Raw genomic sequence first — 55,866 nt, forward strand, 5'->3', positions numbered from 1 at the left:
GGATGGATGTGACGGATCTCGCCGGTCGCGTCCAGAAAGATGATATCTAGCGGAATCAGTGTGTTGCGCATCCAGAAGCTGACGGGCTGTGGATGCTCGTAGATGAAGAGCATCCCCTGCCCCGGCGGCAGATGCTTACGAAACATCAGCCCGCGTGCGCGTTCCTCGGGATCATCGGCAATCTCGACGAGGATCTCGACCGGCGCTGGCCCGCCCAGCAGAATCGCCTTGTTGGGATCGCAGGACAGGGGGTCGGCCATCGCCGGACGCAGCGCCAAAGCCGCGAACAGGGCAATGGCCGCCGCTTTCATACCGCGCCCGCGGCAAAGCGCGGCTTGCTCAGAGCGGGACCACCGCCGGGAAGCTGCTCCTTGACCTCTTGCGCGGCGCGCTCCCACGAGAGGATCTGCGCCGCCATCAAGCCGCGCCGGCCGTTCACGACCCTGAGCGCGATGGCCTCGCCCACGGCAAGATCCGAGAGCCCGGAATGGCGCAAGACCTCGACATGCAGGAACACATCGGCCTTCTGCTCGAAAATATTGGCAAAGCCGAAACCCTTGGCCTTGTCGAACCATTTCACCCGCGCGGGCAGCAGCGGTAGGCGGGCCACCTCATCGGGCGGAGCCAGGCAGAGATCGGCGATTGCCGGCATCGGATCGCTGGCCGAGGCTTCTATCGAGAGAACCTCGATGGCCTGCACGCCGCGCGCCGTCTTCTGCACAAGGGCGCGCACCACGGCGCCCTCGGCAACGGAACTCTGGCCGAAATTCCGCAGCACATTCGCATGCAGCAGAATATCCGACCCACCGTCGGGATCAGTCAGAAAACCAAAGCCCTTGCTGGCGTCGAACCACTTGACGACCCCGACGATTTCGCGGGGCAGATCGTCGTTCTCAGTCACCATTACCCACTCGATTCCGCTCTCAAATGTTTAGATACAATGCCTGCATCCGCCCTTCGTTCCTGCCTTCCGACAACGTAGGCGTGTATCCGCCGGGCCAGATTGGTCTAGTCATATGGGCGTCACCATGAAGCTATCCGCCCCTTGCATCAAGGGTTAAGGCGCTGCACCCGCCAGATTCTTTTCCCCAAGTCATCGGAATGATTTTGGCCCCCAAAAGCTTCCGCAGCGTCAACTTCCTTAATCCATTGGAAACGATCATGCAGGCGAAACGCCCCATCCGCCCAGAACTCGATCTGGACCGGACGGATGCGGTATCCGCCCCAATAGGGCGGGCGCGCCGGTCGCAACCCCAAATTGAGACCCTGCCGGGCCGCTTCCGCCATCAGGGTCGCGCGGCTGTCCAATGGACGGCTCTGGCGCGAGGCCCAGGCTCCGATCCGGGACTGGAGGGCGCGCGAATTGTAATAGGCATCCGCCAATGCGCCCTCGACCCGCGTGACATGGCCCCGCACCCGGATCTGGCGGCGCAACGACTTCCAGTGCATCACGAATGAGGCCACGCCCGTCGCCTCGATCTGGCTGCCCTTGGCACTTTCGAAATTGGTATAGAAGACAAAGGCGCCGTCCTGCCCTGCGCCCTCGATCTCTTTCAGAAGCACCATCCGCACATCCGGCATGCCGGTTGCATCGACTGTGGCCAGCGCGATGGCATTGGCGTCATTGGGCTCAGATTTTTCCGCTTCGGCCAGCCAGGCCCGCGCGATGGCAAACGGGTCGTCGCCCGCGAATATTCCGGTCCGATCGCTCATGGTGATACCGCTTGATGCCTCCTTGCAGTTGTCCTAATCCTGCCGGAACCGTAGAAGCGCGAGGGGCATCATCATGTCAAGTGAAGCCGGACTGGGGCTGATGAAAGGGCGTCGCGGCCTCATCATGGGCCTCGCCAATGACAAATCCATCGCCTGGGGCATTGCCAAGGCCTTGGCCGAACAAGGGGCCGAGCTGGCCTTTTCCTATCAGGGCGAGGCGCTGAAGAAGCGCGTCGAGCCGCTGGCCGCCCAGCTTGGCTCGGACCTGATCGCCGAATGCGACGTCGCGGACGAGGCTTCGATCGACGGGCTCTTCTCGGCCATCGCCGAGCGCTGGGAGACCATCGACTTCATCGTCCATGCCATCGGCTTTTCCGACAAAGAGCAGCTGCGCGGGCGCTATGTCGACACGACGCGCGACAACTTCATGATGACCATGGATATCTCGGTCTATTCCTTCACCGCCGTGGCGCGCCGCGCGGCCGCGATGATGCCGAATGGCGGCTCGATGGTCACGCTGACCTATTACGGCGCCGAGCGCGTCATGCCGCATTACAATGTCATGGGCGTCGCCAAGGCCGCACTCGAGGCATCTGTGCGCTACATGGCCGAGGATCTCGGCAAGGACGGCATCCGCGTCAACGGCATCTCGGCCGGTCCGATCAAGACGCTCGCCGCAAGCGGCATCGGCGATTTCCGCTATATCCTGAAATGGAACGAGCTGAACTCGCCCCTGCGCCGCAACGTGACCCAGGACGAGGTCGGCAAGTCGGCGCTGTATCTGCTCTCGGATCTCGGCTCGGGCGTCACCGGCGAGACCCATCACGTCGATGCGGGCTATCATGTCGTCGGCATGAAGGCCGTGGACGCGCCCGATATCGCGGCGGTCAAGAAGGACTGATGCCTTGAGCGCCGAGCAGGTCATCGCGCTTGTCTCGGCGCTGTCTCTGGCGATCCTGACCCCCGGCCCGGCCATTATCGCGACGGTGCAGACCGCCTTCGCGCATGGCCGCGCCCGCGCCCTGCCCTATGGGCTGGGACTGGCGACCGGAGCCTCGCTCTGGTGTGTCTTTGCCCTTGCGGGGCTGGCGGTGCTGTTCAAGCTGCATCCCTCGCTTTTCGTCACTCTGAAGATCTTTGGCGGGTTTTACCTGCTGTGGTTCGCCTATGGCCTGTGGCGCGCCTCGACCCAGCCCTTGCCCGAGGCCGCAGACGGTGCGCGCAAGGGCTTCTGGGGCGGCATCGCGCTGAACCTCTCGAATCCCAAACCCGCGCTGTTTTACGCAGCTCTGATCCTTTCCGTCTTTCCCGAGGCCATGAGCGCGCAGCGTCAGGGCTTGATTTATGCAATTTGTCTTGCCACCGAGCTGTTCTGGTATGCGCTCGTCGCCGTTCTGATGTCGACAGCGGTGATGAGAAAGCGCTATTTTGGCGCGAAATTCTGGATCGATCGGGCTGCGGCATTCGCCATGGCAGCGCTTGGCCTGATGCTGATCGTCAAGCACTGAAAGGATGAAATGAATGAATGATCGCCTGCCCCATGAACGCGGCTTTCATATCAGCTGGGACCAGATGCATCGCGACGCGCGGGCGCTGGCATGGCGGCTGGACAACAAGGAATGGCGCGCCATTCTGGCGATCACCCGCGGCGGCCTCGTGCCCGCGATGATCGTCGCGCGCGAGCTTGACGTCCGCACCATCGACACGATCTCGGTCAAATCCTACAAGGGCGTCGGGTCCGAGGCCGGTCAGGGTGAGATCCAGGTCCTCAAGGCTCCCGATCCGGCGGTGATGGGCGATGGCGACGGCATCCTCGTCATCGACGATCTGGTCGATTCCGGCCGGACGCTGGAACATGTCCGCAAGATGTATCCCAAGGCGCATTTCGCGACCGTCTACGCCAAGCCCAAGGGCCGCCCCATGGTCCAGACCTATGTCACCGAGGTCAGCCAGGACACCTGGATCTTCTTCCCGTGGGACATGGCGCTGCAATATGTCCAGCCCTATCGCGGCGAAGACTGAAAACGAAAAGCCCGCGCAAAGGCAAAAGGCCTTGCGCGGGTATGCGATCCCTGACGCCATAGGGCCAGAGCTTGACAGCCCTCAGTCCAGCGCCGGTTTCTCGGTCTTTCGGGACTTCTTGGGCTTTTGTTCGGAAACGGGATTTTCTGCATCGCGCGCCAGCCTTGCGGCCTTCAGCGTCTCGGTCAAGGCCCGCCGCTTTTCGGTCGCCTCGTCGATGATCTGATGCGCTTCGCTCTTGGTTCGATCCCAAGGCGTCGCAAGTGCGGCCGGGGATCGGAACAGGTCTTTGCCTTTTGTCATTCTCGCCTCCCTTTGAACAGCCCGGCTCGCGCCGGGCTGCACAAGATCAGGCCAGAGCCAGGTTCGTTGCCGATTGGCGACCGTCGCGGCCACGCTCGACATCGAAAGTCACGGCCTGACCGTCGGCGACGGTGCGCAGACCGGCGCGCTCAACGGCCGAGATATGCAGGAAGACGTCAGTTCCGCCCGTTTCCGGAGCGATGAAGCCGAAGCCTTTGGTGGGGTTGAACCATTTCACGGTGCCATTGGCCATCGTGTGAATCCTTCAGTTGATGTTGCTCACGGGATGCAGCAACGCGGCTCGGTCAGATCAAAGCAGCCTGAACCAAATGAAGGAAACAGTGCAGTCGAAAGAACGTTGCCGGCTCAGACCTACACGATTTCTGCGCATTAGGCAAACCGTCACGGGCAAAAAGGCGCAGGCCCCTGTAAAGGCCCGGCTTTCCCGCGACGGAACTGGCTCGAATCGCCCAAAAGTAACGCGGATCGACCCTAGCCGTTTCCGCGCACGAAGCGTGCGGCTTCCTCGGCGGCGCGGCGCAGCGCGTTCGACTTGTTGACCGTCTCCATGAACTCCGCCTCGGGGTCGCTGTCATAGACGACGCCGCCCCCGGCCTGGATATAGAGTGTCTGGTCCTTGATCACGCCCGTGCGCAGCGCGATGCACATATCCATCTCGCCATTCGCGGCGAAATAGCCGACGCCGCCGGCATAGACACCGCGCTTTTCAGGTTCGAGCTCGTCGATGATTTGCATGGCGCGGACCTTGGGCGCGCCCGAGACCGTGCCTGCGGGCATCCCGGCGAGCAGGGCCGACAATGCGTCCTCGCCCTCGCGCAACTCGCCCACGACATTCGAGACGATATGCATGACATGGCTGTAGCGCTCGACGATGAACTGCTCGGTCGGCTTGACCGTGCCCATCTTGGCCACCCGGCCGACATCGTTGCGGCCGAGGTCCAGAAGCATCAGATGCTCGGCCTGTTCCTTCTGATCCGAGAGCAGATCGGCTTCCAGCGCATTGTCTTCCTCGGGCGTGGCCCCGCGCTTGCGGGTTCCGGCGATCGGGCGCACCGTCACTTCGCCGCCGCGCAGACGCACGAGGATCTCGGGCGAGGCACCGACGATCTGGAAGCCGCCGAAGTTCAAGTAGAACATGAAGGGCGACGGGTTCGTCCGGCGCAGGCTGCGATAAAGCGCGAAGGGCGGCAGCGGGAAATCCATTGCCCAACGCTGGCTCGGCACGACCTGGAAGATGTCGCCCGCGCGGATGTAATCCTTGGCCTTCTCGACCGCCGCGAGATAGGCGGGCTTCGAGAAATTCGAGCGCAATTCGCCGACCTTCAGATCGTGACCCAAGGCCCGCGGCTCGCTGGGCTGACGGTCGAGCGAGCGCAGCGCCTCCATCAGGCGCTCGGCGGTCTGGGCATAGGCCGCACGCGACGGTGTGCCCGATTGATACCAAGCGGGCGCGCAAAGCAGCACCTCGCCCTTGACCCCGTCCAGAACCGCCACGACCGAGGGGCGCATCATCACCGCATCGGGCAGGCCCAGCGGGTCGGGGTTCTCATGCGGCAGGCGCTCGACCAGCCGGATCATGTCATAGCCGAGATAGCCGAACAGCCCCGCCGCGCCCGCTGGCACACCCTCGGGCATGTCGATGCGGCTCTCGGCGATCAGGGCGCGCAGGCTCTCGAGGGCCGGGCGCGGATCCTCCTCGAACTCGTCCGAATAGCGCGCCGTGCGGTTGATCCGGGCCTTGCCGTCGCGGCAATCCCAGATCAGGTCCGGCTTCATCCCGACGAAGGAAAACCGCCCCCGCACCTCGCCTCCGGTCACGCTTTCCAGCATGAAGCTGTTTGGCGCGGCCTCGGCCAGTTTCAGCATCAGGCTGACCGGCGTGTCCAGATCGGCGGCAAGGCGGATGGTCAGAAGCTGGTTGCGCCCCTCGGACCAGCCGCGATCGAAATCGGGAAATTCGGGAGAGATGTCCATCACTGCATCTGCGTATTCACCGCGTCGATCGCGGTCTGGTTAAGGCTCACGCCGGACTGCGCCTGCAGCGCGCGGGTGAAGTAATCGAAAACATCCTGACGCATGGAATCGCTGATCCGGTTGGCGATCCCGTCACGCATCATGCCGATCTCGGGCCCTTCCAGCTTCGCGGCATGGATGGCGTCGAGCGCGATCAGGAAGACCCGATCCCCGGCCTCGACGACCTCGGCATCGCCCGCCGCCTTGATCTCGAATGCGTGGCTCACCAGCTCCTGCGGGGCCCCGTCGATAAACCCACCGCGTTCAAGCCCGGTCACGGCCTGACCCTTGGCCGGAGCCTCGGGCGCGGTCGCCGTAACCGCCGGAGAGGCCGCGCCGACCGCCTGGGCCACCGGGGCGGTCGCTGCGGGGATCGGGTTTTGCGGCGGCTCGGCTGCGGTCTCGACAGCCAGTTTGCGCTCATCCGCGAGGGCGAGCAGCCGCCGCTTGGTTTCGTTCTGCCGCCAATCCTCCAGGACTCGGTCGCGCACTTCGTCAAACGGGATCAAGGCGGGCGGATCGACCCGGTCGAGGCGCAGCGCAAAGATGCCGCCATCCTCGAATTCATAAACTTCGGGAAAGTCCGTTTGCGAGACTTCGGCGGCGCGCTGGCGGAATTCGGGATAGGCCACGATGCTGCCCGGAGCGCTTTCATTCGCACCGGTCCAGCCGATCTGGCCCAATTCCATCCGGGTTTCCTTGACCAGATCCTCAAGCGTCGCGCCCCCCGCCATCAGGTCCGAGATGCTGCTGGACTGCTCGTCGATCTGGCGGCGGGCGCGGTCCACGGCCGCCTCGACGCGCAGATCCTCGCGGGCTTCTTCGAAGGGCACGTTCACCGGCTCGAGAATCGCATTCATCGAGAAAAGCGCCGGGCCCAGATCGGTGGCGACGGGGCCCGCGACGCCGGGCTGGTCCAGCGCAAACACCGCCTCGCCCGCCGCGCCCAGTTCTTCGCGTGCCACCTCGCCCAGATCCAGATCGGCCAGCGTCAGGCCACGTTCGGCCGCAAGCTGCTCGAAGGTGACCTCGCCCTGTTCAAGCCGGGACTTTGCGGCCTCGGCCGCCTCTTTGGTCGGAAAGACCAGTCGCTCGACCATGCGGCGTTCGGGCTGCTGGTATTCCTCTTTGCGCTGGTCATAGAGATCGCGAAGCGCCTGCTCATCGACCTCGACCGTCTTTTCGATCATCTCGGGCGTGAGCCAGGCATAGGTGATCTGGCGGATCTCGGGCGAGGTGAAACGGTCGGCATTGGCCTTGTGCCAGGCCTCAAGCGTCGCCTCGTCCGGATCGGCGACCGGTTCGGACAGGTCGGCCGCGGTCAGTTCCTGCCAGTGGATGTCGCGGGTTTCCAGAAGCCAACCCAACGAGCGTTCGGTCACGGCCTCGGGGGCAGTGACCCCTGCCAGGGCGGCGCGCTGCAGGATCAGGCGGGCCTGGTCCATGCGCAGGTCATGCTCGAACTCGGCCTCGCGGATGCCCTCGCGGTTCAACGTATCGGCATAGCGGGCACGGTCGAACTTGCCGTCCAGCCCCTTGAAGGCTTCGGCCTCGCTGATCTGATCCAGCACGGCCTTGTCACCCACCGAGACCCCCAGCCGCATGGCTTCGTCCTCGAGCGTGGCGCCCAGAACCAGACGCGACAGCGCCGCCTGATCGAGCCCGATCGACTTGGCCTCGGCCGCGGTCAGCTGGCGCCCGGTGCGGGCCGCGAAATCCTGCGTTTCGCCACGCAGGGCGCGCGCATAGTCGCGCGACGAGATATCGACCTCGCCCACCGATCCGATATCGCCGGTTCCGGCCGCGAAATTGGTCACGCCGAAGCCGCCAAGCCCCAGGACCAGCATCCCCATCAGCAACCAGACGATGGTCGATTTGCCCTTGCCGCGCATGTATTTGTCCTGCCCGTGTTTCGTCCCTCGGCAGTCTTTAGGCTGCACAGCCCCTGCGGGCAAGTGCCGCGTCCCTTGCGGGTGCGGCACGGCCGCTCAAAAGACCGCCGGTTTCCTCAGCCTTTGAAGCCCGCAAGCCGCTGCATCAGCGTGCCGATTCCCGACACGTCGGCATTCGCGAAGGCGATGCGGACATGGCGCGCGCCCTCGGCATCGCCCTCGGGCATGAACATCGTGCCGGGCAGCAGCAGCAGCCCCGCCTCGCGCACGAGGCGCTTGGCGAGTTCCGGCGAGGGCATGTCGAAAGGATGCTCGACCCAGGCGAAATAGGCCCCGCAGCCCTTGACCTTCCAGCCTTCCAGCCCGGCCATGCCCGCCTCCATCGCGGCCCGGCGGGCAAGGATCTCGGCCCGTTCACTGGCAAGCCAGTCGGTCAGGTTCTCCATCCCCCAATGCGCTCCGATCTGGCCGATCTGGCTGGCGCAGATGGCGACGGTATCGAGGAATTTCTCGATCTCGATCATGCGCGCGGTCGAAGCGATCATCGCGCCGACGCGATGGCCGGTCAGGCGATAGGCCTTCGAGAAACTGTAGAGATGGATCAGCGTATCGCCCCAATCCGGGTCCTGGAACAGGTCATGCGGCGCGCCCGCGCGGCTGTCGAAATCGCGATAGGTCTCGTCCACGATCAGCGCGAGGCCGCGTGCGCGGGCCAGATCGAAAAACGCCCGCAGGGTCTGGGCGGGATATTCCGCGCCCGAAGGATTGTTCGGGCTGACCAGCACGATGGCGCGCGTACGCTCGGTGATCAGTTTCGCGGCCTCATCGGCATCGGGGATCATGCCCTGACCACAATGCAGCCCCACCGTGCGGATGCCCTGCATGTCGAGCCACATCTTGTGGTTGAAATACCACGGCAGCGGCAGGATGATCTCGTCCCCGGCGCCCGCAACCGTCTGGATCGCCGCCGAAAAGGCCTGGTTGCAGCCCTGGGTGATCGCCACTTCGTCGCGCCGGATCCTGCCCCCATAATCCCGGCTCCAGGTCCGCGCGAGGGCGTCGCGCAATTCGTCCCGGCCAAGGACCGGCCCGTAGAAATGCGCATCGGGCTGGTTCAGCGCCGCCTCGGCCATGGCGCGGCGCAGCCCCTCGGGCGGAGGATCGACCGGCGCGGCCTGGCTCACATTGATCAGCGGGAAATCGGCGGAAAAGCTGACGCCCTCCAGCCAGCGCCGCGCCTCCATGACGGGGGGACGGAACGTGGCGGCAAGGGCGGGGTTCAGGGGCAGCATCGGATCTCTCAATTCGAACCGTCGAGGCGCAGCGCGCCAATATCGGGCGGGGTGGACAGGTTGATCCCCGGACCAAGATCGGAGCCGGGATCGGGAACAGGTGCAGGCGTCTCGGACGGCATCGGCGGCCCGGTCCCGGCATCAGGCGGCGCGGGCATGGCGGGCGCGGGCGCTGCTGGCTCGGGCGTGGCGGGCTGGGGCATGGCGGCTGGCTCGGGCTTGGCGGGCGGGGATGAGGGCAGGTCAAGCGGCGCGGCGGTGTCGCGCGTCGCGGTTTGGAGCTCACTGGCCTCGATCTCTCGCCCGTCCGACGCAACCGGCTCGGCCGGGGAACGCTCCTGGCCCGCCCCGCCCGTTTCCGGGACGAGATCCGCAGGGGCAGGCGTCAATGGCCGTTCCGTCGCGACAGGCTCGCGCGGCATGGCGGCAGGGCTCTCGGCGTTCGTCTCGGGCGCGGGTGTCGTGCTGGCGAGGGGCGCTGCGGGCGCGTCTTTCGGGGGCGGTTCAAGGGGCATCCCCAGCGACAGCGCGATCAGCGCCGCGCCGCTGACCAGCACGCCGTGAAACAGTCCCGCAGAAAATCCCTTCGCCATCCGCGATACGTCCTCTCCGCCCCGGTTTTTATTCCCGCGGGGTTGACCCCCCTGCCGGCTTTGCACCATCTATAGCCGCAGATTTTCCGGGGTTCACCCCCCAATGCAAGGCCCGGCCATGATCCTGCTCATCGACAATTACGACAGCTTCACATGGAACCTTGTCCACTACATGGGCGAGGCAGGTGCGGATGTCCGGGTCTGGCGAAACGACGCGCTGACGGTGGATGAGGCGCTTGGCATGGGCGCAGAGGGCATCCTGATCTCGCCCGGACCCTGCGATCCGGCGCAGGCGGGGATCATCGTCCCGCTGATCAAGGCCGCGGCCGAGCGTGGCCTGCCTCTGTTTGGCGTCTGCCTTGGCCATCAGGCCATTGGCGAGGCATTCGGCGGCAAAGTCGTGCGCGCATCTCGCATCGTGCATGGCAAGACCGACGCGATCAGCCATGACGGCACCGGGGTCTTTACCGGCCTGCCCTCGCCCCTGACCGCGACGCGCTACCATTCGCTGACCGTCGAGCCCGAAAGCCTGCCCGATTGCCTGCGCGTCACCGCGACCGCGCCCGACGGCACGATCATGGGGCTGATGCACAAGACCCTGCCAATCGAGGGCGTGCAGTTCCACCCCGAGAGCATCGCCTCGGAACATGGCCATGACATGATCCGCAACTTCCTGCGGCGCTGCGCGAATCTGGAGACGGCCGCATGAGCACGCCCTCCGATATCCGCCCGCTGATCGGGGTCGCCGCCGAGCGCCCGCTGACCGGCGAAGAGGCCGAGGCCGCCTTTTCCGCGCTTTTCGAGGGCGCGGCCACCCCCGCCCAGATCGGCGGCCTCCTGATGGCCATGCGCGTGCGCGGCGAGACGGTCGAGGAAATCGCCGCCGCCACCCGCGCCATGCGCGCCCGAATGAACCGCATCAAGGCCCCGGACGATGCCATCGACATCGTCGGCACTGGCGGCGACGGCAAGGGCACGCTGAACATCTCGACCGCGACGGCCTTTGTCGTGGCGGGCGCGGGCGTGCCGGTCGCCAAGCATGGCAATCGCAACCTCTCGTCCAAGTCGGGTTCGGCGGATGCGATGACCCATCTTGGCCTGAACGTCATGGTCACGCCCGAAATGGCCGAGGCGGCTTTGGCCGAGACCGGCATCTGCTTCATGATGGCCCCGATGCACCACCCGGCGATGCGCCATGTCGGCCCGGCGCGGACCGAGCTTGGCACCCGCACCATCTTCAACCTGCTGGGCCCGATGACCAATCCCGGCTCGGTCCGGCGTCAACTGACCGGGACCTTCGACCGGGTCTGGAACCGCCCCATGGCCGAGACCCTGCGCGAGCTTGGCAGCGATCTGGCATGGCTGGTGCATGGCTCGGACGGCACGGATGAGATCTCGATCGCCGGGCCAAGCTGGGTCGCGCAATTGAAAGACGGCGAGGTCACCGAGTTCGAAATCTCGCCCGAGGATGCCGGTCTGCCCGAGCATCCCTTTGACGCGATCCTTGGTGGTGATCCGGCCCAGAACGCAGCCGCGATGCGCGGCCTGCTCGCAGGCGATAGCGGCGCTTACCGCGATGCGGTGCTGCTGAACTCGGCGGCGGCGCTTTTGATCGCGGGCAAGGCCACAGATCTGCGCGAGGGGGCCGAGATGGCCCGCGAGTCGATCGACAGCGGCAAGGCGGCCGCCAAGCTCGCCGCCCTCGCCAAGCATGTCGGCGCGCCCGAGGCATGAGCCTGCCGCAACATTGGGCCGATCTGCCCTTCTTCCGCGAGGATTGGCCAGACATCTCGGCGCGTCTCGATGGTCAGGACTGGCTGCCGGGGCGCGAGCGGGTCTTTGCCGCTTTGGACCTGACGCCCCCTGCTGCCGCGCGCGTGGTGATCCTCGGTCAGGACCCCTATCCGACGCCGGGACATGCCAATGGCCTCGCCTTTTCGGTGACGCCTGAAACCGCGCTGCCGCGCTCGCTGAAGAACATTTATACCGAGATGCACGACGACCTTGGCCTTGCCCCGCAAAATGGCGATCTCAGCCATTGGGCGCGGCAGGGCGTGCTGCTGCTCAATACCTCGCTTTCCGTTCTGCCCGGTCAGGCCGGGGTGCATGCCAAATGGGGCTGGGAAAAGCTCGCCCGTCAGGCCGTTGTGCGCGCGCAGACCGAGCGTCCCTTGGCCTTCATCCTCTGGGGGGCGCATGCCCAGAAGGCGCTGGCGGGCCTGCCCCGCCCGCAGGATCTGGTGATCGAGACCGCCCATCCCTCGCCGCTTTCGGCCCGTCGCGGCTTTTTCGGCTCGCGCCCCTTCAGCCGCGTCAATGACTGGCTGGCGGCGCGCGGCGATGCCCCAATCGAATGGGCCCTTTCAGAAACAGCCGACGCGAGGTAGAAACGCGCATGGATATCCTCGACCGCATCAAAGCCTATAAGCTTCAGGAAATTGCCGCCGCCAAGGCCGCCCGCCCGCTGGCCGAGGTCGAGACTGCCGCCCGCGAGGCCTCGGCCCCGCGCGGTTTTGCTCGCGCGCTAACGGAGAAAGCCGCGACCGGCCATGCCCTGATCGCCGAGATCAAGAAGGCCAGCCCCTCGAAGGGCCTGATCCGCCCCGATTTCGACCCGCCCGCCTTGGCCCGTGCCTATCAGGCCGGGGGGGCCGCCTGCCTATCGGTCCTGACCGATGGCCCGAGCTTCCAGGGTGCGCCGAAATTCCTGACCGCCGCCCGCGCCGCCTGCGACCTGCCCGCCTTGCGCAAGGATTTCCTCTACGACACATATCAGGTCGCCGAGGCCCGCGCCTGGGGCGCCGATTGCATCCTGATCATCATGGCCTCGGTCGATGACGCGCTGGCCGCCGAACTTGAAGACGCCGCCTTCCACTGGGGCATGGACGCCCTGATCGAGGTCCATGACGAGGCCGAGATGGAGCGCGCTTTGCGCCTGAAATCGCCGCTGATCGGGGTCAATAACCGCAATCTCAAGACCTTCGAGATCAGCATCGAGACCACGCTGCGCCTCGCGCCGATGGTGCCGCCGGAACGCGATCTGGTCTGCGAAAGCGGCCTCTTCACGCCCGAGGACCTGAACCGCATGGGCGATGCCGGAATCCGCCGTTTCCTGATCGGCGAGAGCCTGATGCGGCAGGACGATGTGACCGGCGCGACCCGCAACATCCTGGGCCTCGCGGCATGAGCCTCACGCATTTCGACGCCCAGGGTCAGGCCCATATGGTCGATGTCTCGGAGAAACCCGAGACCGCCCGCGAAGCCGTGGCCGAGGGCGTCGTGATCATGTCCCCCGAGACGCTGGCACTCGCCCAAGGCGGCGCGGCCAAGGGCGACGTCATGGGCGTCGCGCGTCTGGCAGGCATCATGGGGGCCAAGCGCACCGCGGACCTGATCCCGCTTTGCCATCCGCTGCCGATCACCAAGGTCGCGGTCGAGCTTGCCGCCGACGAGAGCTTGCCCGGCATCCGCGTCACCGCCACCGTCAAGACCGCCGGCAAGACCGGGGTCGAGATGGAGGCCCTGACCGCCGTCACCACCGCCTGCCTGACCGTCTATGACATGCTCAAGGCGGCGCAGAAGGACATGCGGATCGAGGGCATCCGACTGCTCTCAAAGACCGGCGGCAAATCGGGCGAATTCCGCGCCCCCTGAACATCCCCAAGACTATGGCGAAAGGGTTTTCCATGATCAGCGTCGATGAAGCCCGCGCCCTTGTCCTTGCGCTCGCCAACCCGCCCGAGACCGAGGAAATCCCGGTCGAATTGGCGCTTGGCCGGGCCTTGACCGCTCCGGTCATCGCGCGGCTGACCCAGCCGCCTTTCGACGCCTCGGCGATGGATGGCTATGCCATGCGCTCTGCCGATGTCCCCGGACCGCTGGCGGTGATCGGCACCTCTGCCGCAGGTGTGCCCTACGCGGGTGAAACACCTCCCGACTCGGCCATCCGCATCTTTACCGGCGCAGAGGTCCCTGCGGGCTATGACCGCGTGGTGATGCAGGAACATGTCACCCGCGAGGGCGATCAGATCACCGTCACCACCCAATCGACCAATCTCAATATCCGCAGCCGGGGCAATGACTTCGCCCTCGGCGGCGCGTTCCAGCCGCAGCGGGGCCTGCGCGCCTCGGATCTTGCCCTGATCGCCGCGATGAACGTGCCCCGCGTGACCGTGGCCCGCCGCCCAAGGGTGGCCGTGCTGGCGGGCGGAGACGAGCTGGTCCGCCCCGGCACGCAGCCCGGCCCGGGCCAGATCGTCAGCTCCAACGATATCGCCATCGCCGCCCTTGCCCGCGAGGCCGGGGCCGAGGCGGTGATCCTGCCGCTGGCCCGCGACACCGAGGAAAGCCTGCGCGCCCGCTTCGCCGAGGCCGAAGGCGTCGACCTGATCGTCACCATCGGCGGCGCCTCGGTCGGGGATCACGACCTGATCGCCAAGGTCTCTGAGGGTCTCGGCATGGCGCGCAGCTTCTACAAGCTGGCGATGCGCCCGGGAAAACCGCTGATGGCGGGCCGGATGGGCCGAAGCGCGATGCTGGGCCTGCCGGGCAACCCGGTCTCGGCCATCGTCTGCGCGAAGCTCTTCATGCAGCCGCTGATCCGCGCCATGCAGGGCCTGCCGCCCGGCCCCGATCCGGCCCGCGCGACGCTGGCCCGCGATCTGCCCCCCGAGGGCGACCGCCAGCATTATCTGCGCGCGCGGCTGCAACCGGGCACCTCGCTTCCGGCGATCGAGCCTTTCGAGGATCAGGACAGCGCGCGGCTCTGGATTCTGGCCGAGGCCGATGCGCTTCTGCTGCGTCCGGCGGGTGATCCCGCGCGAAAAGCGGGCGCGCAAATGGAGTATATCGCCCTCTGATCCCGCCGCAATTAACCGCTTCTTTACGCGAATCGGCATAGTGATTGACGCAAGGGATTGATCGCTCTAGAACATTCAAGGAACATCACGCCATTCGCGGCAGAGCAGGAAAAGTCGATGCTGACCAGAAAGCAAATCCAGCTGCTTGAATTCATTCAGGCGCGCATGGCGCGCGACGGCGTGCCTCCGTCCTTCGACGAGATGAAGCTGGCGCTGGATCTGCGGTCGAAATCGGGCATTCACCGCCTTGTGACCGCGCTCGAGGAACGTGGCTTCATCAGGCGCCTGCCCCATCGCGCCCGCGCGCTGGAAATCCTGCGCCTTCCCGACAATCTCAGCAAGGGCGCGGGTTTTCTTCCAAAGGTGATCGCGGGGGGAAGCCCGGATCGGCCCGCAGCGCCACCGCGGGGCGCGCTGGAGGTGGCTGTCTCGGCGATCGAACTGCCGGTGATGGGCCGCATTGCCGCCGGCGTCCCGATCGAGGCGATCTCCGAAGTCTCGCATCACATCGCGGTGCCCAGCACCATGCTCAGCGCGCAGGACCATCACTATGCGCTTGAGGTCAAAGGCGATTCCATGATCGAGGCGGGGATCAATGACGGTGACGTCGTGGTCATCCGCGAAACCACGACCGCCGAGAATGGCGACATCGTGGTGGCCCTTGTCGAGGGTTTCGAGGCGACACTGAAACGCTACCGCCGCAAGGGCAGAATGATCGCGCTGGAGGCCGCCAACTCGGCCTATGAAACCCGCGTCCTTCCCGAGGACAAGGTCAGCGTGCAGGGCCGCCTCGTCGGCTTGATCCGAAGCTATTGAAGGCCCGGCAGGTCGCCGGATGCGCGTCGCATTTCGGCGCGTCCGAGACCCGGTGCAGCGTTGCGGCTGCGCCACGGCTGCGATAGTCATAGGCGCAAACCGACAGGCCTTAAGGAAAGTTCATGCGCCTCCTGACGCTTCGCATCATCGCCCTCGTCATGGCGTTCGCTTTGCCCGCGCACGCCTTCGACACCAATGCCCGCGCCGCCTGGGTCTATGATGTCGCGACGGGCACGGTTCTCATGGAAAAGAATGCCGACGAGCCGCTGCCCCCGGCCTCGATGTCCAAGCTGATGACGGTCTATATGCTGTTCGAAGCCGTGCATGAGGGCCGTGTCACCCTGGACACCCGACTGCCCGTCTCGACCAAGGCCCGCCAGATGCAGGGCTCGACCATGTTTCTTGACGAGCAGGACCGCCCCACCGTCGCCGATCTGATCAAGGGCATCATCGTTTTGTCCGGCAACGACGCCTGCGTGGTCGTGGCCGAGGGGCTGGCTGGCACCGAGGACGCCTTTGCCCGCCAGATGAACGAGCGCGCCAAGATGCTCGGCATGACCCATTCGCATTTCGCCAATGCCTCGGGCTGGCCCCATCCCGAGCATCGCATGTCGATGCGCGACCTCGGCGTTCTGGCGCAACATCTGATCAAGGACTTTCCTGAACTCTACCGGAATTTCGCGGTCGAGGAGTTCCGCTTTGACAATCGCGCGCCGGCGAACCGGCACAATCGCAACCCGCTTCTGGCGCTGGGGATTGGTGCCGATGGGCTGAAGACCGGTCACACCCAGGAGGCCGGATATGGGCTGGTCGGTTCGGCCGTACAGGGCGACCGCCGCGTGATCTTTGTCATCACCGGCCTCTCCAGTGAGCGCGCCCGTGCCGAAGAGGCCGAGCGCATCGTCAACTGGGCCTATCGCCAATTCACCATGCGCACCATCGTACCCAAGGGCGAAATCGTCGCCCAGGCCCCGGTCTGGCTGGGCGATCAGGGCAAGGTCGGCCTGACCACCGAGGATGGCGTCAAGGTGCTGCTGCCCGCTGGCTCGCAATCCGGCGTGACCGCCGAGGCCGTGTTCAACGGCCCGATCGAAGCCCCCATCACCAAAGGCGACAAGCTCGGCGAATTGCTGGTCGACATCCCCGGCGCGGGACTGTCGCGTCTGCCCTTGCTCGCCGCCGACGATGTCGGCCGGGCCGGTGTCTTTGGCCGGTTGCAGAACGCGGCATCGCGGCTGAGCCAGCACGCGATCCAGGCCGTCAGCAACTGAACCGACCCGGCGATGTTCATCAGCTTCGAAGGGATCGACGGCTCGGGCAAATCCACGCAATGCCGTCGCCTGGCCGAAACCCTGCGCCAGCGCGGTGCAGTCGTGACACTGACGCGCGAGCCGGGCGGCAGCGAAGGGGCCGAGCAGATCCGCAAGCTTCTGGTCGAGGGCGGCGGCGAGCGCTGGTCCCCCGAGACCGAGCTTCTGCTGTTCATGGCCGCGCGGCGTGACCATGTCGAGCGCCTGATCGAACCCGCTCTGGCGCGCGGCGAGACGGTCATTTCGGACCGCTTCGCCGATTCCTCGCGCGTTTACCAGGGCCTGGTCCGGGCCGAGAACCGCAAGCTGGTCGAAGAATTGCATCGCCTGGTGATCGGGATCGAGCCGGACCTTACCTTTGTCATCGACACCGATCCGTCGACCGCACGGGCCCGTGGCGAGGCGCGCGGCGGGAATGAGGACCGCTTCGAAAGCCTGGGGCTTGCGTTTCAGCAAGATCTTCGCGCGGGATTTCTTGCTCTGGCCAGGGAGTTTCCGCAGAGAATCCGGGTGATCGATGGCGGCGGCACGCAGGACGACGTGGCTGCCCGCGTCCTCGCCGCCTTGCCATGAGCGACGAGCCCCTCCCCGAACCCGACCGGGCACCCGGCGCGCCGCATCCGCGCGACGCACTGGGGGTCGAGGGCCAGGCTCAGGCCGTGACGGATTTCCTGTCCGCGGCGCGCGCGGGCCGGTTGCATCACGCTTGGCTCCTGACCGGTCCGCGCGGCACAGGCAAGGCGACGATGGCCTGGGCCATGGCGAAATGGCTCTTGGCGGGCGGCACGCCGGACAGTCTCTGGACCGATCCCGAAACCCCGGTCGCTCGGCGCATCCGGGCCCTTTCCGAGCCGCGCCTGCAACTCGTGCGGCGTCCCCTGGACGAAAAATCCGGTCGGCTCCGGGCCGAGATCACCGTGGATGAAATCCGCAAGCTGCAATCATTCTTCCATATGTCTGCCTCGGAGGGTGGGCACCGTGTTGCCATTATCGACGCGGCGGACGAAATGAATCCGGCTGCGGCCAATGCGCTCTTGAAGCAGCTCGAGGAACCGCCGAAGGATGCCGTTCTGATCCTCGTCGCGCATCAGCCCGGACGGCTTTTGCCCACGATCCGGTCGCGCTGCCGCGAGCTACGCCTGCATCCGCTTGCCCCGTCAGACATGGCCTCGATCCTTGAGCAGATGGCGATCGGGGAGGATGCCGAACGGCTGTCCGCACTTGCCGGTGGCTCGGCCGGAGAGGCCATTCGCCTCGCAAGCCAAGGCGGGGTCGAACTCTATCAGAAGATCATCCGCCTCTTTGCCGATTACCCCGAGATCGACCGCCGCGCCGCTGCTGGCATCTCCGAAGTCGCCGCCGCCCGCCCCAGCGCCGAGGGAGATCCTTTCGACCTTGTCGTGACGCTTCTCGACCGTTTTCTGACCCGCGCCGCCCGCACCGGGCTCTTGGGTGCCCCTCTGCCCGAGGCGGCCGAGGGCGAGGCCGAACTGCTGACCCGGCTTTCGCCCGATCAAAGGGCCGCGCAGATCTGGGCGGCAGCGCAAGCCGAACTTTCGGCGCGGGCACGCGCGGGCCGGGCGGTCAATCTTGACCCTTCCGCTCTGGTGATGGATATGCTGATCGGGCTTGCGAACCAGCAAGTAACCTGACCTGCCTGAAAAACGGGGAGCCTGCCTGATGACCGAAACCGCTCTCCCCGAGCTTGTCGATAGCCATTGCCATCTGGATTTCGCCGATTTCGACGGCCAGCAGGCCGAATTGATCGCGCGCGCCAATGCGGTGGGCGTGCGCCGCATGGTCACGATCTGCACCCGGCTCAGGAACGAGCCCGAAGTGCGCGCCCTGGCCGAGGCGCATGAGGGCGTCTTCTACGCCGCCGGGACCCATCCGATGTATGCCGCCGAGGAACCCCTGATCACGGTCGAGGAACTGGTGCTACTCGCCCGCCATCCGAAATTCGTCGGCATTGGCGAGACGGGCCTCGACTATCACTACACCGCCGAAAGCGCCGCCATTCAGGCCGAAAGCCTGCGCATCCATATCGAGGCCGCGCGCCGCACCGGCCTGCCGCTGATCATCCATTCCCGCGATGCCGATGCCGACATGGCCCGCATCCTGACCGAAGAGCATCGCGTAGGTTCCTTTGGCTGCGTCATGCATTGCTACACGAGCGGGCCGGAACTGGCGCAGACCGCGCTGGATCTGGGCTTTTACCTGTCGCTTTCCGGCATCGCGGCCTTCCCGCGCTCGACCGAGATCCGCGAGATCTTTGCCGCCGCGCCCAAGGACCGCATTCTGGTCGAGACCGACGCGCCCTATCTCGCACCCCCGCCCCATCGCGGCAAGCGCAACGAGCCCGCCTATGTCGCCCATACCGCCCGCATCTGCGCCGAGGCGTTCGGCATGACCGAGGCCGAGTTCCGCGCCCAGACCACGGCGAATTTCGACCGGCTCTTCGCGAAAGCCGCCGCATGATCCGAGCGGTGATCCTTGGTTGCGGCTCATCGGGTGGGGTGCCGCGCCTTGGAAACCGCTGGGGCGAATGCGACCCCCAGAACCCCAAGAACCGCCGCCGCCGCTGCGCGCTGCTGCTAGAGCGCAAGGGACCTCTGGGCATGACCCGCGTGCTGATCGATACCGGGCCAGACCTTGTGCCGCAGCTTCTGGATGCAGGTGTCGGCGAATTGGACGCGGTCGTCTATACCCATGCCCATGCCGATCATATCCACGGCATCGATGACCTGCGCCAGATCGTCTATAACATGGACCGGATGATGGAGCTTCATGCCGATCCGGCCACCGCACAGGCCCTGCGCGGCCGCTTCGGCTATGTGTTCGAGACGCCAGAGGGGTCCTCTTATCCGCCGATCTGCCGCATGAACCTGATCGACGGCCCGATCCATGTGCATGGAGAAGGCGGCGCGATCGACCTGCTGCCCTTCGAGGTCGATCACGGCGACACCAAGGCCTTAGGTTTTCGCATTCCCGGCGACCATGGCGGACTCGTCTATCTACCCGATGTCAAGGACATCCCCGAGGCGGCATGGCCCGCGATCATGGGGGCCGAGATCTTCATCTGCGACGGGCTGCGCCGCAAGCCGCATCCGAGCCATGCCCATCTCGACCTCGCACTGGACTGGATCGCGCAATCCGGTGCCGTGCGGGGCGTGATCACCAACATGCATATCGACCTCGATTACGACGATGTCATGGGTGAGACGCCCGACAATGTCATTCCTGCCCATGACGGATTGGTGCTGACCTTCAGATGAAAATCCTTTTCGACGTCATTCTTCCGGTCTTCATCATCATCGGTTTCGGCTATCTGGTCGCCTGGCGAAAGATGTTCACCGAGGTCGCTGTCGACGGGCTGATGCGCTTTGCCCAGAACTTCGCCGTGCCGGTGCTTCTGTTTACCAATGTGGCGCGGCTCGACCTGTCCAAGGACGTGAATATCGGCATGTGGGTCGCCTTCTATGCCGGTGCGTTCCTGTCCTATTTCATCGGCTGGGGGATCGCGCGCAGCTATCTCAAGCGCAGTCCTGAGGATGCCGTGGCGATCGGCTTCTGCTGCCTCTTCTCGAATTCGCTGCTGCTCGGCATCCCGATCATGGAGCGCGCCTATGGCCACGAGGCCTTGGCCGGAAACGTCGCGATCATCGCGATCCACTCGCCGCTGCTCTATACCTTCGGCATCACCATGATGGAGGTCACCCGCGCCAAGGGCCAAAGCCTGCGCATCGGCCAGATCGCCATGCGGGCGCTGCGTGGGGTGCTGCATACGCCGCTGATCCTCGGCATCCTAAGCGGCGCGGTGATGAACGCGCTGCTCTCGGCGGGGCTCGTCTTGCCCGAGGGCTTCTGGGCCGCCGCCGACATGATGGCGCGCGCCGCCCTGCCTGCGGCGCTGTTCGGCCTTGGCGGCGTTCTCTACCGCTACCGCCCCGAGGGCGACAGCACCGCCATCGCGCTGTGCTGCCTCTGCTCGCTGGTGATCCACCCGGTCACGACCTACGCCTTGGGGCTTTTCTTCAAGCTGCCGACCGAGGCGATGCGTTCCGCCGTCATCACCGCCAGCATGGCTCCGGGGGTGAACGCCTATCTCTTCGCCGCGATCTACAATTCGGCCAAGCGGGTCGCAGCCTCGACGGTGCTGGTCTCGACCGCGCTCTCGATGCTGACGATCTGGTTCTGGATCTCGGTCCTGCCGTAAGGGGGCCTGCCCTGACGGCGGGGGCCCGCCATGAAAACGCCGCCCGGAAGGGCCGCGGGTTCAGGGCCGGGGTGTAAGCCGCTCAATGCGGCGTGACGCCCCGCAGCCGCTCCGAGCGACGCCGCAGCATCTCGACCACCGTCAGAAGTGCCACCGAGAAGATCACCAAGAGCGTCGCTACCGCAAGGATTGCCGGTGAAATCTGCTCGCGAATGCCGTTCCACATCTGGCGCGGGATGGTCTGCTGATCGGGACCGGCAATGAACAGCACCGCCACCACCTCGTCAAAGGACGTGACAAAGGCGAACAGCGCCCCCGAGATCACGCCCGGCAGGATCAGCGGCATGATGATGCGGAAAAACGTGGTTCTCGGATTCGCCCCAAGGCTCGCCGCCGCTCGCGCCAGCGATTGGTCAAAGCCCACCAGCGTCGCCGTCACCGTGATGATCACGAAGGGAATCCCCAAAGTGGCATGGGCAAGGATCACGCCCAGATAGGTCCCGGCCAGCCGTCCGCATTGCGGATTCAGCCCGATCCAGGTCAGCGGCTCGCAGGGATTCGAGTAGAAGAAGAACATCCCCGTCGCGGTGATAATGATCGGCACGATCATCGGCGAGATCAGGATCGCCATGATCGCACGACGATAGGGCATCTCGGGACGCGACAGGCCAAGCGCCGCCAGCGTGCCCAGCACCGTCGCGACGATGGTCGCGAAAAAGCCCACGATCAGCGAGCTTTTCGCGGCCTGCACCCATTTCGCATTCTGCCAGACATCCGCCCACCAGCTCAGATCGCGCGGGGCCTCGGGTTTGGCCATGCCGAAAGTCAGCAGGCTGTCATACCACCGCATCGAATAGCCCGACGCGTCAAAGGACAGCATCTTGTCGGTGAAGGTGAAATAGGGCTCAACGTTAAAGCTCAGCGGGATCACCACCACGATCGGCGCGATCAGGAAGAAAAAGATCGCCGCGCAGATCACCAGATAGGTGTAATGCCAGAGCCGCTCCAGCTTCGTCGCATAGGTTGGAAGCGCCATGTCGATTACCCCAGTTTCAGATTGTCGATGCCGACAAGGCGGTCATAGACCCAGTAAAGCGCCAGCACGCCCAGCAGAAGCAGCGCGGCCAGCGCCGCCGCCAGCGACCAGTTCAGCGTCTGCGTCATATGCATCGCGATCATGTTGGAAATCAGCTGCCCCGAAGAGCCACCGACCAAAGCGGGCGTGATGTAATAGCCGACCGCGAGGATGAACACGAGCAGCGCCCCCGCCCCCAGCCCCGGCAGGGTCTGCGGGAAATAGATCCGTCGGAAGGCGGTCCAACTCGTCGCGCCCAAGGACCGCGCCGCCCGGACATAGGACGGGTTGATCGTCCGCATCACGGAGTAAAGCGGCAGGATCATGAAGGGCAGCAGGATATGCGTCATGGCGATGATCGTGCCGGTCTGGTTGAAGATCATCTGCAGCCGCTGATCGTCGCGGATCACGCCAAGCCAGACCAGAATGTCATTCACCACGCCCTGCTGCTGCAAAAGCACCATCCAGGCCGTCGTCCGCACCAGAAGCGAGGTCCAGAAGGGCAAAAGCACAAGGATCATCAGCAGGTTCGACTTGCGCATCGGCAAGGTCGCCAAGAGATGCGCGATCGGAAAGCCCAAAAGGAACGTCGTGCAGGTGATCACCGCCGAAAGCCAGAAGGTCCGCATGAACAGCCTGATATAGATGCGCTGCTCTTCGGGGGCCTGCACCATGTTGCCCTCGGCGTCGCGGGTCCGGTCCATCGCCGCGAGGTAGAAATTGCCGGTATAGGGCGAGGAGGCCTCTCGCATCACCGACCAGAGCTTGGGATCGCCCCATTTCTCGTCCAGCGCCAGCACCGCCTCGCGATAGGGCGGCGCGAGCCCGTCCCGGACCTTGCGCCCCGCCGAGGTGAAAAGCGAGCGCGTCCCCGCCATCTCGTAATTGATCCGCGTGCCGACGACACCGATGGTCTTGGCCTCGGCCGAGGCCTTCAGATCGGCGGCCAGCGCGCCCCAGGCCACCTCATCGGGTTCGGTACCGCGCGGATTGGCGTGAAACCATGCGCTGATCTGCGGCATATTCGCGGAAAAGCCGTCATTCTTGACCGAGCGCTGCAGCATCTGTCCGATCGGCAGGACGAAGGTGATCAGGATAAAGGCCAGCAGCGGCAGAACCAGCAAAAAGGCCCGGCGTCGCGCGCGGCGCGAACTGCGCGCAAGGGCGCGGGCAAGCGGCTGTCCATCCGCGGTCTTCAAAGCGCCCTCGGGGGCAAGGCCAGAGGCCTCGGTCACGATGGCGGCATGGGGGTCAAGGGCTTGGGCCATCTGATCCTTCAACGTCTTCGGTCGTCAGAAACGCGCCGCCACCCGGACGAGCGGCGGCGCAGGCACTCAGCTGGCCGCGAGCCAGGCATTGAACTTCTCGGTCAGCTCGGCGGCGTGATCGGCCCAGAACTCCGGGTCATCCATGACGGCGGTCTTCATGTGATCCGCGACGGTCGGCATATGCGGCGCCATCTCGGTCTTGCCGTCCTGATACATGCCCACCAGCGCGGTCGAGCTTTTCCGGGCGGGACCATAGGCGATGTATTTGGCCTGATCGGCCAGACGCTGGGTGTCGGTGGCGAATTTCAGATATTCCATCGCCGCCTCGGGGTTGGGCGCGCCCTTGGGAATGGCGAACATGTCCATGTCCATGTATTGCCCGTCCCAGATGATCTCGAAAGGCTTGCCCTCGCCGACCATGGCATCGAAGAAACGGCCATTATAGCCGGTCGCCATCACCACTTCGCCATCGGCCAGAAGCTGGACGGGCTGGGCGCCAGCCTCCCACCAGACGACATCCTTCTTGATCGTGTCGAGCTTCTTGAAGGCCTGCTCGATGCCCTCGGGGCTCGAGAGTTTCTCATAGATCTGGTCGGGCGCGACGCCATCCGCGATCAGCGCAAGGTAAAGCGTGCGCTTGGGGTTCTTGGGCAGGCCGCGCTTGCCGGGGAATTTCGCGGTATCGAAGAAATCCGCCGCGGTCGAAGGCTTTTCGCCGGAATATTTGCTGCCGTCGAAGGCAATGACCGTGCCCCAGAAGATATTCGCGACCGCGCAATCCTGCAGCGCACCATCAAGGAAATCCTCGGCTGCGGGCGTGCCATCGGGGGCTGCGGGCAGCGAGGCCGGGTCGATCTCAACCAGAGCGCCCTCGTCGCAAAGCCGGATCGCGTCCGAGACCTCGATGTCGAAAACGTCGCCGGTGACGTTCTTGGCCTCGACCTGCGCCTTGAGCGGCGTGGCCGGGTTGTCGGCGGCGATCATGTTCACCTTGATGCCAGTCTTTTCGGCGAAGGGCTTGTTATAGGCCTCGACCTGCGATTTCTCGTATGCGCCGCCCCAGGAGACGACATTGACCTCGGCCGCCTGCGCCGCGAAGGCCAGACCGCAAAGCGCCGAGGATAGAATCAGTATTCTCTTCATCGCGTTGTTAACTCCCTATTGGCATCTTCGGCACATTGGCCGCTGGTTTCTTGGCGCTTTCGCGCAGAATTTGGCCGCGGCGGGAATGCCGCCGCGGCCCCAAACTCAGCTTGCGAGCCAAGCGGCGAAACGCTCGTTCAGCTCGGCATCGTGATCGACCCAGAAATCGAGATCCGATCCCAGCGCGTTCGTCATGTTGTCGGCAAAGGTCGGCAGGTTCGGCCCCATCGGGACCTCGGTGCCGTTGATCTTGCCGACCAGCGCGGCCGCCGATTTGCGCGGCGGGCCATAGCTGATGAACTCGGCGGCACGGGCCTGCGGCTCGGGCGAGGTCGAGAAGGCGACGAATTCCTTGGCCGCTTCCATATTCGGCGCGCCTTTCGGGATCACCCAGCCTTCCATCTCATAGATCTGGCCGTCCCAGACGATCTTGAAGGGCTTGCCCTCGCCTTGCGCGGCGTTGAAGATCCGGCCGTTGAAGGCATAGGCCATGCTGACCTCGCCATCGGCCAGAAGCTGGGGCGGCTGTGCGCCTGCTTCCCACCAGATCACGTCATTCTTGATCGAATCGAGCTTCTTGAAGGCGCGGTCCACGCCCTCGGGCGTGCCGAGAACCTGATAGACCTCGGCCGCCGGGACGCCATCGGCCATCAGCGCGAATTCGAGGTTGAATTTCGCGCCCTTGCGCATGGTGCGCTTGCCGGGGAACTTGGCGGTATCGAAGAAATCCGCCGGGCCCATGGGCTTGGCGTCAGTGAATTTCGTGTCGTCATAGGCAAGGATCATCGAATAGACATCGGTGCCGACGAAGCAATCGGTCACCGCGCCCGCGATGAAGTCATCCGAGGCCGCAGTGCCATCGGCCGCCGGGGCCAGCATCGACGCGTCGATTTCCTCGAGCAGGCCCTCGTCGCAGAGCCGGACCGCATCGGCATATTCGACCGAGGCCACGTCGGTCGTGACATTCCCGGCCTCGACCTGCGCCTTGATCGGCGTTGCCGGGTTATCGGCATCGGCGACCTTGACCTTGATACCGGTCTTGGCCTCGAAGGGCTTGGCATAGGCCTCGACATGGCTGTTGCCATAGGCGCCGCCCCAGCTCAGCAGGTTCACCTCTTTGTCCTGCGCATGGACGCCCGTGGCGATTGCCACCAGCGCCGAAGTCAGGATGAGCGTCCGTTTCATGTAGTGCTCCCTCAGGTTGGACTTGAAATGGATTGCGAAAAATCAGACCGGATCCAGCGCGCGGGCATCCTCGGGATGCCAGCCGATGCGGATCGTCTCGCCGGGGGACAGTTTCACCTGGCCAAGCGTATTGCGGTATTTCATCACGAAATCGTCCTGCCCCGCGACCTTGAGGCGGGCGCGCAGGATGTCTCCCATATAGATCACGTCGCGCACCTCGGCTTCCAGCGTATGCGCGCCAGCGGGCATCAGATCGGGCTTGAACTCGATCCGCTCGGGCCGGATCGAGACGGTGGTGGGCTTTCCGGCCTCGCGGATATTGACGGGAGTGGCGTCGATCAACTCGCCATTGCCCAGACGCACCAGGGCCTTGCCGCCGTCAAGCTGCTCGATCTTGCCGCGCAGCGCGTTGTTCTCGCCGATGAAACCGGCAACAAAGCTGTTCTCGGGTTTTTCGTAAAGCACCGGCGGCGGCGCAAGTTGCTGGATGCGCCCATCATTGAAGACCGCGATGCGGTCCGACATGGTCAATGCCTCGCTCTGGTCATGGGTGACATAGACGACGGTGATCCCCAGTCGGTCATGCAAGGCCTTGATTTCGTATTGCATATGCTCGCGCAGCTGCTTGTCGAGCGCACCCAGCGGCTCATCCATCAGGACCAGTTCCGGGTCAAAGACCAGCGCCCGCGCCAAAGCGATACGCTGCTGCTGGCCACCCGAAAGCTGGGCCGGGCGTCGGTTGGCGAATTTCGCCATCTGCACCATGTCCAGGGCGCGGGCGATTCGGGTATTGCGTTCGGCCGAGCTCATGCCGCGCACTTCCAGCGGAAAGGACAGGTTCTCGCCCACCGTCATATGCGGAAACAAGGCATAGCTTTGAAACACCATGCCGATGCCCCGCTTATGCGGAGGCACGTCATTGATGTTCTTGCCACCCAAGCGGATCTCGCCATGGGTCGCGGTCTCGAAACCGGCAAGCATCATCAGGCAGGTTGTCTTTCCGGAACCCGAGGGCCCGAGCATGGTCAGGAATTCGCCCTTGCCAATGGAAAGATCCAGATCCTTTACCACAAGGGTCTGACCATCATAGCTTTTCTGCACATGATCGAAGACGACGAACGCGTCGTTACCGGCTGCGACTGCCAAATGCGGGACTCCCTGTTTTCGTGGTTTTTGTTTTCCGCAAACCGAGCCTATGCGGCGGCGCGTTGGTATGGCAACTGGCATGTGCAGATCTTGTGCAGCACGCCCGCGCTGCCCCCAAATCGGGCAGATGCTTTGCTGCTGCGGCGCGCTTCGCATCAACCGCGGATGCGCTTGTGCGGCCAAGTGCCTCACGAAACTGCCGTTTTCTCGCGATTTTCGCTGTCCACAACGCGCCGTTTCGTGCCCAAGCCCGCGCAATTGGAAAGCCCCGGACCGGACTGCCCCGCTGCCGGACGCAATCGTGCCATAATTATGTCGCAAACGCGGATGAAGGGCTAAAAAACCGAAAGCCGCGCAACCCGTCCGGGGCTGCGCGGCTTTCTGTACTTTGGTGCGGTCGAGAAGACTCGAACTTCCACTCCGGTTAGGGAACAGCGACCTCAACGCTGCGCGTCTACCAATTCCGCCACGACCGCATCTTCGTAGCACGGGCTACTTAGACGGTTGCGCGGGGGATGAAAAGGGGTCTTTTGCTTCCGCCGCAAACCTTTTTTCATTCCGCCGCAACGGCCGCTTGCGGAATGTAATTCAGGATCGGGGCGAGCCAGCGCTCGGCCTCGGAGACCGACATTCCCTTCCTCGCGGCATAGTCCAGAACCTGATCATGCTCGACCTTCGCGACGCCGAAGTAATAGGCGTCGGGATGGCCGAGATAGAGGCCCGAGACCGAGGCCCCCGGCCACATCGCCATCGATTCGGTAAGCTCCACCCCGGTCGCCGCGGTGGCATCGAGCAGGCGGAACAGCGTGGTCTTTTCCGTATGGTCGGGCTGGGCGGGATAGCCGGGCGCAGGGCGGATACCGGGATAGGGCTCGCCGATCAGTTCCTCGGGGGCGAAGCTTTCATCGGAATAGCCCCAGTATTGCTTACGGACTCGCTCATGCATCATCTCGGCGAGAGCCTCGGCGAAGCGGTCGGCGAGGGCTTGAACAAGGATCGCCGAGAAATCGTCATGCGCCGCCTTGAAGCGGTCGGCGATGGCCTGTTCCTCGCCCCCTGCCGTCACGACGAAGCCGCCGACATAGTCGCGATGACCTGCTGGCGCAACGAAATCGGCCATGGCGACATTCGGGCGACCGTCACGCTTATGGACCTGCTGGCGCAGGGTGTGCAGCGTCGCCAGCGCCTCGCCGCGATCCTCGCCGGTGAACAGACGGATATCGTCGCCGACCCGGTTCGCGGGCCAGAAGCCAATGACGGCGCGGGGCTGGAACCATTTCTCGTCGATGATGAGCTTGAGCATGGCTTGCGCGTCCGCGAAGAGCTGCCGCGCGACCTCGCCCTGTTTCTCATCCTCAAGGATGCGCGGATAAACGCCCTTCAACTCCCAAGTCTGGAAGAAGGGGGTCCAGTCGATATAACGCGCGATCTCGGCCAGATCGAAATCGTCGATCACCCGCGCGCCGAGGAATTCTGGCGTCTTGGCCGCGAAGCCGGTCCAGTCAATCTGCACCGCATTGTCGCGGGCCGAGGCCAGCGGCAGACGCTTCTTCTCGGCCTCGGCGCGGGCGTGCTTGTTCGCGACATCCGCATATTCGGTGCGGATATTGTCGACATAGGCCGTTTTCTGGCCCGAAAGCAGGTTGCCGACCACGCCGACGGCGCGGCTCGCATCGGTGACATAGACGGTTTGTCCCTTGGCATAACGCGGGTGGATTTTCACCGCGGTATGCACGCGCGACGTCGTCGCGCCGCCGATCAGCAGCGGGATGTTGAAGCCTTCACGCTCCATTTCCGAGGCCACATGAACCATCTCGTCCAAGGACGGGGTAATGAGACCCGAAAGCCCGATGATATCGACCTTTTCGGCCTTGGCCACCTCGAGGATCTTGGTCGCCGGAACCATCACGCCAAGGTCGATGATCTCGTAGTTGTTGCAGGCCAGAACGACGCCGACGATGTTCTTGCCGATGTCATGGACATCGCCTTTCACCGTCGCCATCAGCACCTTGCCCGCGCTTGACGACGCGCCACTGCCAGCTTTTTCCGCCTCCATGAAGGGCAGCAAATGGGCCACGGCCTGCTTCATGACGCGGGCCGATTTCACCACTTGCGGCAGGAACATCTTGCCCGAGCCGAAGAGGTCGCCGACCACGTTCATCCCGTCCATCAGCGGACCTTCAATGACATGCAGGGGGCGTTCGACGGAAAGGCGCGCCTCTTCGGTGTCCTCGTCGATATATTCGGTGATGCCATTGACCAGCGCGTGCGACAGACGCTGCGCCACCGGCCATGTGCGCCAAGTCAGGTCTTTTTCGCGGGCTTTCGCGCCGCCCTCGCCGCGGAACCGCTCGGCGATGTCGAGCATGTTTTCCGTGGCCGTGCCGCCCTTGGCGGGTTTGCGGTTCAGGACCACATCCTCGCAGGCCTCGCGCAGACCCTCGTCGATCTGGTCATAGACGGCAAGCTGCCCTGCATTGACGATGCCCATATCCATGCCCGCCTGAATGGCGTGATAAAGGAACACGGCGTGCATCGCCTCGCGCACCGGCTCATTGCCGCGGAAGCTGAAGGACAAGTTCGACACGCCGCCCGAGATATGAACATGCGGCAGGGTCTGCATGATCCGGCGCGTCGCATTGATGAAATCGACGCCGTAATTGTCGTGTTCCTCGATGCCCGTCGCCACGGCGAAGATGTTGGGGTCGAAGATGATGTCCTCGGGCGGGAAGCCGACCTTGTTCACCAAGAGATCATAGGCGCGCGAACAGATCTCGACCTTGCGATTCTCGGTATCGGCTTGGCCGACCTCGTCAAAGGCCATGACCACGACGGCGGCGCCATAGCGGCGGCAGAGGCTCGCGTGATGCAGGAAAGCTTCCTCGCCTTCCTTGAGGCTGATCGAGTTCACCACTGCCTTGCCTTGCACGCATTTCAGACCGGCCTCGATCACTTCCCATTTCGAGGAGTCGATCATCACCGGAACGCGGGCAATATCGGGTTCGGCAGCGATCAGGTTCAGGTAGTCGATCATCGCCTGCTTCGAATCGATCAGGCCCTCATCCATGTTCACGTCGATGATCTGGGCGCCGTTCTCGACCTGATCGCGGGCGACATCCAAAGCGGGGGCGAAATCGCCATTGGTGATCAGCTTGCGGAAACGAGCCGAACCAGTGACGTTGGTCCGCTCACCGACGTTGATGAAGGGAATTTCATCGGTCTTGACGAAGGGCTCAAGCCCCGACAGGCGCAGGCGCGGCTCGATCTCCGGCAACACACGCGGTGGGATGTCGGCCACGGCGCGGGCAATCGCAGCGATATGTTCGGGGGTCGAGCCGCAGCAGCCGCCGACGATATTGACCAAACCTTCACGCGCGAATTCGGCAACTTGGGCGGCCATATCCTCGGGGGATTCGTCATATTGGCCCATCTCATTAGGCAGACCGGCATTGGGATAGGCGCAGATCAGCGTGTCGGCGACGCCAGACAGTTCGGCCAAATGCGGACGCATCGCCTCGGCCCCAAGGGCGCAGTTCAGGCCGATGGTCAGCGGCTGCGCGTGATTCACCGAATACCAGAAGGCGGTCGGCGTCTGCCCCGAAAGCGTGCGGCCCGAAAGGTCGGTGATCGTGCCCGAGATCATCACCGGCAGGCGCAGGCTCTTCTCGGCAAAGACCTCTTCGCAGGCAAAGATCGCGGCCTTGGCGTTCAGCGTGTCAAAGATCGTCTCGATCAGGATGATGTCGGCGCCGCCGTCGATCAGCCCGTGGATTTGCTCGGCATAGGCCACGCGCAGCTGATCGAAGGTCACCGCGCGGTAGCCGGGATTGTTCACATCCGGGCTGATCGAAGCCGTGCGGTTGGTCGGCCCAAGCGCGCCCGCGACCCAACGCGGGCGGCCATCTTCGGCGGTGGCGCGGTCGAGCGCCTGACGCACCAGACGCGCGCCGTGGAAGTTCAGGTCATAGACCGCATGTTCCATGCCGTAATCGGCCTGCGCGATGGTGGTCGAGGAAAACGTGTTCGTCTCGACGATATCTGCGCCCGCCTTGGCATAGCGGTAATGGATCGCCTCGATCGCCTCGGGCTGGGTCAGGATCAAGAGGTCATTGTTGCCCTGTTGGGGATGCTCACCAAGTGCCGGCGGGTGACAACCGCAGGCGCAAGCCCCACCGTGGCCAAGAAAATCGCCCTCGCCAAAGCCAAGCTGCTGGATCTGCGTGCCCATCGCGCCGTCAAGGATCAGGATGCGGTCCCGCGCAGCGGCGCGGATGGCGTCAAAAACGGGGGAAAGAGGCAGGGTCATGGCAGAATCCGGGCTATTGAAGCCGTCTATATAATCGCTGAAGTTCAATTAGTGAAATTCAACATCCGCAGAATGATCTTGAACGGGATTCATGATCCCCTGCCCCCTCTTGCGCCTAACTCGCATTGCCGCCAAATGACGGGCCATGACTGAATGGATCACCGCCCCCGGACTGACCGAATATGACGAGGCCGTCGCCTTCATGGAGGCGCGCGCCGCCGCGATCCATGCCGGAGAGGCCGATGAACTGATCTGGCTGGTCGAGCATCCGCCGCTTTACACCGCAGGGACCAGCGCCAAAGAGGCTGACCTGCTCGACGCCCGCTTCCCTGTTCATGCGGCGGGGCGCGGCGGGCAATATACCTATCACGGACCCGGCCAGCGCATCGTCTATGTCATGCTGGACCTGAATCGGCGCGGGCGCGACATCCGTGCCTTTGTCGCAGCGCTGGAGAATTGGGTGATCGACGCGCTCTCCGAGTTCAACGTCACCGGCGAGATCCGCGATGGCCGCGTCGGCGTCTGGGTGGCCCGTCCTGACAAGGCACCGCTGCTGGACGGCTCGACGCGCGAGGACAAGATCGCCGCCATTGGCGTCAAGCTGCGCAAATGGGTCAGCTTCCACGGCATCTCGATCAATGTCGAACCGGACCTGACGCATTACGCAGGCATCGTGCCCTGCGGCATCTCGGGGCATGGTGTGACCAGCCTCGTGGATCTGGGCCATCCGGTCGGGCTTGGGGATCTGGACGCGGCCTTGATGCAGACCTTCCCCAACAGTTTCCCGCCGATCTCGGACTGATTTTATCCAGTTCCTAGGGTCTGCATTGCCCTGTTTGCGACCTTTTGACGGTATTCAGGCAGGGTCTCTCATGCTAGCCCTCGACATCAGGGAGGGAGAGGTCCCATCCATGTTCCGGAAAACGACCCAGAGGGAATGCCATGAAGACCAGCATCTACGCCACTTTCGCTGCGATCGCGCTTGCGATGCCGGCCATGGCACAGGACGCGGGCGACGCCGCCAAAGGTGAAAACGAATTCAAGAAATGCAAGGCCTGCCACATGATCCAGTCGCCGGACGGCACGGATGTGGTCAAGGGCGGCAAGGTCGGTCCGAACCTCTACGGCGTGGTCGGCCGCAAGGCCGGCGCTCTGGAAGGGTTCAAGTTCTCGGACGCTCTGGTCAAGCTGGGCGAAGCCGGCGAGGTCTGGACCACCGAGGATCTGGCGGGCTACATCACCGACCCGAACAAATATGTCGAAGAGAAGGTCGGGGACAAATCCCTCAAGACCAAGATGACCTTCAAGCTGGCCAAGAATCAGGCCGACGTGGTTGCATTCCTTGCACAACACTCGCCTGAAGCGGGCGCAGCCCCCGCAGCCGAGGCCCCGGCCTCGAACTGATCCGCGACCTGTCGCGGTCCTGCAACAGGGGCGGTCCAAGGTCGGTTTTCGACGCCTTGGGACGCCTCGCGCAGGCTTCGCCGCGATTGCCCGGTCAGATTTTGTGTTCTAGAACTTGAGCCGAGTCCGTCGGCCCCGAACGGCCGGCCCGCGCATGTTTAGGGAGTTCAGCATGGCAGACGCAGCCGTTCACGGCCACGGCGACCAGCATGACACCCGCGGTTTCTTCACCCGCTGGTTCATGTCAACAAACCACAAGGATATCGGTATCCTTTACCTGTTCACGGCTGGCGTTGTCGGTCTGATCTCGGTCGCGTTCACCGTCTATATGCGGATGGAATTGCAGCATCCGGGCGTGCAGTACATGTGCCTCGAAGGCGCGCGCTTCATCTCTGATGCCGCCAGCGAATGCACGCCGAACGGCCATCTCTGGAACGTGATGATCACCTATCACGGCGTGCTGATGATGTTCTTTGTCGTCATCCCCGCACTGTTCGGTGGTTTCGGCAATTATTTCATGCCGCTGCATCTCGGCGCGCCCGACATGGCCTTTCCGCGGCTGAACAACCTCAGCTATTGGATGTATGTCTGCGGCGTCTGCCTTGGAATCGCCTCGCTGCTCGCTCCGGGCGGGAGCGACCAGATGGGTTCGGGCGTGGGCTGGGTCCTTTACCCGCCGCTCTCGACCACCGAGTCGGGCTATTCGATGGATCTGGCGATCTTCGCGGTCCATGTCTCGGGGGCGTCTTCGATCCTCGGCGCGATCAATATCATCACCACATTCCTGAACATGCGCGCCCCGGGCATGACGCTGTTCAAGGTCCCGCTCTTCGCCTGGTCGGTCTTTATCACCGCATGGCTGATCCTGCTGGCGCTTCCGGTTCTGGCCGGTGCCATCACCATGCTGCTGATGGACCGCAACTTCGGTACGCATTTCTTTGATCCCGCCGGTGGCGGCGACCCGATCCTTTATCAGCACATCCTGTGGTTCTTCGGCCATCCCGAGGTCTACATCATCATCCTGCCGGGCTTTGGCATCATCAGCCATGTCATCTCGACTTTCGCCAAGAAGCCGATCTTCGGCTATCTGCCGATGGTTCTGGCCATGGCCGCGATCGGCATCCTGGGCTTCGTCGTCTGGGCGCACCACATGTATACCGTCGGCATGTCGCTGACCCAGCAGAGCTATTTCATGCTGGCCACGATGACCATCGCAGTGCCGACCGGGATCAAGGTCTTCTCGTGGATCGCAACGATGTGGGGCGGCTCGATCGAGTTCAAGACGCCGATGCTCTGGGCCTTCGGCTTCCTGTTCCTGTTCACCGTGGGCGGGGTCACCGGCGTGGTCCTGAGCCAAGCCCCGCTGGATCGGGTCTATCACGACACCTATTACGTCGTGGCGCATTTCCACTATGTGATGAGCCTTGGCGCGGTCTATGCAATCTTTGCCGGGGTCTATTTCTGGATCGGCAAGATGTCGGGCCGGCAATATCCGGAATGGGCCGGAAAGGTGCATTTCTGGATGATGTTCATCGGCTCGAACATGATCTTCTTCCCGCAGCATTTCCTGGGACGTCAGGGCATGCCGCGCCGCTATATCGACTACCCGGTCGAGTTCGCGTTCTGGAACAATATCTCGTCGCTCGGGGCCTATCTGTCCTTCGCCTCGTTCCTGTTCTTCATCGGCATCGTCTTCTACACGCTGCGCGCCGGGCAGCGCGTCCATGTGCCGAACTATTGGAACGAGCATGCCGATACGCTGGAATGGACCCTGCCCTCGCCGCCGCCCGAGCATACGTTCGAGATCCTGCCCAAGCCGTCGGATTGGGATCGCAGCCACGCGCATTGATCCCGCATGCCTTATGAATGGATCGAAACGGCCCCGGAGGATTCCGGGGCCGTTATCATTCTGACGGTGTGGCTGCATCATTCGCTGCCGCGCAAGGGCTTTGCCTGGGTCATCGGGCTGGCAGCCGCGGGACTTGCGCTGCCTTTGCTCTCGATCCTTGGGACAGCGGCGCTGTGGGGCCTGCTACCCTTTGCGGTGATCGCAGTCTGGGGGCTGTGGGCCGCGATCCGCCGCAGCTATCGCGCGCCTCGGGAGGTGATGCGGATCGCGCGCGCCGAACTGGTGCTTACCCGCTCGGATCCCGGCCGCCCGGACCGGATCTGGCGCACCAATCCCTACTGGCTGCGCGCGACGCTGCGCGCGAATGGCCCGGTTCCGGATTATCTGGTCCTGACCGACGGCCGGCGCGAAATCGAACTGGGCGCATTCCTGTCGCCCGAAGAGCGCCGGAGCCTGCATCAGGAATTGACCGGACGGCTGCGCCGCCTGCGCTGATCAGCCGTCCTGGCGGATGCGGATATTCTCGGGGTCATGGGGGCTGTCGGCCACCACTTCGGCATCCCAGAACTCGCGCTGCATGCGCAGCTTGAGCCTCGTGCCAGGCGCCGCGCATTCGGGGCGGACATAGCCCATGGCGATGGATTTCCCGAGGGCCACGGACCATCCCCCCGAGGTCAGCCGTCCGACCCGCTGCCCGTCCATGAACAACCCTTCGCGGCCCCAGGGATCGGCATCACCCGGTCCGTCGATCAGCAGCGTCACGCAGCCTGACCGGATTCCCTTGTCGAGCATGGCCTGCTTGCCCCGGAAATCCTTGTCCAGATCGACGAAACGGTCGAGCCCCGCCTCGAGCGGCGTCGCGTCGCGGCCCAGCTCGGTCCCGAAGGCGCGATAGGATTTTTCCTGTCGCAGCCAGTTCTGGGCCCGCGCCCCGACCAGCTTCAGCCCGTGCTTCTCGCCCGTCGCGACCAGCAGATCCCAGAGGTAGCGCCCGAATTCGATCGGGTGGTGCAATTCCCAGCCCAATTCGCCGGTATAGGCCACCCGGATGGCGCGGACCGGACACATGCCAAGTTCGATCTCGCGCATCGAAAGCCAGGGAAAGCGTTTATTGCCCAGCACGGTCGAAGGGTCGGCGTCGCGCACGATCTCGGCCAGAATGTCGCGGGATCTCGGGCCGGCCAAGGCAAAGACGCCCCATTGCGTGGTGATGTCCTGCACGATGATCGGGCCGAATTCGGCGGCCTTGTCCTCGGCGCATTTGCGCAGGTTGTCGCCGTCGTAATCCGCCCAAGCCCCGGCCGAGATCAGGTAATAGTCATCCTCGGCCAGCCGAAGGATGGTGAATTCGCTGCGCGTCGTGCCGCTTTCGGTCAGGGCATAGGTCAGGTTGACGCGCCCGACCTTGGGCAGCCTGTTTGTCGTGAACCAGTCCAGGAAGCCAGAGGCCCCCGCCCCGGTCACGCGATGCTTGGCAAAGGCCGAGGCGTCGATCAGGCCCGCGCTCTCGCGGACGGCCTTGGCTTCATCGACGGCATATTGCCACCAGCCACCGCGTCGGAAACTGCGGGCGGCATGATCGTCGAAACCGGCGGGCGCGTAATAGTTCGGCCGCTCCCAGCCATTCACCTGCCCCATCTGCGCGCCGGCCGCGATCTGACGGTCATAGGCGGGCGCGGTGCGCAGCGGGCGGCAGGCTTCGCGCTCTTCGTCGGGATGGTGCAGCACGAAGACATGCTCGTAGCATTCCTCGTTCTTTTTCGCGGCATATTCGGTTGTCATCCAGCCGCCGAAACGGCGCGGATCAAGTGCCGCCATGTCGATCTCGGCCTCGCCCTGCGTCATCATCTGCGTAAGGTAATGGCCCGTGCCGCCCGCCGCCGTGATGCCGAAGCTGAAGCCCTCGGCCAGCCACATGTTGCGCAGGCCCGGCGCGGGACCGACCAGCGGATTGCCATCCGGCGTGTAGCAGATCGGGCCGTTGAAATCGTCCTTCAGACCCACGGTTTCCGAACTGGGGATGCGATGGATCATCGACATGTATTCCTCTTCGATCCGATCCAGATCGAGCGGGAAGAGATCGGCGCGGAAGCTTTCTGGCACGTCATAGAGGAAGCGCGCCGGGGCATTGCGCTCATAGGGTCCAAGAATCCAGCCGCCGCGTTCCTCGCGCACATACCATTTCGCGTCGGCATCGCGCAGCACCGGATGCTCGGGATTGCCCGCCGCGCGCCATGCCGCCAGCGCCGGGTCGGGCTCGGTCACGATATATTGGTGCTCGACCGGAATCGCGGGGATCTTGATACCCAGAAGCCGCGCGCTGCGCTGCGCATGGTTGCCGGTCGCGGTCACGACATGCTCGGCGCGGATCTCGAAAATCTCGCCCGAGGGGATCAGATTGCCGCCCTTTTCCTCCATGCGCTCGCAAGTCACGATCCATTCGCTGCCGGTCCAGCGATAGGCATTCACCTGTATCCTGCGCTCGATCGCGCAGCCGGCCATGCGCGCGCCTTTGGCCATGGCCTGCGTCACATCGGCGGGGTTGATATAGCCGTCGGTCGGGTGGAACAGCGCCCCTTTCAGATCCTCGGTGCGGACCAGGGGCCAGCGCTCGCGGATCTGAGCGGGGGTCAGAAACTCATGCGCGATGTCCAATGTCTCGGCCGTGGCGGAATAGAGCATGTATTCATCCATGCGCTCCTGCGTCTGTGCCATGCGCAGGTTGCCGCAGCGGGTAAAGCCCGCATTCAGCCCGGTCTCGGCCTCGAGCCCGGCATAAAGCCTGACCGAGTAATCATGGATATGGCTGGTCGCGTAGCCCATGTTGAACAGCGGCAGCAGACCCGCCGCGTGCCAGGTCGAGCCCGAGGTCAGCTCGTCGCGTTCGACCAGCATCGTCTCCCAACCGGCGCGGGCCAGATGCAGCGCGATGCCGCAGCCGACCGCTCCGCCGCCCACGACCAGAGCCTTCACATGGGTTTTCATGACCTGCCATTCCTTTCGCGCGCGACATTCCACAGGCGATTTGTCGCAGAGCATCCGCGGCCCCGCATCGCGCGCGCGACATTTCGCGGCAGGAAAACGACATGACGCATTTTGCCTAGGACTTGGTCGCAGGTGTTACAGCATCGAAGGCACGACCAGATCAGGCGGCCGGTGGCCATCGGCGAAGGTCTTGATATTGATGATGACCTTTTCGCCCATTTCGGCCCTCCCCTCGATCGTGGCCGAGCCCATATGCGGCAGCAGCACGACATTGGGCAATTCGCGCAGCCGGGGGTTGATCTCGTGGCCATGCTCAAAGACATCGAGCCCTGCCCCCGCGATCTCGCCCGCGCGCAGCATCCGCGTCAGGGCGTTCTCGTCGATGACCTCGCCGCGCGAAGTATTCACCACCACCGCCGATGGCTTCATCAGCTTCAGCCGCCGCGCATTGAGCAGATGGAAGGTCGAGGGCGTATGCGGCGCGTTCACGCTGATGATGTCCATGCGCGCCAGCATCTGATCCAGGCTTTCCCACCACGTCGCTTCAAGCTCGGCCTCTATCTCGGGGCGCAGGCGGCGGCGGTTGTGGTAATGCACCTGCATCCCGAAGGCGCGGGCGCGGCGCGCCACCGCCTGTCCGATCCGGCCCATGCCAAGGATGCCCAGACGCCTGCCGCCGATCCGCCCGCCCAGATGGTTGGTCGGCGACCAGCCCTGCCAGCGCCCGCCCTGCATCTCGGCCATGCCCTCGGGCAGGCGGCGCACCACCGAAAGGATCAGCGCCAGCACCATATCTGCCGTATCTTCGGTGACCACGCCCGGCGTGTTCGAGACCAGAATCCCCCTCTGCCGCGCCGATTGCACGTCGATATGGTCGAATCCCGCGCCGTAATTGGCGATCAGCTTCAGCCTTTCGCCCGCCTGGGCCAGCATATTGGCGTCTATGCGGTCGGTCACCGTGGGCACGAGCACATCGCTTGCCTGCATGGCCGCGACAAGTTCCTCGCGGCCCATCTTGCTGTCCTCGCCGCGCAAGGCGACGTCGAACAATTCCGACATCCGCGTCTCGACGGCCTCGGGAAGCCTGCGCGTGACGGTCACCCTGAGTTTGGAACGAAGCCTGTCGCCTGCTTGCATCATGGTCCCCCCTGCGCTCGGCCGGTCCATCTTCCCAAAGGGATCGGCATTTGGCAAAGTGCCTTTGTCGCGGGGCAGGCACAAGGCCTCGAAAAAACAGGACGGGCAGATGAATCTTATTCGGGTTGGACATGGCCTTGCTGCTGCGGCCATGATCGCCTCGCTTGCGGGCGCGGCTTTGGCGCAGGCGACGAATCCCGGCGAGCGACTTGACGCGATCGAACGCCCTCCCGTTTCGGCAGATGCCGAGATCAGCCGCAATCCGGCGGGCAGGCAGGATCCGCATCGCGGTTCGGTCACCAACCTGCCCTTGCCGCGCTATGTCAGCCTGAAGGGCGGCGAGGGCAATGCGCGGCGCGGCCCGAGCCTTTCGCATCGCATCGACTGGGTGTTCCGCCATGCCGGAATGCCCCTGCGCGTCGTGGCGGAATTCGGCCATTGGCGACGGGTCGAGGATCAGGACGGCGCGGGCGGCTGGGTGCATTACTCGCTGCTGTCGGGCGTGCGCACCGCGATCGTGCGCAAGGACATGCTGGAACTGCTGGCCAAGCCCGTCGAACATGCCAATGTGGTTGCGCGGGCCGAAGCCGGTGCGATCGTGCGTCTGCATGAATGCAACCCGACCTGGTGCCGCGTGTCAGGCGGAGGGGAAAAGGGCTGGGTGCCCAAGCCCACGATCTGGGGCGTCGATCCCGACGAGATCCGATAGGTTTCGGGCCGCCCCAGGGCGGCCCGTCTTGGCGTGATTACATGCTTTCCCCCGCCAGCGCGCTTGAGCTGGCTTGGGCCTTCATGCATTGGAAATAGGTCAGGGTGATCGAATCCTCGGTCAGGCGCAGCGTGCCGTCGGTGCGGGTCTGCAGATCGACGATCCGGTTGCCTGCAGCCGGCGAGCCCACGCAGGACAGCGTCACGCGGGTCTGGTCCACCTGCTTTTCGGAATTGGCGACCGTGCAGGTCGTTCCCGGAAAGATGAACTTGTTGCCATCAATCACCAGGCTCTTGTCGCTGGTGATGTCGCCGCAATGGGACTGCAGCAGGTTATAGGTCCCGTTCAGCGCGCTCGACTGAGCCATCGGGCCGGGCGTCGGCTCGGGGTTGACGGGCGGAGCCTGGTCGCAGGCCGCAAGCCCACCCAGGACCACGGCAGCGGCGCAGGCGAGCAGAGCTTTAGTCGATATCATCTCGTTTCTCCCGTTGAATCAGGAAGCAACATCCAGAAGGTCGCGTCCTTTCAACAAAGCGTGAACCCCCGGTTTTCGTTCCCTGAATTTCAACCAAAGTTCATCTGCGGGCATCGAATCCCCTTTCGAGAGGATCCATTTCTCGAGTTTTGCGGCCGTATCCGCATCAAAGGCGCTGCCTTGCTCGAGAAAGGCGTCAAAGGCATCCGCATCCATCACCTCGGACCACATATAGCTGTAATAGCCCGAGGAATAACCGTCACCCGCGAAGACATGCGCGAAATGGGGCGTGGCATGACGCATCGGGATCGCGGCAGGCGCGCCCAGGGCCGCGAGGATCTCGGCCTGACGCGCCATCGGATCGGCAGGAGGCGTGCCGCGATGAAAGGCCAGATCGACCAGCGCGCTCTCCAGATATTCCACCGTCGAGAAGCCGGAATCGGCATTGCGCGCCGCGAGAATCCGGTCACGCAGATCGGCGGGCAGCGGCGCGCCGGTCTCGGCATGGCGGGCATGGCGGTCTAGGACCTCGGGCTGCTCCAGCCAATGCTCGAACAATTGGCTCGGCAGTTCGACGAAATCCCGCGCCACCGATGTTCCCGAGATCGAGGGCCAATGCACATCCGACAGGATATGATGCAGTGCATGGCCGAATTCGTGGAACAAGGTATGCGCGTCATCCCATGACAGATAGGCGGGCGCGCCCTCGGCCTCGGGTGGGGTGAAGTTGCAGACATTGACCACGATGGGCCGCTGGCCCGCGCCGATCTTGTGCTGGCTCTGCAGGCTCGAACACCAGGCCCCCGAACGCTTGCTGGGTCGGGCAAAGAAATCGCCCAGGAAAATCGCCATCGGGCGGCCGTCGCGGGTGATTTCCCATGCCCGGACATCGGGCGACCAGAGCGGTGCCTCAACTTCCCGCATCTCAAGCCCGAAAAGCCGCCCGGCCGTGTCGAAGACCGCGCCGATCATCGCGTCGAGCGTGAGGTAAGGTTTGACTGCCGCCTCATCGAGATCATGCTCGGCCTTGCGGCGGCGCTCGGCATAGAAGCGCCAGTCCCAGGGCCCCAGCGCGCCATTGATCCCGTCGCGGCGCAAGGCCTCGGTGAAGCGGGCGGCGTCGCGCTCGGCGCGGGTCTTGGCCGGGGCCCAGACCTCGGTCAAGAGCGCCTCGACATTGGCCGCATTGGCGGCCATTTCGGGTTCCAGCTTGTAGCTGGCGAAATCCGCATAGCCCAAGAGCTGCGCCCTTTCGTGGCGCAATTGCAGGATTTCCGCAGCAATCGGACGATTGTCGGTCTTCGCCCCGCCCGCGCCCGAGCCATCCCCCCGCGCCGTCCATGCCCGCCACGCCGTCTCGCGCAAGGCGCGATCCTCGGCATGTTCCAGAAAGGGCACGATCAGCGAACGGTTCAGCGTCACGATCTGGCCCTGCTGCCCGCGCTCGCGCGCTGCGGCGCGCATGGCGCGAAGCAGCCAATCGGGCAGTCCGGCAAGCTGGCCGTCCCCGATCGGCAGGATGAAATCACGCTCATCGGTCAGGACATTCTGCGCGAAATCAGTCGAGAGCACGGCCAGCCTTTCGCGGATCGCCGCCATGCGGGCGCGCGCCTCGCCGCTCAGCCCCGCGCCCGCGCGGCGCAGCCCGCGCAGGGTCAATTCGGTCAGGCGCAGATCCTCGGGGGCAAGTGCGGACTTGTCCTGCATGATCGCCTCGACCCGGTCGAACAGGCGCGGGTCCATGCTGACCTTGGAGCCATGCGCGGCAAGGCGAGGCGCAATCTGGCGCTGCAGATCCTCGCGCGCGGGGTTCGAATCCACCCCGGTCAGGGTAAAGAACACGGCGCAGAGCCGGTTCAGCGGATCCTCGGCGGTTTCAAGCGCGGCGACGGTGTTTTCAAAGCTGGGCGGTTCGGGATTGGCGGCGATCGCCTCGACCGCAGCGCCGGCCAATTGCAGGCAGGTGTCGAATGCGGGGGCGAAATCCTCGTCGCGGATCAGGTCGAAACGCGGCAGACCCAGCGGTCCGGTCCAATGCGTCAATTCGGGATTCATGCGGGGTCTCCTGAATGGGTTGCCCGCGAGTGTTTCACCCCTGAGGAAAATGTCCAGAGCCGCAGACCGGGCAATCCGCGCGCCGCGCGAGTTTCACCAGCCGGTTCTCGCCCCAGAGCCCGTCAAAGATCATCATCCGCCCGCGCAGCGGTTCGCCCGCCCCGGCAATCAGCTTGATCGCCTCCAACGCCATCATGCTGCCGATGACGCCGGGCAAGGGCCCGACCACACCCGCCTCGGCGCAGGCGGGCGCAAGTCCCGCCGCAGGGGCCTCGGGGAAAATGCAGGCCATGCAGGGCGCGCCGCGTTTTGGATCCCAGATGGTGATCTGCCCCTCCCATTGCGCGATCGACCCCGCGATCAGCGGCACACCCGCCGCCACGCAGGCCACGTTGATCGCCTGTCTGGCGGCGAAACTGTCCGTGCCGTCAATCACAAGGTCATGCCCGGCAATCAGCGCCGCATCCTCCGCCCCGATCCGGCGGTTCAATGCGGTCACCTCGATATGCGGGTTCAGCGCCAGCATCGCCTCGGACGCGGCATCGGCCTTGGCGCGGCCCGCATCCGTGCTGCGAAAAATCACTTGCCGCTGCAGGTTCGAGAGGCTCACCGCGTCATCATCTGCCAGAGTGATCCGTCCGATACCCGCCCCCGCCAGATAAAGACAGACCGGCGCGCCCAACCCGCCCGCGCCGACGACCAGAACGCGGGCCCGTTTCAGCGCCGCCTGCCCCGGCCCACCCAGTTCCCGCAGCACGATATGGCGGGCATAGCGGTCAAGCTCGGCATCCGGCAACGGGCCAGAGGACGCGGGGCGCGGCATTTCGGACAAGGGCCTGGCCTTTCGATGCAATTGCCGCAGCAGGGTACGATAGCCCAAGACCAATGCAAGAATTCCGCCGCCAAGAAGCCACAGCCGCAGATCACCCCCGGCAAGGCGCGCTGGCGCGGATTTCGGCGCAAGCCAGAGGACAAGCGCCGCCGCCGCCCAAAGCAGGCCCACGATGCCCCAGCCCCTGCGCGCCGACCAGCCCAAAACGGCCCCCGCACAAAGCGCGGCAGCCATCATCAGCAGGATGAGCATGAAATCAGGCCCGGCCGGTCGAGCCGAAGCCGCCCGCGCCGCGCGCGGTATCCTCCAGCGCCTCGGCAATGACATAGCGCGCCCGGGTGACCGGCGCGATCACGGCCTGCGCGATGCGCTCGCCATGCTGGATTGCGTAAGCCTGCTGGCCCAGATTGATCATGATGACGCCAAGCGGACCGCGATAATCGCTGTCGATCGTGCCGGGCGTATTGGGCAGCGTCACGCCATGCTTCAGCGCGAGGCTGGAGCGGGGACGGATCTGCATCTCGAAGCCTTCGGGGATCTGCACGCGCAGGCCGGTGGGCACAAGCTTGATCTGGCCAGGATCAAGCACAAGCTCGGCCCCGCCAAGATCGGCCCGCAGGTCAGCGCCTGCGGAACCGGAGGTCTGGTATTCGGGCAAGGGCAGCGCCGCATCGGCACCCGGTTCACGCAGAACCAGAATCGTCACATCCGCAGCCATGTCCGTAACCTTACTTATTTGGGCGTGATCATCATGACCATCTGACGCCCTTCGAGCTTGGGCATCGATTCGACCTTGCCGGCTTCGCCGATATCGGCAGCGACACGGTTGAGAAGCTCAAGGCCCAACTGCTGGTGCGCCATTTCGCGTCCGCGGAAACGCAGGGTCACCTTGACCTTGTCGCCCTCGCCCAGGAACTTCATCACCGAGCGCATCTTGACGTCGTAATCATGGGTATCGGTCCCGGGACGGAACTTGATCTCCTTGATTTCGATGATCTTCTGCTTCTTGCGGGCCTCGGCTTCGCGCTTTTGCTGTTCATATTTGAACTTGCCGAGGTCCATGATCTTGCAGACCGGCGGCACGGCATTGGGCGAAATCTCGACAAGGTCCAGCCCGGCTTCCTGAGCAAGCTCCATGCCGCGTGCTGGCGACACGACACCGATATTTTCGCCATCCGCGCCGATCAGGCGAATCTCAGCGACCCGGATGCGGTCGTTGGTCCGGGGGCCGGTGTCACGTTGGGGCGGAGCGTTATGCGGTCTGCGGGCTATGGCTGTGATCCTTGTATGGCCAAATTGTTTGCGCGGTTAAATAGTCGGGCAAAACGCGCTTTTCAACCGAATTCGCGCGTTTGCGGACGTTTCAGCGCAGCAAGGGCGAAAGATTTCCTCGCCCCTTCGCCCCGCTTTACGACAGCCTTCCTGCCATGCTTAGATGCCGTCAACGCCTCGCCGCGTCCCGAAGGGGTCCCGACCGTCTCGGGCGGTGATGCGCCCGCAAAAGCAGCCTCGCAAGACAGCACATGACGCAACCGACGCTCGATCAGTTCCTTTCGACCTCGGCGGACAAGCTGGCCAAGGGTCCCATCGCCATCCTCCTGATCGAGGATGCGATCGCCGTCGCGCCGACGCTGAACCATCATCTGAACTGCGGCTTTCGCCAGATTGTCGCGCTTTCGCCCGAACCCCTGCCCGGCCACCTGATCGCGGATGATGCGGCTGGGCGGGTGTCCAATGTGATCTTCAACACGCGGCAGGCCGACGCGCATGCGATCGCGGTCAACAGCATCGTCCCGGCCGCGCCGCCGAATACCTGGTTCTATTACGGCTATAATGCCGAATTCCTGTTCTTTCCCTTCAGCGAGACCCGCACCGTCGGCGAGATGCTGGCCTTTCATACCGAAGAGCGGCGTCGTGCGATGCTGACCTATGTCGTCGATCTTTACGCCCCCGACCTGAACCGCTTTCCCGATGCCGTCAGCATGAACGAGGCCATGTTCGACCGGACCGGATATTTCGCTCTGGGGCGCAAGGACCGCGAGGGCAAGTTCAAGGAGCGGCAGCTCGATTTCCACGGCGGGTTGCGCTGGCGATACGAAGAGCATGTCCCGGCCGATCGTCGTCGGATCGACCGGATCGCGCTGTTCAGAAGCGAGCCGGAACTGAAACTTCTGTCTGATCACCGTTTCAATATCGAGGAATACAACACCTATTCCTGCCCCTGGCATAACAATCTGACAGCCGCCGTCGCATCCTTCCGGGCGGCCAAGGCGCTGGCGCGCAATCCCGGCTCGCGCCGGCAGATCCAGACCTTCGCCTGGCGCAATTCGCATCCCTTCCGCTGGCATTCCCAGCAATTGATGGATCTGGGCCTGATGGAGCCGGGGCAGTGGTTCTAAGCCCCTGAGCCTGTGCCAAAACGCCGCAATCGCGGCAAAGGGCCGCAGGTCTTGCGCCTCGGCAGGGCGGAATGATAGACCCTCCTCCAAGTTTCGTGGCGGGCAACCGCCGCGCCAATCATCTATGACGCCACGTCACATCGACGATCAGTCATCTCGAGGGAGCCAAGACGCGCATGACCATGACCCGGACCAGCTTTGACAAAGAAGACCTGCTGGCCTGCGCCCGTGGCGAGTTGTTCGGACCCGGCAATGCGCAACTTCCCGAGCCCCCGATGCTGATGATGGACCGCATCACCGAGGTTTCGGCCGATGGCGGGCTGCATGGCAAGGGCCATATCGTCGCCGAGTTCGACATCAACCCGGACCTGTGGTTCTTCTCGTGCCATTTCCCCGGCAACCCGATCATGCCGGGCTGCCTTGGCCTTGACGGGCTGTGGCAGCTGACCGGCTTCAACCTTGGCTGGCGCGGCTGGACCGGGCGCGGCTATGCGCTTGGCGTCGGCGAAGTGAAACTCACCGGCATGGTCCGTCCGGATCGCAAAATGCTGCGTTATTATGTAGACTTCACCAAGGCCGTGCAGACCCGCCGCCTGACCATGGGCGTCGCGGATGGCCGCGTCGAGGCCGATGGCGAAGTGATCTACCAAGTCAAAGACATGAAAGTCGCGCTGTCGGAAAGCTGACTTCGCAACCGAATTCAGGAGAACCCCATGCGCCGCGTCGTCGTCACTGGTCTAGGCATCGTTTCCAGCATCGGTAACAATGCCTCCGAAGTCCTTGCCTCGCTGAAAGCCGGAAAGTCCGGAATCACCGCGAACGAGGACATGAAAGAATATGGTTTCCGCAGCCAGGTCGCTGGCGCGGTGAAGCTCGACCCCAAGGAGCTTATCGACAAACGCGTGCTGCGCTTCATGGGTCCGGGTGCCGCCTATGGCTATCTCGCCATGCAGCAGGCCATCACTGACGCGGGGCTTGAGGAAAGCGATGTCGTGAACCCGCGCACCGGCCTGATCGCCGGTTCGGGTGGTCCCTCCACCTCATCGATGTTCGCGGCGCATCAGACGGTACTGTCCTCGGGCGCGCCGAAAAAAATCGGCCCCTTCGCCGTGCCGAAATGTATGAGCTCGACGATTTCGGCGAACCTTTCGACCGCGTTCCGCATCAAGGGCGTGAACTATTCGATCACCTCGGCCTGCTCGACCTCGCTGCATTGCATCGGCAATGCCGCCGAGCAGATTGCGATGGGCCGTCAGGACATTATGTTCGCGGGCGGTGCCGAGGAGTTGGACTGGACGCTTTCGTGCCTTTTCGACGCGATGGGTGCGATGTCGTCGAAATATAACGACCAGCCGGAAAAAGCCTCGCGCGCCTTCGACGCGAACCGCGACGGTTTCGTCATCTCCGGCGGCGGCGGCATTCTGGTTCTGGAAGAACTGGAACACGCGAAAGCCCGCGGCGCCAAGATCTATGCCGAGGTCACCGGCTATGCCGCGACCTCGGACGGGCATGACATGGTTGCCCCCTCGGGCGAGGGCGGCGAGCGCGCGATGCGTCTGGCGCTGGAAACCCTGCAGCCGGGCCGCAAGGTCGGCTATATCAACGCCCATGGCACCTCGACCCCGGTCGGCGATGTCGGCGAGGTCCAGGCCGTCCGCCGCGTCTTTGGCGAAGGCTCGACGCCGCTGATTTCCTCGACCAAGTCGATGACCGGCCATAGCCAAGGCGCGACCGGCGCGCAGGAGGCCGTCTATTGCCTCTTGATGCTGGACAATGACTTCATCGCGCCTTCGATCAATGTCGAGACGCTGGACCCCGCCATTCATCAGGGCGAAATTGCAACGCGCCTGATCGAAAATGCCGGGCTGGATACGGTTATGACCAACTCCTTCGGCTTTGGCGGTACCAACGGCTCGATGCTGCTGTCCAAATATCTCGGGTAAGAGAACATGACGGATTTGATGAAGGGAAAACGCGGCCTTGTGATGGGGGTCGCGAATGAACGCTCGATCGCTTGGGGCATCGCGAAGGCGCTGGCCGATCAAGGCGCGGAACTGGCATTTTCCTATCAGGGCGAGGCTTTCGGCAAACGCGTCGAGCCTCTGGCCGCTTCGGTCGGCTCGGATTTCCTGCTGGATGTGGACGTGACCGATGACGCCTCGCTCGATGCGGCTTTCGGTCAGATCGAGGCGCGCTGGGGCAAACTGGACTTTGTCGTCCATGCCATCGCTTTTTCTGACAAGAACGAACTGACCGGCCGTTTCGTCGATACCTCGCGCGAGAATTTCAAGAACTCGCTGACGATTTCCTGCTACTCGCTGGTCGATGTGGCACGCCGCGCGCGTCCGCTGATGACCGAAGGCGGCACGATCCTGACGCTGACCTATGGCGGCTCGAACCGGGTGACGCCCTTCTATAACGTGATGGGTGTGGCCAAGGCGGCGCTGGAATCGGCGGTGCGTTACCTCGCCAACGATCTCGGCCCCGAGGGCATCCGCGTCAATGCGATCAGCCCCGGCCCGATGAAGACCTTGGCCGGTGCGGCCATTGGTGGCGCGCGCAAGACCTATCGCCATACCGAGGCCAATGCGCCGCTGCGCTCGAACGCGACGCTGGAATCGATCGGCGGCACAGCGGTCTGGCTCTGCTCGGACTGGGGCGCCTGCACCACCGGCGAGATCGTCCTGGTCGATGGCGGCTACCACGTCCTCGGGATGCCGCAATCGGAAAACCTGTAATGGAGTTGCGCCATTTCACTGCCGGAGATGGCGCGCGCCTCGCCTATCGCGACCAGGGAGAGGGGCTGGTCGTGCTGGCTCTGTCCGGCCTGACCCGAAATGGCAGCGATTTCGACTATCTCGCGCCGCACCTGGACGGGTTGCGGCTGATCCGCCCCGATTACCGCGGCCGCGGCGATTCCGAATGGACCGGCACCGCGACCTACAATGTCCAGCGCGAGGCCCGCGATGCGCTTGACCTGCTCGACCATCTGGAAATCGAACAGGCGGCGATCCTTGGCACCTCGCGCGGCGGCATCGTCGGCATGTATCTGGCCGCGACCTCGGCCAACCGGCTGCATGGGCTCTGCCTCAACGATGTCGGCCCCGTGCTGCACCGCCCCGGCCTTGAGCGGATCAAGGATTACGTCGGCCGCAATCCCGCCGCCCGCAGCCATGAGGATCTGGCGCGGAAGCTGCCGGGGCTGATGCCGGAATTTCGCAATATCCCGGCCGATCGCTGGCTGGACGAGGCCCGCCGACACTATATCGAAACCGAGGCGGGGTTGAGGATCAATTACGATCCGGGGCTGCGCGAATCTTTTCTGGCCGCCTTTGACGGGCCGCAGATCGATCTGTGGCCGCTTTTCGACGCCGCCCGTGATCTGCCGCTGGCCTTGATCCGAGGTGCGAATTCCGACCTCTTGTCGCCCGAGACCGCCGCCGAGATGCGTCGCCGCCGCCCCGACATGATCTATGCCGAAGTGCCCGATCGGGGCCATATCCCCTATCTTGACGAACCCGAGGCGCTGCACGCCATCGCGGATTGGCTCAGGCTAATCGGCTAGGCTCGGGTCCAGACCCGGTCACGGGCCTGCCGTCACCCCTGTCAGGGGTTGGCTGGTAACGACCTCCCAGGTGATTTCCTGCATCCGTCGGGCAAGTTCCGGTGATGGGGCGGTGGCGCGGGTGCCGTCCGCGCGCAGCAATTCATAGGGCAGCCCAAGCGGATCCCGGCCATAGATCACCGCATAATGGGTCAAGGCGACCAGATAGACGCCCAGATCATTGGGATGGATCGGGTCAAGCGCACCGTCCGGCATTCGGGCAAACAGATCCTCGCGGCTCTTTATCTCGCCAATGCCACCCGTGGCCTCGGCTTCCGAGACCAGCCTCGCCATGACCTGCCCCACCGGGATCAGCCAGACCGGCTTGTCGGCTCGGCGTGCGGCAGACCACAGAAGTTGGCTCCACCCGCGTTCGAAATCATCGGGAATACGCGCGAGCCAATCCGGGGGGTCCTCGAGCCCATGCCAGCTTTCATAAAGAAAGATCTCGGTTTGCGGGCTGCGCTCGGCGGCCAGCGCGGCCCATTCTCCGGCATAGGTGATGGCCTCTTCGTAGAGGATCGCATCCTTCAGCCGCACCATCTCGGTCATCACGAAAGCGCCATATTGGCGACTGTCCAGAGCCTCGCGCGGATCACGGAAATGGGGCGTCCTGTTTTCCTCGGCAAAGCCATACACCGCCTCGGGTCCGCGGTGATGGCTGCGCAGGGACGCGCCCCAGCCAAGCTGCAATGCGTATTCGTGCCCCGCCATCTGCGCCAGCATGGCCGGCATGTCCCGGCCGACGAGGCTATGGCCCAGATGATAGGTCCGGACCGGACCCACGGGCAGCGGACGAACCTGCGTGTAAAGCGCGCGCAGATCCGATCCATCATCATGGCGCGGCATGGATGCCGGCATGACCCGCCAGCCCGTAGCCGCGAGGACCGCAAGCGCCACGGCGACCAGCCCCAGCCGGGGAATCCAGCCGCCCCGCCAGCGCAGCGCGAGATAGAGGGACAGTCCCGCGACAAGCACCGCGGCCAGGATCAGGATGTATCGCACGCTTACCCCACTCATCATCAACAAGGTGAGGCTACAGCAGACGGCGCGCGCGGCGACAAAAAAAGCCGCCCCAAAAGGGGGCGGCCATGCATCTTTGCGGGGACGGCGATCAGGCCTCGGCGTGCCGCTTGCGATTCCAGCGGATCGAGGACCAGAGCGAGATCCCGATCAGGGTCGCACCGCCAAGGCCGGTGATGACCTCGGGGATATGCACCAGCGGCTGGACGAACATGATGACCGACAGCGCGATGATCGCATAGAAAGCGCCGTGTTCGAGGAAGCGGTATTCGGCCAGCGTGCCGCGCTCGACCAGCATGATGGTCATCGAGCGGACATACATCGCGCCGATGCCAAGGCCGATGGCGATGACGAACAGGTTGTGGGTCAGGGCAAAGGCCCCGATCACGCCGTCGAAGCTGAAGGACGCGTCCAGAACCTCGAGGTAAAGGAAGGCCCCGAGGCCGCCCTTGGCGCCCGCCTGCAGCGTCTGCTGCTGGGTGCTGTCCAGAAGGCCGCCCAGAACCTCGACCAGAAGGAAGGTCAGCAGGCCCCAGATCGCCGAGCGGAAGAAGACCTCGGATTCGGCCTCGCCCAGGAAGCGCGAGAAGATCAGGACGGTGACGAGGACGATGGCGACCTCGATGCCGCGGATCGTGGCATAGCGCTGCATCTTGTCTTCAAGCCAGCGCACCCAATGGACGTCCTTTTCATGGTCGAAGAAGAAGGACAGGCCCACCATCATCAGGAAGGTGCCGCCAAAGGCCGCGATGGGCAGATGCGCGTCATGCATGATGCGCGAATATTCATCGGGCTGGCTTGCCGCCATGACCATCGCGTCCCAAGGCCCGATATTGGCCGCAATGACGACGATGAGCAGCGGAAAGACGATCCGCATGCCAAAGACGGCGATGACGATGCCCCAAGTCAGGAAGCGATGCTGCCATTCCGGGGTCATGTCCTTGAGTTTGTTGGCGTTGACAATGGCGTTGTCAAAGCTCAGCGAGATTTCCAGCACCGCCAGAACGGCGCAGATGAAAAACACCGACAGCATCCCGCCGATCGTCCCGGTCGTCATCCAGCCCAGATAGGCGCCAAGCGCAAGGCCGACGGCGGTGACGATGAAGGACCACCGAAAATAGCTCAGGGTCGATGCTTGTGCTCCATTCGCGGTCCCGCCCGCGAGAGGGTTGCTTCCTTGCTGCATGTGAGAACAAAGGTCCAGGCGGCTGGTCAAAGATCGGTGCCGACATCACGAACGTGCCGCCACGTCCGCCAGAGGGGCCCGGACACCAAACAGTATTCACGCATTCGCGAATGGCGCGAAGATGGCGCGTCGCCACGCCGAACGCAAGCGTGAACTGTCATTTTCCCATGATCAAAGCCCGCCACGGGCGCTTGGCAGGGAGATACGGGCGCAAAGCCCCTGTCCCTGTGCCCCGACCGACAGGGCCAGCCGGCCTCCGAACAGGGCAGCGATCTCATCCACGACGGGTAGGCCAAGCCCCATGCCCGGCCCACCGGTGCGCCCCCGCGCGAAACGGCTGATCGCGCTGGCATGGGCCTCGGGCGGGATGCCCGGCCCATCATCCTCAACCTCAAGCACGGCCAGCACTGCCTCGTCCCGGACCCGGACCGTGATCAGCCCTCCGTCCCGGCCATGGAGCATCGCGTTCGAGATCAGGTTGCGCAGGGCCTCGCCCAGCAAGAGCGGCTCGGCCCGGACCAGCACGGGGCTCTCGGCCCCCTCATAGCCAAGGTCGATCCCGGCCTCTGCGGCGGCAGGGATATGGTCGGCAGTGATCTCGCGGGCGAAGGCGGCCAGATCCATCGGTTCGGGCGCCCGCCCCGAGGCGGCATCCACCTTGGCCAGCAGCAGAAGCTGAGCCAAGATCCGCTCGGCATGGGCAACAGCCGCATCGCCCTTGCGCGCGGCCTCCTGCGCCTCGGCAAGGCTTCCGGCGCGCGAGGCCAGCGCAAGCTGCGTTCGCACCACGGCAAGGGGCGTGCGCAATTGATGCCCGGCATTGCCGGTGAAATTGCGCAGCCCGTCCAGCGCCGATTTCAGCCGCGACATGAACAGGTTGATCGTGCCCACCAGCCCGCGCACCTCGGAAGGAACGCGGGTCTCGACCGGGCTGAGGTCATCGGGGCTCCGCTCGGCAATCGCCTCGCCCAGCCGATGAAGCGGACGCAGGGAAACCGTGACGGCGATCCCCACGATCAGCGCCGCGCCAAGGATCATCAGGGCCAGCCGCAAGGCCGACCGCATCAGGATGGTCCGCGTAAGTTCCACGCGCGCCCGCGTCGTTTCGGCGACGGTCACGACAAAGGGCACTTCGTCGATCCCGGTCGAGGCCGCGCGGGCAAGGCTCGCCACGCGCACCGGCTCGCCACGGAAGGAACGATCGGCAAAGGCCGGATCAGCCCCCTGCTGCGCCGGAGCCGCCGGCAGATCGGCATAGCCCGTGACCAGATGCCCCGGCGGGCCATCGACCCGGTAGAAAACGCGGTCTTCGGCGGCGGAACTGAGCATTTCCAGCGCGCCATAGGGAATTTCGATGGCGATGCGGCCATCCTGATCTAGCGAGGCCCGCTCGGCGATCACCAGCGCAGATCCGGCCAGCACCCGGTCGGCCAGCGCATTCGCCATGCGTTCGGCCTCGCGCCATGTGTCCCACAGCGCCAGCGTTCCAAAGGCGGCCGTCGCGATCAAGAGCCAGGACAGCAGCCGCCGCCGGATGGAAAAGGGCCGTCTGCGGGACATCCCTGCCGGTCTCAAATTGCCGCCCGGTCGAGAAAATAACCGATCCCGCGCGCTGTCTTCACCGTCAGCCCGGCCGGGGCAAGCCGCTTGCGCAAGCGGCTGACATATTGCTCGATCGCATTGGCCGAGAGGTCGTCTTCCAGCGAAGTCAGGGATTGCACGATGGTTTCACGTGGCACGACCTTGCCCGCGCGCGTGATCAGAAGTTCCAGAAGTCCGCGTTCCCGCGCCGGCAACTCCAGAGGTTGATCGCCAAGGGTAAAGCTGCGGCTGTTGCGGTCAAGGCTCAGCCCTCCGAAACTGACCGTCGCCGTGCGCAGCCCCGCCTGACGGCGCAGCAGAGAGCGGATGCGGGCCTCGAACTCGCCGATATCAAAGGGTTTGATCAGGTAATCATCCGCCCCAAGGTCAAGCCCCTTCACCCTTTCTTCGGGTGCCCCGCGCGCCGTCAGGATCATCACCGCCGCCGTATTGCGGCGCGCGCGCATCGCACGCAGCACCTCCAGCCCGTCCATCTGCGGCAGGTTCAGGTCAAGGATCACCAGATCGAAGCTTTCGGCCGCCGTCACCGCCTCGGCGGAAGCGCCGTCATGGACCACGTCCACCGCATAGCCCGTTTGCCGCAGCAGGGCCGAAAGTCCCTCGGCAAGCGATAGGTTGTCCTCGACCAGCAAGATGCGCATGTTCCCCCCGATGCCCCGAACCTAACGCCCCGCGCGGCGCTTGTGAACGGGGGCAGGCTGAGGCAATCTCGCGCGATCATGCGCCTGCCTGCTCTTGTTACCGCATTCGCCTTTGCTCTCATGCAATCTGCGCCGGCAGGGGCCGAGGCCATGCTGCTGCCTGCCCCTTCCGGCAGGCCCGAGGCGGAAATCCTGGTCTATTCCTCGCTCGATAACGATCTGGCGGCCCCCTTGCTGCAGGCCTTTCAGGCGCGCCGCCCCGGCATTGCCATCCGCTACGAGAACCTGCTGACCGGTGATCTGCATGACCGGATCGTTTCGGAAACGCAGGCGGGAACCGGCACGGCGGATCTGACCTTTTCCTCGGCGATGGACCTGCAGGTCAAGCTGGCCAATGACGGTTTCGCGCGACCGGTCGTCACGCCCGACACATCCGGCTGGCCCGACTGGGCGAATTGGCGCGACACGGCCTATGCGCTGACCTTCGAGCCCGCGGTCTTTGCCTATCACAAGCCAAGCTTCGCAGAGGACGCGCCACCGGCAACGCGGGCGGACCTGATGCGCTGGATGGAAGAGCGCCCCGATCAGGCGCAGGGCCGGATCGGCACCTATGACATCGCGCGCTCGGGGGTGGGCTATCTGTTCATGGCCCGAGACCAAGAGCTTTACGAGGGCATCTGGCAAGTGGTCTCGGCCATGGGCCGTGCGGGCGTGCAGCAATATGCGACGACCGCCGATCTGCTCGAGCGCATCTCAGACGGGCGGCTTGCGGTGGGCTACAACCTGCTGGGCTCTTATGCTGCGGAATGGGCGCGCAACAATCCCGATCTCGGGCTGATCCTGCCGCGCGATTTCACGGTCGTGGTGTCACGGGTGGCCTTGGTCCCCGCTGCGGCGCGCCGCCCCGATCTGGGCACAGACCTGCTGGCCTTCCTGATGTCGCCCGAGGGCCAGAGATTGCTGTCGCGAACGCTTCGACTATCCGCGGTCAGCCTTGAAGTCGCTGGGCAGAGCAATCCGGCGGGGGGGATGCAGGATCTGGCCGGGCTGCGACTGAAACCCGTGCCAGTCAGCCCCGGTCTTCTGGCCTATCTGGATCAGGCAACGCGCAACCGCCTGCTCGCGCGCTGGAACGACGCCATCGCCGGGCGCTGAAGTTTTTCCTGAAATCACGGGGCCGTGTCAGGTCCATGACAGGTTCCTGTGGTGAAACGGAAGCCGGATCGGCCTGTCCGGTCCTCGGAGGATGCCCCGCGCTTTGGGAGAAGCCGGGGTCTGATCGAACAACAAGACATGCGACCGTGCGGCATCGACCGGCGCGGCGCCCTGCGGAGGAATGTCATGAAGCAATTCGTTCTCGCCAGCCTGTTTGCCGGCGCCCTCGCCATGCCCGCCATGGCCGATTACACCATTATCGCGCCGGCCAATCCGGGCGGTGGCTGGGACCAGACCGCGCGCACCATGCAGACCGTGATGCAGGAAGAGGGCATCAGCCCCTCGGCCCAGGTTCAGAACGTCCCCGGCGCGGGCGGCACCATCGGGCTTGCGCAATTCGCCAGCCAGAACAAGGGCAACGCGGATGCGCTGATCGTCGGCGGCTATGTCATGGTCGGCGCGATCCTGACCAACAACTCGCCCGTTTCGCTCAAGGACGTGACCCCGATCGCGCGCCTGACCGGCGAATACGAGGCCATCGTCGTCCCCGCGGCATCGCCCATTCAGGACATGAAGGGTCTGGTCGAGGCGCTCAAGGCCGATCCCGGCGCGGTCAGCTGGGCCGGTGGTTCGGCGGGCGGCACAGACCACATCGCCGTGGGCCTGATCGCCAAGGCGGCGGGCGTCGATCCGACCAAGATCAACTACATCGCCTATTCCGGCGGCGGCGAGGCGCTGGCCGCGATCCTCGGCAATCAGGTGACGGCGGGGGTCTCGTCGCTGGGCGAGTTCGATGCCCAGATCAAGGCGGGCACGCTGCGTCTGCTGGCCGTCTCGTCGCCCGAGCGCATCGAGGGCGTCGACGCGCCGACGCTGAAAGAGGCCGGTCTGGACGTGGAATTGCAGAACTGGCGCATGGTCGCCGCCGCGCCGGGCCTGTCCGACGAGCAAAAGGCTAAAGTCACCGCCGATGTCGAAAAGATGGTCAAATCCGAGAACTGGCAGAAGCAGCTTTCCGACAAGGGTTGGGCCGACACCTACCTGTCGGGCGCAGATTTCGACGCCCAGCTTGAAAAGGACGTGACCTCGACCGAGGCCGTCCTCAAGGATATCGGTCTGGTGAAATGACCAGCCCCGAACCGCAAAATCAGCGTCGCCGTGATACGGCGGCGCTGGTCGTCGCCGCCGGTCTGGCCGTGATCGCGGGCGTGATGCTGTGGGACAGCGCGCGCCTTGCCGATCTGGGGGGCTATTCCGGCGTGGGTCCGGCCTCTGTGCCGCGTGTGGTCGCATTCGGCCTGCTGGGACTGTCGCTCTGGACCGTCATCGCCGCACTCAAGGGCGATTTCCCCGAGCGTCCCGCGCAGAACGTACCGCCCGTCCTATGGATCATCGCGGGCCTCGCCGCGCAGCTTCTGCTGCTGCATGTCACGGGCTTTTCGATCGCCACGGGCGTACTTTTCGCCTTTACCGCGCGGGCCTTCGGCAAGACAAATCTCGCCATGACCCTGCCCATCGGCATCGTCTTTGCCTTTGCGGTCTGGGCGGTCTTCTCACAACTTCTGATGCTGCATCTGCCTGCCGGCCCGCTTGAGCATCTGCTCTTTCCGGGGGCCTGAGTCATGGGCGCGTTCGAT

At 64.4% G+C, this 55,866-nt stretch carries 56 protein-coding genes and 1 tRNA gene (2 of these 57 cut by a window edge); 30 read left to right on the forward strand and 27 right to left on the reverse strand.

What is annotated here, in order from left to right; genetic code table 11:
* From ESZ60_RS02680 to pdxH, 3 genes are all read right to left on the reverse strand, one after another.
* A protein-coding gene (locus tag ESZ60_RS02680; protein ID WP_134678862.1) for a DUF192 domain-containing protein crosses the window boundary here: on the reverse strand, positions 1-311 show its 5' portion. It extends 184 nt beyond the left edge of the window; only the first 311 of its 495 coding nucleotides appear in the window; its start codon is at positions 309-311; the stop codon falls past the left edge of the window.
* The gene (locus ESZ60_RS02685; protein WP_134679009.1) at positions 308-901 is read right to left on the reverse strand and encodes a cold-shock protein; all 594 of its coding nucleotides are present in this window, start codon (positions 899-901) and stop codon (positions 308-310) included. The genes ESZ60_RS02680 and ESZ60_RS02685 overlap by 4 nt, the downstream gene beginning before the upstream one ends.
* Before the next feature lie 149 nt (positions 902-1,050).
* Positions 1,051-1,713 (reverse strand): pyridoxamine 5'-phosphate oxidase, encoded by a 663-nt coding sequence (gene pdxH, locus ESZ60_RS02690; RefSeq protein WP_134678863.1) that lies wholly within the window; start codon positions 1,711-1,713, stop codon positions 1,051-1,053.
* Between the two features lie 73 nt (positions 1,714-1,786).
* Here pdxH and fabI point away from each other — a divergent pair, with 73 nt between their 5' ends.
* Genes fabI through gpt form a run of 3 tightly spaced genes read left to right on the forward strand, consistent with a single transcriptional unit; the run spans position 1,787 to position 3,735 of the window.
* Complete coding sequence (gene fabI / locus ESZ60_RS02695; protein ID WP_134678864.1) at positions 1,787-2,614, forward strand: enoyl-ACP reductase FabI; 828 nt, start codon at positions 1,787-1,789, stop codon at positions 2,612-2,614.
* Between the two features lie 4 nt (positions 2,615-2,618).
* Positions 2,619-3,221, forward strand: coding sequence for a LysE family translocator (locus ESZ60_RS02700; RefSeq protein ID WP_134678865.1), 603 nt, complete (start codon positions 2,619-2,621; stop codon positions 3,219-3,221).
* Between the two features lie 13 nt (positions 3,222-3,234).
* Positions 3,235-3,735, forward strand: coding sequence for a xanthine phosphoribosyltransferase (gene gpt, locus ESZ60_RS02705; RefSeq protein ID WP_134678866.1), 501 nt, complete (start codon positions 3,235-3,237; stop codon positions 3,733-3,735).
* Positions 3,736-3,816: 81 nt separating this feature from the next.
* Here the strand turns inward: gpt and ESZ60_RS02710 are convergent, their stop codons facing one another.
* The 6 genes from ESZ60_RS02710 to ESZ60_RS02735 all read right to left on the reverse strand — a co-directional run bounded on the left by ESZ60_RS02710 (position 3,817) and on the right by ESZ60_RS02735 (position 9,849).
* Complete coding sequence (locus tag ESZ60_RS02710; protein ID WP_134678867.1) at positions 3,817-4,038, reverse strand: hypothetical protein; 222 nt, start codon at positions 4,036-4,038, stop codon at positions 3,817-3,819.
* A 46-nt stretch (positions 4,039-4,084) separates the two neighbouring features.
* A complete protein-coding gene (locus tag ESZ60_RS02715; protein WP_134678868.1) occupies positions 4,085-4,291 on the reverse strand; it encodes a cold-shock protein in 207 nt (68 codons plus the stop codon).
* A 239-nt stretch (positions 4,292-4,530) separates the two neighbouring features.
* The gene (gene trpE, locus ESZ60_RS02720) at positions 4,531-6,033 is read right to left on the reverse strand and encodes an anthranilate synthase component I (protein ID WP_134678869.1); all 1,503 of its coding nucleotides are present in this window, start codon (positions 6,031-6,033) and stop codon (positions 4,531-4,533) included.
* The gene (locus ESZ60_RS02725; RefSeq protein ID WP_134678870.1) at positions 6,033-7,964 is read right to left on the reverse strand and encodes a peptidylprolyl isomerase; all 1,932 of its coding nucleotides are present in this window, start codon (positions 7,962-7,964) and stop codon (positions 6,033-6,035) included. Before ESZ60_RS02725 ends, trpE begins: the two co-directional genes overlap by 1 nt.
* Positions 7,965-8,080: 116 nt before the next feature.
* On the reverse strand, positions 8,081-9,256 hold the full coding sequence (locus ESZ60_RS02730; protein ID WP_134678871.1) for an aminotransferase: 1,176 nt from the start codon (positions 9,254-9,256) through the stop codon (positions 8,081-8,083).
* 8 nt (positions 9,257-9,264) lie between these two features.
* On the reverse strand, positions 9,265-9,849 hold the full coding sequence (locus ESZ60_RS02735; protein ID WP_134678872.1) for a hypothetical protein: 585 nt from the start codon (positions 9,847-9,849) through the stop codon (positions 9,265-9,267).
* A gap of 118 nt (positions 9,850-9,967) precedes the next feature.
* Here ESZ60_RS02735 and ESZ60_RS02740 point away from each other — a divergent pair, with 118 nt between their 5' ends.
* From ESZ60_RS02740 to ESZ60_RS02800, 13 genes are all read left to right on the forward strand, one after another.
* The gene (locus ESZ60_RS02740) at positions 9,968-10,558 is read left to right on the forward strand and encodes an anthranilate synthase component II (RefSeq protein ID WP_134678873.1); all 591 of its coding nucleotides are present in this window, start codon (positions 9,968-9,970) and stop codon (positions 10,556-10,558) included.
* Complete coding sequence (trpD, locus tag ESZ60_RS02745; RefSeq protein ID WP_134678874.1) at positions 10,555-11,583, forward strand: anthranilate phosphoribosyltransferase; 1,029 nt, start codon at positions 10,555-10,557, stop codon at positions 11,581-11,583. Before ESZ60_RS02740 ends, trpD begins: the two co-directional genes overlap by 4 nt.
* A complete protein-coding gene (locus ESZ60_RS02750) occupies positions 11,580-12,236 on the forward strand; it encodes a uracil-DNA glycosylase (RefSeq protein ID WP_134678875.1) in 657 nt (218 codons plus the stop codon). The genes trpD and ESZ60_RS02750 overlap by 4 nt, the downstream gene beginning before the upstream one ends.
* A gap of 8 nt (positions 12,237-12,244) precedes the next feature.
* Positions 12,245-13,036, forward strand: coding sequence for an indole-3-glycerol phosphate synthase TrpC (gene trpC / locus ESZ60_RS02755; RefSeq protein ID WP_134678876.1), 792 nt, complete (start codon positions 12,245-12,247; stop codon positions 13,034-13,036).
* Entirely contained in the window at positions 13,033-13,503 is a 471-nt protein-coding gene (gene moaC / locus ESZ60_RS02760; RefSeq protein WP_134678877.1) for a cyclic pyranopterin monophosphate synthase MoaC, read from the forward strand. The genes trpC and moaC overlap by 4 nt, the downstream gene beginning before the upstream one ends.
* 32 nt (positions 13,504-13,535) lie before the next feature.
* On the forward strand, positions 13,536-14,708 hold the full coding sequence (locus ESZ60_RS02765; protein WP_134678878.1) for a molybdopterin molybdotransferase MoeA: 1,173 nt from the start codon (positions 13,536-13,538) through the stop codon (positions 14,706-14,708).
* 117 nt (positions 14,709-14,825) lie between these two features.
* Complete coding sequence (lexA, locus tag ESZ60_RS02770) at positions 14,826-15,524, forward strand: transcriptional repressor LexA (RefSeq protein ID WP_134678879.1); 699 nt, start codon at positions 14,826-14,828, stop codon at positions 15,522-15,524.
* Positions 15,525-15,646: 122 nt separating this feature from the next.
* On the forward strand, positions 15,647-16,795 hold the full coding sequence (locus ESZ60_RS02775) for a D-alanyl-D-alanine carboxypeptidase family protein (protein WP_134678880.1): 1,149 nt from the start codon (positions 15,647-15,649) through the stop codon (positions 16,793-16,795).
* A 12-nt stretch (positions 16,796-16,807) separates the two neighbouring features.
* The gene (gene tmk / locus ESZ60_RS02780; RefSeq protein ID WP_134678881.1) at positions 16,808-17,407 is read left to right on the forward strand and encodes a dTMP kinase; all 600 of its coding nucleotides are present in this window, start codon (positions 16,808-16,810) and stop codon (positions 17,405-17,407) included.
* Positions 17,404-18,486 (forward strand): DNA polymerase III subunit delta', encoded by a 1,083-nt coding sequence (locus ESZ60_RS02785; RefSeq protein ID WP_134678882.1) that lies wholly within the window; start codon positions 17,404-17,406, stop codon positions 18,484-18,486. Before tmk ends, ESZ60_RS02785 begins: the two co-directional genes overlap by 4 nt.
* A gap of 28 nt (positions 18,487-18,514) precedes the next feature.
* On the forward strand, positions 18,515-19,312 hold the full coding sequence (locus ESZ60_RS02790) for a TatD family hydrolase (RefSeq protein WP_134678883.1): 798 nt from the start codon (positions 18,515-18,517) through the stop codon (positions 19,310-19,312).
* On the forward strand, positions 19,309-20,109 hold the full coding sequence (locus ESZ60_RS02795) for an MBL fold metallo-hydrolase (protein WP_134678884.1): 801 nt from the start codon (positions 19,309-19,311) through the stop codon (positions 20,107-20,109). The genes ESZ60_RS02790 and ESZ60_RS02795 overlap by 4 nt, the downstream gene beginning before the upstream one ends.
* Positions 20,106-21,050: an AEC family transporter gene (locus ESZ60_RS02800; RefSeq protein ID WP_134678885.1), complete on the forward strand. Its 945-nt coding sequence runs from the start codon at positions 20,106-20,108 to the stop codon at positions 21,048-21,050. The genes ESZ60_RS02795 and ESZ60_RS02800 overlap by 4 nt, the downstream gene beginning before the upstream one ends.
* Before the next feature lie 82 nt (positions 21,051-21,132).
* Here ESZ60_RS02800 and ESZ60_RS02805 read toward each other — a convergent pair whose 3' ends face one another.
* The 7 genes from ESZ60_RS02805 to metH form a co-directional block, all read right to left on the reverse strand.
* Positions 21,133-22,086 carry an ABC transporter permease gene (locus tag ESZ60_RS02805; RefSeq protein ID WP_134678886.1) on the reverse strand — a complete coding sequence of 318 codons (954 nt, stop codon included), beginning with the start codon at positions 22,084-22,086 and terminating at the stop codon, positions 21,133-21,135.
* Between the two features lie 5 nt (positions 22,087-22,091).
* A complete protein-coding gene (locus ESZ60_RS02810; protein WP_134678887.1) occupies positions 22,092-23,393 on the reverse strand; it encodes an ABC transporter permease in 1,302 nt (433 codons plus the stop codon).
* Between the two features lie 66 nt (positions 23,394-23,459).
* A complete protein-coding gene (locus tag ESZ60_RS02815) occupies positions 23,460-24,536 on the reverse strand; it encodes an ABC transporter substrate-binding protein (protein ID WP_134678888.1) in 1,077 nt (358 codons plus the stop codon).
* Between the two features lie 105 nt (positions 24,537-24,641).
* Entirely contained in the window at positions 24,642-25,721 is a 1,080-nt protein-coding gene (locus ESZ60_RS02820; protein WP_134678889.1) for an ABC transporter substrate-binding protein, read from the reverse strand.
* 42 nt (positions 25,722-25,763) lie between these two features.
* The gene (locus ESZ60_RS02825) at positions 25,764-26,867 is read right to left on the reverse strand and encodes an ABC transporter ATP-binding protein (RefSeq protein ID WP_134678890.1); all 1,104 of its coding nucleotides are present in this window, start codon (positions 26,865-26,867) and stop codon (positions 25,764-25,766) included.
* A 389-nt stretch (positions 26,868-27,256) separates the two neighbouring features.
* Positions 27,257-27,343: transfer RNA gene (locus ESZ60_RS02830), tRNA-Leu, on the reverse strand.
* A gap of 77 nt (positions 27,344-27,420) precedes the next feature.
* Complete coding sequence (gene metH / locus ESZ60_RS02835) at positions 27,421-31,173, reverse strand: methionine synthase (RefSeq protein WP_134678891.1); 3,753 nt, start codon at positions 31,171-31,173, stop codon at positions 27,421-27,423.
* A 145-nt stretch (positions 31,174-31,318) separates the two neighbouring features.
* Between metH and lipB the strand changes: the two genes are divergently transcribed.
* The 4 genes from lipB (at position 31,319) to ESZ60_RS02855 (ending at position 34,921) form a co-directional block, all read left to right on the forward strand.
* On the forward strand, positions 31,319-31,975 hold the full coding sequence (gene lipB / locus ESZ60_RS02840; protein WP_134678892.1) for a lipoyl(octanoyl) transferase LipB: 657 nt from the start codon (positions 31,319-31,321) through the stop codon (positions 31,973-31,975).
* Between the two features lie 140 nt (positions 31,976-32,115).
* Positions 32,116-32,577 (forward strand): c-type cytochrome, encoded by a 462-nt coding sequence (locus ESZ60_RS02845; RefSeq protein ID WP_134678893.1) that lies wholly within the window; start codon positions 32,116-32,118, stop codon positions 32,575-32,577.
* A gap of 172 nt (positions 32,578-32,749) precedes the next feature.
* Positions 32,750-34,426, forward strand: coding sequence for a cytochrome c oxidase subunit I (locus ESZ60_RS02850; RefSeq protein WP_134678894.1), 1,677 nt, complete (start codon positions 32,750-32,752; stop codon positions 34,424-34,426).
* Between the two features lie 6 nt (positions 34,427-34,432).
* The gene (locus ESZ60_RS02855) at positions 34,433-34,921 is read left to right on the forward strand and encodes a DUF2244 domain-containing protein (protein WP_134678895.1); all 489 of its coding nucleotides are present in this window, start codon (positions 34,433-34,435) and stop codon (positions 34,919-34,921) included.
* On the opposite strand, the gene ESZ60_RS02860 is transcribed toward ESZ60_RS02855, so the two are convergent.
* A complete protein-coding gene (locus tag ESZ60_RS02860) occupies positions 34,922-37,411 on the reverse strand; it encodes a GcvT family protein (protein WP_134678896.1) in 2,490 nt (829 codons plus the stop codon).
* 135 nt (positions 37,412-37,546) lie between these two features.
* Entirely contained in the window at positions 37,547-38,551 is a 1,005-nt protein-coding gene (locus ESZ60_RS02865; protein WP_245155551.1) for a 2-hydroxyacid dehydrogenase, read from the reverse strand.
* 106 nt (positions 38,552-38,657) lie between these two features.
* Between ESZ60_RS02865 and ESZ60_RS02870 the strand changes: the two genes are divergently transcribed.
* Complete coding sequence (locus ESZ60_RS02870; RefSeq protein WP_134678897.1) at positions 38,658-39,257, forward strand: SH3 domain-containing protein; 600 nt, start codon at positions 38,658-38,660, stop codon at positions 39,255-39,257.
* A 37-nt stretch (positions 39,258-39,294) separates the two neighbouring features.
* On the opposite strand, the gene ESZ60_RS02875 is transcribed toward ESZ60_RS02870, so the two are convergent.
* The 5 genes from ESZ60_RS02875 to infC are packed head-to-tail and all read right to left on the reverse strand — an operon-like array spanning position 39,295 to position 43,900.
* A complete protein-coding gene (locus ESZ60_RS02875) occupies positions 39,295-39,732 on the reverse strand; it encodes a hypothetical protein (protein ID WP_134678898.1) in 438 nt (145 codons plus the stop codon).
* Between the two features lie 18 nt (positions 39,733-39,750).
* Positions 39,751-41,787: a M3 family metallopeptidase gene (locus ESZ60_RS02880; protein ID WP_134678899.1), complete on the reverse strand. Its 2,037-nt coding sequence runs from the start codon at positions 41,785-41,787 to the stop codon at positions 39,751-39,753.
* A gap of 34 nt (positions 41,788-41,821) precedes the next feature.
* Complete coding sequence (locus ESZ60_RS02885; protein WP_134678900.1) at positions 41,822-42,871, reverse strand: HesA/MoeB/ThiF family protein; 1,050 nt, start codon at positions 42,869-42,871, stop codon at positions 41,822-41,824.
* 4 nt (positions 42,872-42,875) lie between these two features.
* The gene (gene dut / locus ESZ60_RS02890) at positions 42,876-43,337 is read right to left on the reverse strand and encodes a dUTP diphosphatase (protein ID WP_134678901.1); all 462 of its coding nucleotides are present in this window, start codon (positions 43,335-43,337) and stop codon (positions 42,876-42,878) included.
* A 14-nt stretch (positions 43,338-43,351) separates the two neighbouring features.
* Complete coding sequence (gene infC, locus ESZ60_RS02895; RefSeq protein ID WP_425331301.1) at positions 43,352-43,900, reverse strand: translation initiation factor IF-3; 549 nt, start codon at positions 43,898-43,900, stop codon at positions 43,352-43,354.
* A gap of 242 nt (positions 43,901-44,142) precedes the next feature.
* Here infC and ESZ60_RS02900 point away from each other — a divergent pair, with 242 nt between their 5' ends.
* From ESZ60_RS02900 to ESZ60_RS02920, 5 genes are all read left to right on the forward strand, one after another.
* Positions 44,143-45,018 carry a hypothetical protein gene (locus tag ESZ60_RS02900; RefSeq protein ID WP_134678903.1) on the forward strand — a complete coding sequence of 292 codons (876 nt, stop codon included), beginning with the start codon at positions 44,143-44,145 and terminating at the stop codon, positions 45,016-45,018.
* Between the two features lie 176 nt (positions 45,019-45,194).
* On the forward strand, positions 45,195-45,704 hold the full coding sequence (gene fabA, locus ESZ60_RS02905; protein ID WP_134678904.1) for a bifunctional 3-hydroxydecanoyl-ACP dehydratase/trans-2-decenoyl-ACP isomerase: 510 nt from the start codon (positions 45,195-45,197) through the stop codon (positions 45,702-45,704).
* 27 nt (positions 45,705-45,731) lie between these two features.
* A complete protein-coding gene (fabB, locus tag ESZ60_RS02910) occupies positions 45,732-46,961 on the forward strand; it encodes a beta-ketoacyl-ACP synthase I (RefSeq protein ID WP_134678905.1) in 1,230 nt (409 codons plus the stop codon).
* Between the two features lie 6 nt (positions 46,962-46,967).
* Positions 46,968-47,756 carry an enoyl-ACP reductase FabI gene (locus tag ESZ60_RS02915; protein ID WP_134678906.1) on the forward strand — a complete coding sequence of 263 codons (789 nt, stop codon included), beginning with the start codon at positions 46,968-46,970 and terminating at the stop codon, positions 47,754-47,756.
* Positions 47,756-48,583 (forward strand): alpha/beta fold hydrolase, encoded by an 828-nt coding sequence (locus ESZ60_RS02920; protein WP_134678907.1) that lies wholly within the window; start codon positions 47,756-47,758, stop codon positions 48,581-48,583. Before ESZ60_RS02915 ends, ESZ60_RS02920 begins: the two co-directional genes overlap by 1 nt.
* 18 nt (positions 48,584-48,601) lie before the next feature.
* Here the strand turns inward: ESZ60_RS02920 and ESZ60_RS02925 are convergent, their stop codons facing one another.
* The 4 genes from ESZ60_RS02925 to ESZ60_RS02940 form a co-directional block, all read right to left on the reverse strand.
* Positions 48,602-49,627 (reverse strand): hypothetical protein, encoded by a 1,026-nt coding sequence (locus tag ESZ60_RS02925; RefSeq protein ID WP_134678908.1) that lies wholly within the window; start codon positions 49,625-49,627, stop codon positions 48,602-48,604.
* A 109-nt stretch (positions 49,628-49,736) separates the two neighbouring features.
* A complete protein-coding gene (locus ESZ60_RS02930) occupies positions 49,737-50,831 on the reverse strand; it encodes a DUF475 domain-containing protein (protein WP_134678909.1) in 1,095 nt (364 codons plus the stop codon).
* A gap of 171 nt (positions 50,832-51,002) precedes the next feature.
* On the reverse strand, positions 51,003-52,391 hold the full coding sequence (locus ESZ60_RS02935) for a sensor histidine kinase (RefSeq protein WP_134678910.1): 1,389 nt from the start codon (positions 52,389-52,391) through the stop codon (positions 51,003-51,005).
* A gap of 11 nt (positions 52,392-52,402) precedes the next feature.
* Complete coding sequence (locus tag ESZ60_RS02940; protein WP_134678911.1) at positions 52,403-53,074, reverse strand: response regulator transcription factor; 672 nt, start codon at positions 53,072-53,074, stop codon at positions 52,403-52,405.
* Positions 53,075-53,224: 150 nt separating this feature from the next.
* Here ESZ60_RS02940 and ESZ60_RS02945 point away from each other — a divergent pair, with 150 nt between their 5' ends.
* The 4 genes from ESZ60_RS02945 to ESZ60_RS02960 form a co-directional block, all read left to right on the forward strand.
* Entirely contained in the window at positions 53,225-54,229 is a 1,005-nt protein-coding gene (locus ESZ60_RS02945) for an ABC transporter substrate-binding protein (RefSeq protein WP_245155552.1), read from the forward strand.
* Positions 54,230-54,415: 186 nt separating this feature from the next.
* Positions 54,416-55,357 (forward strand): Bug family tripartite tricarboxylate transporter substrate binding protein, encoded by a 942-nt coding sequence (locus ESZ60_RS02950; RefSeq protein WP_134678913.1) that lies wholly within the window; start codon positions 54,416-54,418, stop codon positions 55,355-55,357.
* On the forward strand, positions 55,354-55,848 hold the full coding sequence (locus ESZ60_RS02955) for a tripartite tricarboxylate transporter TctB family protein (protein ID WP_134678914.1): 495 nt from the start codon (positions 55,354-55,356) through the stop codon (positions 55,846-55,848). Before ESZ60_RS02950 ends, ESZ60_RS02955 begins: the two co-directional genes overlap by 4 nt.
* A gap of 3 nt (positions 55,849-55,851) precedes the next feature.
* Positions 55,852-55,866 carry the 5' portion of a tripartite tricarboxylate transporter permease gene (locus tag ESZ60_RS02960; protein WP_134678915.1) on the forward strand. It continues 1,503 nt past the right edge of the window, so the window shows 15 of its 1,518 coding nt (coding positions 1-15); its start codon is at positions 55,852-55,854; the stop codon falls past the right edge of the window.

The sequence above is a fragment of the Paracoccus ravus genome (assembly GCF_004522175.1).
Classification (GTDB): domain Bacteria; phylum Pseudomonadota; class Alphaproteobacteria; order Rhodobacterales; family Rhodobacteraceae; genus Paracoccus; species Paracoccus ravus.

What these genes read in the sequence shown, in the direction of transcription:
- ESZ60_RS02870 (WP_134678897.1), top strand. Translation starts at nt 38,658, where the DNA reads ATGAATCTTATTCGGGTTGGACATGGCCTTGCTGCTGCGGCCATGATC.
- ESZ60_RS02710 (WP_134678867.1), bottom strand. Translation starts at nt 4,038, where the DNA reads ATGACAAAAGGCAAAGACCTGTTCCGATCCCCGGCCGCACTTGCGACG.
- ESZ60_RS02735 (WP_134678872.1), bottom strand. Translation starts at nt 9,849, where the DNA reads ATGGCGAAGGGATTTTCTGCGGGACTGTTTCACGGCGTGCTGGTCAGC.
- ESZ60_RS02820 (WP_134678889.1), bottom strand. Translation starts at nt 25,721, where the DNA reads ATGAAACGGACGCTCATCCTGACTTCGGCGCTGGTGGCAATCGCCACG.
- ESZ60_RS02900 (WP_134678903.1), top strand. Translation starts at nt 44,143, where the DNA reads ATGACGCAACCGACGCTCGATCAGTTCCTTTCGACCTCGGCGGACAAG.
- trpC (WP_134678876.1), top strand. Translation starts at nt 12,245, where the DNA reads ATGGATATCCTCGACCGCATCAAAGCCTATAAGCTTCAGGAAATTGCC.
- ESZ60_RS02915 (WP_134678906.1), top strand. Translation starts at nt 46,968, where the DNA reads ATGACGGATTTGATGAAGGGAAAACGCGGCCTTGTGATGGGGGTCGCG.
- ESZ60_RS02795 (WP_134678884.1), top strand. Translation starts at nt 19,309, where the DNA reads ATGATCCGAGCGGTGATCCTTGGTTGCGGCTCATCGGGTGGGGTGCCG.
- ESZ60_RS02730 (WP_134678871.1), bottom strand. Translation starts at nt 9,256, where the DNA reads ATGCTGCCCCTGAACCCCGCCCTTGCCGCCACGTTCCGTCCCCCCGTC.
- tmk (WP_134678881.1), top strand. Translation starts at nt 16,808, where the DNA reads ATGTTCATCAGCTTCGAAGGGATCGACGGCTCGGGCAAATCCACGCAA.
- ESZ60_RS02740 (WP_134678873.1), top strand. Translation starts at nt 9,968, where the DNA reads ATGATCCTGCTCATCGACAATTACGACAGCTTCACATGGAACCTTGTC.
- ESZ60_RS02875 (WP_134678898.1), bottom strand. Translation starts at nt 39,732, where the DNA reads ATGATATCGACTAAAGCTCTGCTCGCCTGCGCCGCTGCCGTGGTCCTG.
- ESZ60_RS02930 (WP_134678909.1), bottom strand. Translation starts at nt 50,831, where the DNA reads ATGCAGCAAGGAAGCAACCCTCTCGCGGGCGGGACCGCGAATGGAGCA.
- ESZ60_RS02800 (WP_134678885.1), top strand. Translation starts at nt 20,106, where the DNA reads ATGAAAATCCTTTTCGACGTCATTCTTCCGGTCTTCATCATCATCGGT.
- ESZ60_RS02845 (WP_134678893.1), top strand. Translation starts at nt 32,116, where the DNA reads ATGAAGACCAGCATCTACGCCACTTTCGCTGCGATCGCGCTTGCGATG.
- ESZ60_RS02920 (WP_134678907.1), top strand. Translation starts at nt 47,756, where the DNA reads ATGGAGTTGCGCCATTTCACTGCCGGAGATGGCGCGCGCCTCGCCTAT.
- fabA (WP_134678904.1), top strand. Translation starts at nt 45,195, where the DNA reads ATGACCATGACCCGGACCAGCTTTGACAAAGAAGACCTGCTGGCCTGC.
- pdxH (WP_134678863.1), bottom strand. Translation starts at nt 1,713, where the DNA reads ATGAGCGATCGGACCGGAATATTCGCGGGCGACGACCCGTTTGCCATC.
- ESZ60_RS02955 (WP_134678914.1), top strand. Translation starts at nt 55,354, where the DNA reads ATGACCAGCCCCGAACCGCAAAATCAGCGTCGCCGTGATACGGCGGCG.
- ESZ60_RS02750 (WP_134678875.1), top strand. Translation starts at nt 11,580, where the DNA reads ATGAGCCTGCCGCAACATTGGGCCGATCTGCCCTTCTTCCGCGAGGAT.
- trpE (WP_134678869.1), bottom strand. Translation starts at nt 6,033, where the DNA reads ATGGACATCTCTCCCGAATTTCCCGATTTCGATCGCGGCTGGTCCGAG.
- ESZ60_RS02945 (WP_245155552.1), top strand. Translation starts at nt 53,225, where the DNA reads ATGCTGCTGCCTGCCCCTTCCGGCAGGCCCGAGGCGGAAATCCTGGTC.
- fabI (WP_134678864.1), top strand. Translation starts at nt 1,787, where the DNA reads ATGTCAAGTGAAGCCGGACTGGGGCTGATGAAAGGGCGTCGCGGCCTC.
- ESZ60_RS02950 (WP_134678913.1), top strand. Translation starts at nt 54,416, where the DNA reads ATGAAGCAATTCGTTCTCGCCAGCCTGTTTGCCGGCGCCCTCGCCATG.
- metH (WP_134678891.1), bottom strand. Translation starts at nt 31,173, where the DNA reads ATGACCCTGCCTCTTTCCCCCGTTTTTGACGCCATCCGCGCCGCTGCG.
- ESZ60_RS02715 (WP_134678868.1), bottom strand. Translation starts at nt 4,291, where the DNA reads ATGGCCAATGGCACCGTGAAATGGTTCAACCCCACCAAAGGCTTCGGC.
- ESZ60_RS02850 (WP_134678894.1), top strand. Translation starts at nt 32,750, where the DNA reads ATGGCAGACGCAGCCGTTCACGGCCACGGCGACCAGCATGACACCCGC.
- lipB (WP_134678892.1), top strand. Translation starts at nt 31,319, where the DNA reads ATGACTGAATGGATCACCGCCCCCGGACTGACCGAATATGACGAGGCC.
- trpD (WP_134678874.1), top strand. Translation starts at nt 10,555, where the DNA reads ATGAGCACGCCCTCCGATATCCGCCCGCTGATCGGGGTCGCCGCCGAG.
- ESZ60_RS02790 (WP_134678883.1), top strand. Translation starts at nt 18,515, where the DNA reads ATGACCGAAACCGCTCTCCCCGAGCTTGTCGATAGCCATTGCCATCTG.
- gpt (WP_134678866.1), top strand. Translation starts at nt 3,235, where the DNA reads ATGAATGATCGCCTGCCCCATGAACGCGGCTTTCATATCAGCTGGGAC.
- ESZ60_RS02725 (WP_134678870.1), bottom strand. Translation starts at nt 7,964, where the DNA reads ATGCGCGGCAAGGGCAAATCGACCATCGTCTGGTTGCTGATGGGGATG.
- ESZ60_RS02805 (WP_134678886.1), bottom strand. Translation starts at nt 22,086, where the DNA reads ATGGCGCTTCCAACCTATGCGACGAAGCTGGAGCGGCTCTGGCATTAC.
- ESZ60_RS02860 (WP_134678896.1), bottom strand. Translation starts at nt 37,411, where the DNA reads ATGAAAACCCATGTGAAGGCTCTGGTCGTGGGCGGCGGAGCGGTCGGC.
- lexA (WP_134678879.1), top strand. Translation starts at nt 14,826, where the DNA reads ATGCTGACCAGAAAGCAAATCCAGCTGCTTGAATTCATTCAGGCGCGC.
- ESZ60_RS02785 (WP_134678882.1), top strand. Translation starts at nt 17,404, where the DNA reads ATGAGCGACGAGCCCCTCCCCGAACCCGACCGGGCACCCGGCGCGCCG.
- moaC (WP_134678877.1), top strand. Translation starts at nt 13,033, where the DNA reads ATGAGCCTCACGCATTTCGACGCCCAGGGTCAGGCCCATATGGTCGAT.
- fabB (WP_134678905.1), top strand. Translation starts at nt 45,732, where the DNA reads ATGCGCCGCGTCGTCGTCACTGGTCTAGGCATCGTTTCCAGCATCGGT.
- ESZ60_RS02815 (WP_134678888.1), bottom strand. Translation starts at nt 24,536, where the DNA reads ATGAAGAGAATACTGATTCTATCCTCGGCGCTTTGCGGTCTGGCCTTC.
- ESZ60_RS02855 (WP_134678895.1), top strand. Translation starts at nt 34,433, where the DNA reads ATGCCTTATGAATGGATCGAAACGGCCCCGGAGGATTCCGGGGCCGTT.
- ESZ60_RS02865 (WP_245155551.1), bottom strand. Translation starts at nt 38,551, where the DNA reads ATGATGCAAGCAGGCGACAGGCTTCGTTCCAAACTCAGGGTGACCGTC.
- dut (WP_134678901.1), bottom strand. Translation starts at nt 43,337, where the DNA reads ATGGCTGCGGATGTGACGATTCTGGTTCTGCGTGAACCGGGTGCCGAT.
- ESZ60_RS02810 (WP_134678887.1), bottom strand. Translation starts at nt 23,393, where the DNA reads ATGGCCCAAGCCCTTGACCCCCATGCCGCCATCGTGACCGAGGCCTCT.
- ESZ60_RS02885 (WP_134678900.1), bottom strand. Translation starts at nt 42,871, where the DNA reads ATGCTCATCCTGCTGATGATGGCTGCCGCGCTTTGTGCGGGGGCCGTT.
- ESZ60_RS02880 (WP_134678899.1), bottom strand. Translation starts at nt 41,787, where the DNA reads ATGAATCCCGAATTGACGCATTGGACCGGACCGCTGGGTCTGCCGCGT.
- ESZ60_RS02940 (WP_134678911.1), bottom strand. Translation starts at nt 53,074, where the DNA reads ATGCGCATCTTGCTGGTCGAGGACAACCTATCGCTTGCCGAGGGACTT.
- ESZ60_RS02935 (WP_134678910.1), bottom strand. Translation starts at nt 52,391, where the DNA reads ATGTCCCGCAGACGGCCCTTTTCCATCCGGCGGCGGCTGCTGTCCTGG.
- ESZ60_RS02765 (WP_134678878.1), top strand. Translation starts at nt 13,536, where the DNA reads ATGATCAGCGTCGATGAAGCCCGCGCCCTTGTCCTTGCGCTCGCCAAC.
- ESZ60_RS02775 (WP_134678880.1), top strand. Translation starts at nt 15,647, where the DNA reads ATGCGCCTCCTGACGCTTCGCATCATCGCCCTCGTCATGGCGTTCGCT.